Source organism: Campylobacter concisus (genome assembly GCF_015229965.1).
In the GTDB taxonomy this organism is placed as follows: Bacteria; Campylobacterota; Campylobacteria; order Campylobacterales; family Campylobacteraceae; genus Campylobacter_A; species Campylobacter_A concisus_BD.
On the sequence record NZ_JAAKZB010000015.1, the window covers coordinates 1 to 52460 of the forward strand.

General features: G+C 40.0%; 51 protein-coding genes and 1 tRNA gene. 18 read left to right on the forward strand and 34 right to left on the reverse strand.

The features are described from left to right. On the reverse strand, positions 1-1705 hold a 1705-nt coding region (locus tag G6W43_RS07175), incomplete at its 3' end, for a hypothetical protein (protein ID WP_194169486.1). A gap of 306 nt (positions 1706-2011) precedes the next feature. On the opposite strand from G6W43_RS07175, the gene G6W43_RS07180 reads away from it, so the two are divergent. The 3 genes from G6W43_RS07180 to G6W43_RS10750 all read left to right on the forward strand — a co-directional run bounded on the left by G6W43_RS07180 (position 2012) and on the right by G6W43_RS10750 (position 3334). Next, on the forward strand, positions 2012-2275 hold the full coding sequence (locus tag G6W43_RS07180) for a type II toxin-antitoxin system prevent-host-death family antitoxin (protein WP_103614475.1): 264 nt from the start codon (positions 2012-2014) through the stop codon (positions 2273-2275). Continuing rightward, on the forward strand, positions 2268-2570 hold the full coding sequence (locus G6W43_RS07185; RefSeq protein WP_103638972.1) for a type II toxin-antitoxin system RelE/ParE family toxin: 303 nt from the start codon (positions 2268-2270) through the stop codon (positions 2568-2570). The genes G6W43_RS07180 and G6W43_RS07185 overlap by 8 nt, the downstream gene beginning before the upstream one ends. Positions 2571-3208: 638 nt before the next feature. Then, on the forward strand, positions 3209-3334 hold the full coding sequence (locus tag G6W43_RS10750) for a hypothetical protein (protein ID WP_021086497.1): 126 nt from the start codon (positions 3209-3211) through the stop codon (positions 3332-3334). A 119-nt stretch (positions 3335-3453) separates the two neighbouring features. Here G6W43_RS10750 and G6W43_RS07190 read toward each other — a convergent pair whose 3' ends face one another. The 15 genes from G6W43_RS07190 to yedE form a co-directional block, all read right to left on the reverse strand. After that, positions 3454-4869, reverse strand: coding sequence for a hypothetical protein (locus G6W43_RS07190; protein ID WP_194169487.1), 1416 nt, complete (start codon positions 4867-4869; stop codon positions 3454-3456). A 280-nt stretch (positions 4870-5149) separates the two neighbouring features. Then, the gene (locus G6W43_RS07195) at positions 5150-5857 is read right to left on the reverse strand and encodes a rhodanese-like domain-containing protein (RefSeq protein ID WP_194169488.1); all 708 of its coding nucleotides are present in this window, start codon (positions 5855-5857) and stop codon (positions 5150-5152) included. A gap of 34 nt (positions 5858-5891) precedes the next feature. Continuing rightward, on the reverse strand, positions 5892-6812 hold the full coding sequence (locus G6W43_RS07200) for a metallophosphoesterase family protein (protein ID WP_103634052.1): 921 nt from the start codon (positions 6810-6812) through the stop codon (positions 5892-5894). Continuing rightward, positions 6809-8197 (reverse strand): sodium:solute symporter family transporter, encoded by a 1389-nt coding sequence (locus G6W43_RS07205; RefSeq protein ID WP_194169489.1) that lies wholly within the window; start codon positions 8195-8197, stop codon positions 6809-6811. The genes G6W43_RS07200 and G6W43_RS07205 overlap by 4 nt, the downstream gene beginning before the upstream one ends. After that, positions 8197-8619 (reverse strand): C-GCAxxG-C-C family protein, encoded by a 423-nt coding sequence (locus G6W43_RS07210; RefSeq protein ID WP_194169490.1) that lies wholly within the window; start codon positions 8617-8619, stop codon positions 8197-8199. Before G6W43_RS07210 ends, G6W43_RS07205 begins: the two co-directional genes overlap by 1 nt. A 16-nt stretch (positions 8620-8635) precedes the next feature. Next, positions 8636-9571 carry an arsenosugar biosynthesis radical SAM (seleno)protein ArsS gene (gene arsS / locus G6W43_RS07215; protein WP_148819717.1) on the reverse strand — a complete coding sequence of 312 codons (936 nt, stop codon included), beginning with the start codon at positions 9569-9571 and terminating at the stop codon, positions 8636-8638. After that, the gene (locus G6W43_RS07220; RefSeq protein ID WP_187424249.1) at positions 9568-10530 is read right to left on the reverse strand and encodes a heterodisulfide reductase-related iron-sulfur binding cluster; all 963 of its coding nucleotides are present in this window, start codon (positions 10528-10530) and stop codon (positions 9568-9570) included. The genes arsS and G6W43_RS07220 overlap by 4 nt, the downstream gene beginning before the upstream one ends. Continuing rightward, complete coding sequence (locus tag G6W43_RS07225; protein WP_194169491.1) at positions 10508-11212, reverse strand: TIGR04283 family arsenosugar biosynthesis glycosyltransferase; 705 nt, start codon at positions 11210-11212, stop codon at positions 10508-10510. Before G6W43_RS07225 ends, G6W43_RS07220 begins: the two co-directional genes overlap by 23 nt. Next, a complete protein-coding gene (locus tag G6W43_RS07230; protein WP_188116619.1) occupies positions 11181-11843 on the reverse strand; it encodes a TVP38/TMEM64 family protein in 663 nt (220 codons plus the stop codon). Before G6W43_RS07230 ends, G6W43_RS07225 begins: the two co-directional genes overlap by 32 nt. Further along, positions 11821-12531 carry a TVP38/TMEM64 family protein gene (locus G6W43_RS07235; protein WP_103634045.1) on the reverse strand — a complete coding sequence of 237 codons (711 nt, stop codon included), beginning with the start codon at positions 12529-12531 and terminating at the stop codon, positions 11821-11823. The genes G6W43_RS07230 and G6W43_RS07235 overlap by 23 nt, the downstream gene beginning before the upstream one ends. Next, positions 12528-14039, reverse strand: a complete 1512-nt coding sequence (locus G6W43_RS07240; RefSeq protein ID WP_194169492.1) for a TIGR04282 family arsenosugar biosynthesis glycosyltransferase — start codon at positions 14037-14039, stop codon at positions 12528-12530. The genes G6W43_RS07235 and G6W43_RS07240 overlap by 4 nt, the downstream gene beginning before the upstream one ends. Further along, on the reverse strand, positions 14036-14413 hold the full coding sequence (locus tag G6W43_RS07245; protein WP_149706658.1) for a hypothetical protein: 378 nt from the start codon (positions 14411-14413) through the stop codon (positions 14036-14038). Before G6W43_RS07245 ends, G6W43_RS07240 begins: the two co-directional genes overlap by 4 nt. Beyond that, on the reverse strand, positions 14413-15051 hold the full coding sequence (locus G6W43_RS07250; RefSeq protein ID WP_149706659.1) for a YdjY domain-containing protein: 639 nt from the start codon (positions 15049-15051) through the stop codon (positions 14413-14415). The genes G6W43_RS07245 and G6W43_RS07250 overlap by 1 nt, the downstream gene beginning before the upstream one ends. A gap of 314 nt (positions 15052-15365) precedes the next feature. Beyond that, positions 15366-15442: transfer RNA gene (locus G6W43_RS07255), tRNA-Met, on the reverse strand. A 117-nt stretch (positions 15443-15559) separates the two neighbouring features. Further along, complete coding sequence (gene yedE, locus G6W43_RS07260) at positions 15560-16618, reverse strand: YedE family putative selenium transporter (protein WP_194169493.1); 1059 nt, start codon at positions 16616-16618, stop codon at positions 15560-15562. A gap of 134 nt (positions 16619-16752) precedes the next feature. Here yedE and G6W43_RS07265 point away from each other — a divergent pair, with 134 nt between their 5' ends. Beyond that, positions 16753-17952, forward strand: coding sequence for a molybdopterin molybdotransferase MoeA (locus tag G6W43_RS07265; RefSeq protein ID WP_194169494.1), 1200 nt, complete (start codon positions 16753-16755; stop codon positions 17950-17952). A gap of 41 nt (positions 17953-17993) precedes the next feature. On the opposite strand, the gene G6W43_RS07270 is transcribed toward G6W43_RS07265, so the two are convergent. The 3 genes from G6W43_RS07270 to G6W43_RS07280 all read right to left on the reverse strand — a co-directional run bounded on the left by G6W43_RS07270 (position 17994) and on the right by G6W43_RS07280 (position 23045). Further along, on the reverse strand, positions 17994-21245 hold the full coding sequence (locus tag G6W43_RS07270; RefSeq protein WP_194169495.1) for an Mbeg1-like protein: 3252 nt from the start codon (positions 21243-21245) through the stop codon (positions 17994-17996). Beyond that, positions 21246-21878 (reverse strand): tRNA 2-selenouridine synthase, encoded by a 633-nt coding sequence (locus tag G6W43_RS07275; protein WP_194169496.1) that lies wholly within the window; start codon positions 21876-21878, stop codon positions 21246-21248. A 105-nt stretch (positions 21879-21983) separates the two neighbouring features. After that, entirely contained in the window at positions 21984-23045 is a 1062-nt protein-coding gene (locus tag G6W43_RS07280) for a TRAP transporter substrate-binding protein (RefSeq protein ID WP_194169497.1), read from the reverse strand. Between the two features lie 92 nt (positions 23046-23137). Here G6W43_RS07280 and pyk point away from each other — a divergent pair, with 92 nt between their 5' ends. Further along, positions 23138-24589 (forward strand): pyruvate kinase, encoded by a 1452-nt coding sequence (gene pyk, locus G6W43_RS07285; protein ID WP_194169498.1) that lies wholly within the window; start codon positions 23138-23140, stop codon positions 24587-24589. A gap of 420 nt (positions 24590-25009) precedes the next feature. Here the strand turns inward: pyk and dnaJ are convergent, their stop codons facing one another. Continuing rightward, positions 25010-26152, reverse strand: a complete 1143-nt coding sequence (gene dnaJ / locus G6W43_RS07290) for a molecular chaperone DnaJ (RefSeq protein WP_107714232.1) — start codon at positions 26150-26152, stop codon at positions 25010-25012. A gap of 123 nt (positions 26153-26275) precedes the next feature. Between dnaJ and G6W43_RS07295 the strand changes: the two genes are divergently transcribed. From G6W43_RS07295 to G6W43_RS07340, 10 genes are all read left to right on the forward strand, one after another. After that, entirely contained in the window at positions 26276-26947 is a 672-nt protein-coding gene (locus G6W43_RS07295) for a response regulator transcription factor (RefSeq protein ID WP_009294394.1), read from the forward strand. Next, positions 26944-28200, forward strand: a complete 1257-nt coding sequence (locus G6W43_RS07300) for an ArsS family sensor histidine kinase (RefSeq protein ID WP_194169499.1) — start codon at positions 26944-26946, stop codon at positions 28198-28200. The genes G6W43_RS07295 and G6W43_RS07300 overlap by 4 nt, the downstream gene beginning before the upstream one ends. Next, the gene (gene recR, locus G6W43_RS07305) at positions 28197-28769 is read left to right on the forward strand and encodes a recombination mediator RecR (protein ID WP_009294391.1); all 573 of its coding nucleotides are present in this window, start codon (positions 28197-28199) and stop codon (positions 28767-28769) included. Before G6W43_RS07300 ends, recR begins: the two co-directional genes overlap by 4 nt. A gap of 83 nt (positions 28770-28852) precedes the next feature. Beyond that, entirely contained in the window at positions 28853-30457 is a 1605-nt protein-coding gene (trpD, locus tag G6W43_RS07310; RefSeq protein WP_194169500.1) for an anthranilate phosphoribosyltransferase, read from the forward strand. After that, positions 30457-31068, forward strand: coding sequence for a phosphoribosylanthranilate isomerase (locus tag G6W43_RS07315; protein ID WP_194169501.1), 612 nt, complete (start codon positions 30457-30459; stop codon positions 31066-31068). The genes trpD and G6W43_RS07315 overlap by 1 nt, the downstream gene beginning before the upstream one ends. Beyond that, positions 31061-32242: a tryptophan synthase subunit beta gene (trpB, locus tag G6W43_RS07320; RefSeq protein ID WP_194169502.1), complete on the forward strand. Its 1182-nt coding sequence runs from the start codon at positions 31061-31063 to the stop codon at positions 32240-32242. Before G6W43_RS07315 ends, trpB begins: the two co-directional genes overlap by 8 nt. Next, the gene (gene trpA, locus G6W43_RS07325; protein ID WP_194169503.1) at positions 32235-32984 is read left to right on the forward strand and encodes a tryptophan synthase subunit alpha; all 750 of its coding nucleotides are present in this window, start codon (positions 32235-32237) and stop codon (positions 32982-32984) included. The genes trpB and trpA overlap by 8 nt, the downstream gene beginning before the upstream one ends. A gap of 77 nt (positions 32985-33061) precedes the next feature. Then, positions 33062-33481: a chemotaxis protein CheX gene (locus tag G6W43_RS07330; RefSeq protein ID WP_087582123.1), complete on the forward strand. Its 420-nt coding sequence runs from the start codon at positions 33062-33064 to the stop codon at positions 33479-33481. Continuing rightward, complete coding sequence (fliN, locus tag G6W43_RS07335; protein WP_002942551.1) at positions 33478-33795, forward strand: flagellar motor switch protein FliN; 318 nt, start codon at positions 33478-33480, stop codon at positions 33793-33795. The genes G6W43_RS07330 and fliN overlap by 4 nt, the downstream gene beginning before the upstream one ends. Then, positions 33792-34670, forward strand: coding sequence for an excinuclease ABC subunit A (locus G6W43_RS07340; RefSeq protein WP_103570584.1), 879 nt, complete (start codon positions 33792-33794; stop codon positions 34668-34670). Before fliN ends, G6W43_RS07340 begins: the two co-directional genes overlap by 4 nt. A 1142-nt stretch (positions 34671-35812) precedes the next feature. Here G6W43_RS07340 and G6W43_RS07345 read toward each other — a convergent pair. The 14 genes from G6W43_RS07345 to G6W43_RS07410 all read right to left on the reverse strand — a co-directional run bounded on the left by G6W43_RS07345 (position 35813) and on the right by G6W43_RS07410 (position 47896). Then, complete coding sequence (locus G6W43_RS07345; RefSeq protein WP_194169504.1) at positions 35813-37261, reverse strand: Ppx/GppA phosphatase family protein; 1449 nt, start codon at positions 37259-37261, stop codon at positions 35813-35815. 3 nt (positions 37262-37264) lie between these two features. After that, entirely contained in the window at positions 37265-38482 is a 1218-nt protein-coding gene (locus tag G6W43_RS07350; RefSeq protein ID WP_194169508.1) for a sensor histidine kinase, read from the reverse strand. Positions 38483-38520: 38 nt separating this feature from the next. Beyond that, complete coding sequence (gene hsrA, locus G6W43_RS07355) at positions 38521-39192, reverse strand: homeostatic response regulator transcription factor HsrA (protein WP_002942555.1); 672 nt, start codon at positions 39190-39192, stop codon at positions 38521-38523. A 76-nt stretch (positions 39193-39268) separates the two neighbouring features. Next, the gene (locus G6W43_RS07360) at positions 39269-39595 is read right to left on the reverse strand and encodes a dihydroneopterin aldolase (RefSeq protein WP_002942574.1); all 327 of its coding nucleotides are present in this window, start codon (positions 39593-39595) and stop codon (positions 39269-39271) included. Continuing rightward, positions 39592-40203 (reverse strand): glycerol-3-phosphate 1-O-acyltransferase PlsY, encoded by a 612-nt coding sequence (gene plsY, locus G6W43_RS07365; protein WP_103567626.1) that lies wholly within the window; start codon positions 40201-40203, stop codon positions 39592-39594. Before plsY ends, G6W43_RS07360 begins: the two co-directional genes overlap by 4 nt. Positions 40204-40262: 59 nt before the next feature. After that, positions 40263-42551, reverse strand: coding sequence for a helicase HerA domain-containing protein (locus G6W43_RS07370; protein WP_194169505.1), 2289 nt, complete (start codon positions 42549-42551; stop codon positions 40263-40265). 8 nt (positions 42552-42559) lie between these two features. Further along, positions 42560-43642: a PilZ domain-containing protein gene (locus G6W43_RS07375; RefSeq protein WP_103632705.1), complete on the reverse strand. Its 1083-nt coding sequence runs from the start codon at positions 43640-43642 to the stop codon at positions 42560-42562. 123 nt (positions 43643-43765) lie between these two features. Next, complete coding sequence (locus G6W43_RS07380; protein ID WP_002942572.1) at positions 43766-44365, reverse strand: peroxiredoxin; 600 nt, start codon at positions 44363-44365, stop codon at positions 43766-43768. 197 nt (positions 44366-44562) lie between these two features. Continuing rightward, entirely contained in the window at positions 44563-45567 is a 1005-nt protein-coding gene (locus G6W43_RS07385) for a beta-ketoacyl-ACP synthase III (protein ID WP_103642478.1), read from the reverse strand. A 3-nt stretch (positions 45568-45570) separates the two neighbouring features. Then, positions 45571-46560, reverse strand: coding sequence for a phosphate acyltransferase PlsX (gene plsX, locus G6W43_RS07390; RefSeq protein WP_103598196.1), 990 nt, complete (start codon positions 46558-46560; stop codon positions 45571-45573). A 3-nt stretch (positions 46561-46563) separates the two neighbouring features. Next, positions 46564-46710 (reverse strand): 50S ribosomal protein L32, encoded by a 147-nt coding sequence (rpmF, locus tag G6W43_RS07395; RefSeq protein ID WP_002942540.1) that lies wholly within the window; start codon positions 46708-46710, stop codon positions 46564-46566. 11 nt (positions 46711-46721) lie between these two features. Further along, positions 46722-47081 carry a hypothetical protein gene (locus G6W43_RS07400; protein ID WP_194169506.1) on the reverse strand — a complete coding sequence of 120 codons (360 nt, stop codon included), beginning with the start codon at positions 47079-47081 and terminating at the stop codon, positions 46722-46724. A gap of 14 nt (positions 47082-47095) precedes the next feature. Continuing rightward, positions 47096-47509 (reverse strand): nucleoside-diphosphate kinase, encoded by a 414-nt coding sequence (gene ndk / locus G6W43_RS07405; protein WP_002942517.1) that lies wholly within the window; start codon positions 47507-47509, stop codon positions 47096-47098. A gap of 102 nt (positions 47510-47611) precedes the next feature. Then, positions 47612-47896 (reverse strand): NADH-quinone oxidoreductase subunit I, encoded by a 285-nt coding sequence (locus G6W43_RS07410; protein WP_002942606.1) that lies wholly within the window; start codon positions 47894-47896, stop codon positions 47612-47614. 173 nt (positions 47897-48069) lie between these two features. On the opposite strand from G6W43_RS07410, the gene uvrA reads away from it, so the two are divergent. From uvrA to G6W43_RS07425, 3 genes are all read left to right on the forward strand, one after another. Then, complete coding sequence (gene uvrA / locus G6W43_RS07415) at positions 48070-50898, forward strand: excinuclease ABC subunit UvrA (RefSeq protein ID WP_194169507.1); 2829 nt, start codon at positions 48070-48072, stop codon at positions 50896-50898. Positions 50899-50943: 45 nt separating this feature from the next. After that, entirely contained in the window at positions 50944-52026 is a 1083-nt protein-coding gene (locus G6W43_RS07420) for a glycosyltransferase family 4 protein (RefSeq protein WP_103611992.1), read from the forward strand. Then, positions 52023-52460: hypothetical protein (locus tag G6W43_RS07425; protein WP_196783745.1), on the forward strand; the 438-nt coding region annotated here is incomplete at its 3' end. The genes G6W43_RS07420 and G6W43_RS07425, both read left to right, overlap by 4 nt.

The window sequence follows — 52460 nt, forward strand, 5'->3', positions numbered from 1 at the left end:
AATTTGTCTTAAATAACTCTTCGTATTTGGTGTAGTTATCAAGATAGTTGGTGTCATCTTGATAGGCGATCTCTTTAAATTCTTCCCTTTTTTGCTCTATGTTGTCTATATATTTTTTATCTATCCTTGCAAATGGGGATAAATTTAAAACAAGAGTTGATCTATTGTTTTCTTTATTGATGTTTATGCTGTACTGACTGTAATCCTTAATAGGACTTAGGGTTTTTATGTCGGTGAATTTTTGCTTTACAAGGTTGGATTTGTTGGGTCTATTTAGCTCGTCTTCTATCACTTGATCTAGGCATTTACTTATTACTTCTTCTCTTAGCCCTGCACTTGATCTAAAAGGTGAGTTTGATAGCACAACATAGTTTTTATTTAAATTTGAAAAATCTTTGCTGTTCATCTCATCGTTTGCAGATGTGCCATTTTTATCGGACTTGTTCGCTATTAGATTGGCTAGTTTTATAGAGTTAAAATTTGAAGCGCAGATAAAATTTAAATTTGCATTTAGTCCTTTTATTTGATCCTTTAGTCTTTTAAAGAGCGTATCATCACTAGAGCCAAAGCCTAAGTTTTTATTTACTATATCATAAGAGCAGACATCCTTAGTATGATCAAATACCGATAGATCATCTAAATGACCAAATACACTATATCCCTCATCTGCGTTGCAATTAACCTCATTTAGGTTATTGTCGTCTCTAAAGTAGATATAGTCTAAATTTAGGTGGGTAAAGTCTATAAAAAAGCCAGAGTTAGAGGATTTATCTTGTTTAAATACTAATACATTGCAGCTTGAGTTTATATTTAGGGTATTTATAATAGAAGCAAATCTAGATGTGAAAAAACTAAGGATAGGTAAGGTTACGCCATAAAGAGATCTATTACTTTGATGCTCAACCATCTTGTAGGTTAATTTACTAAGCTCATAGAATAAAAAGCATCCGTTTGCCTTTTTAAGCGCTGCCTTTGGATCACTTAGATCAACTATGCTTAGTATAAAAAGAAATATTTGCTTTAGCAAAAACTCTCCGCTTTCTTTATTTAACTCGCTTAAATTCTTATCTAACTCTCTAAAACACTCTTCAATACTTTTTTCAAATTTAGCTCCATCTAGTCCCTCGCTAGATATCAAAGAGCTAGCATCACTTAGTAGATCATTTTTTAAGGTATTTAGGCACTCTTTTACAATATCTTTGGCGTCGTCGTAGTTGGATACTATGACCTCAAACATATCATAAAAGCTTATAGCTTCTGTCTTTGTTTCACCCATGCTTTTTAGCAAATTTCTCTCGTGCTCATCCTGAGCAGCTTCAAGTTCAGCTTCATATCTTGCTTTACTTTTTATGGGGCTTATCTTCTCTTTTAAATTTGCAAAAAACTTGTCAACTGCACTTTTTTTATGGACGATCTTTACTGGTATATCTCTATATTCAAATTCTCTTATTCTATTTAGCTTACTATCAGTAAAGCTCTCTTTATCTATATAAAAGTCAGATACGATCGATACATCTTTTTTATCTCTCTTCTTAGAAAATATTAGATTAGATATGATCTCATTAGCTATGCCGTTAGAGTACGATGTGAGTGAATTCAAGCTAGACGTATAAAGCGTTACGCTCTTTGCATCAGCCATATACTCTTTTATCTTTTTTAACGTCTCTTCGCAAGAGTAGGTTATTTTTATTTCGTTGTTTTGCATATTAAGCCACCACTACTGTTTTTGATATTTTATTGTGATTGTATTTATAATATTATTAATTTATTATTGCTATTTAAAAGTGAAAAATGCTTGATATGACACTTGATAGATAGTTTAGCTATGTAACAGAGAAAAATGATAAGCGTTAGAAAACTAGAGAGTGTAGCTCTTTGGTATTTTAAAATAAATACTGCATGCTTGTTACTTGAGCTTTTCTTTCAGCTTGCCAAGTTAGTTGGACAAGCCATCTAAATTACTAACACAATTATGCTATAATCATGTCATATTATTAAAAGGAAATAGCATATGCCTCAAATAGTACCTATAAAAGAGCTTAGAAACACAAATGAAATTTCACAGCTATGCAATAGCAAGGATGAGCCAGTGTTTGTAACTAAAAATGGCTATGGAGACTTGGTTGTGATGAGCATAAAGACATATGATAAGCTAGTAGCCACAGCCGATATAGATAGCGCCATCGCATCATCTGAAGCTAAGATAACAGCAGATACAAAGATGCTAGAAGCAAAAGACGTTTTTGCTAGTTTAAAAGATAAGTATCTTGAGTAAGTATAAAGTTCTTATCTCACCACAAGCTTATGAAGAGCTTGAAGCGATTTATAAATATATCGCACTATCTTTGCTCTCGTCAGGTGCTGCAAACTCTACGCTAGAGGCTATCAAAAACGCTATTCTTAGCCTAGATGAGATGCCAAATCGTGGTGCTATTAGAAAAGTTGGCAGATATGCCAATATGGGCTATAGACAGCTATTTGTTAAAAACTACACAGTGATTTATAGGATCAATGAAAAAGATAAGGCTGTTATAATCATCACTATTAGATATACACCAAGTGCTTTTTAGAAATAACTTCAATAATATCTTTCTAGAGAAATATCCACCTATCCTAATACTCTCTCATCTGCGAAAATATACATAACATCACATACTATACATGACGTCACCTACTGCATGTTACATCATGTACTATACATTACATCATGTGCTGCATGTGACATCACATACTTGACATGACATCAAGTACTGCACATTACATCACATACAGTATGTTACATTATGAATTTATTTGTTATAATCCAAAAAATTTAATGCCAGTTTCTAGTATATTTATCAACATTTTTTAGTATGTTGATAAACTTACTTAGCAAGCTCAGGTTGAGCTTGCTGTAAGGTCTTAGCCAGACGGGCGAAATTTTTATTTACAAAGATGCAACTTAAACAAAACTTTATCCATTCAAGATGACCTTTGCCGATAAAAGGTCTAAGTTTTATTTAAGATAAATATTATTTTAGGACGCTCAAAATTTCACTCATAAAATTTCTTACTTTTAAAACAATAATCCCTATCCATAAAATGCTAAAATAGCAAGCAAAATATAAATGGCTAAATTTACAAATGCTAGAGAGCGACCTTTGGGAGTCGGCGGATCTTTTGCGTTCAGGCTCAAACCTCATATCTCATCAATACTGCATGCTGGTGCTTGGTCTTATCTTTTTGCGATACGCTCTGGGGAGAGTTACCTGAGTGCTATGATGATATGAGTATCTCGGCGTGCAGAGAGAAAATTTACGAGTATGTCTATATGAGATATAGGAGTGTTGCGTAGAATATATCGCAAGTTTGTAAGCAAGCCCGTGTAAATTTATTAAGTAAAATTTACACGGCTAGCTTACTTTGGTGGTTTAAATTTATAGATTACGTATTTGTAAATTTTAAGAATGCTAGCTACCCCATCTCCATCCCAGCATCATCTTTCGTAAATTTACTCCTTAGCTCTGGCATTTCATTTACTATCATATCTCTTAGCTCAGGATTGGTGCTTGCTATTTCTAGCAAAAGACCTAAGCTTTTGTCATTAAAGTCTCTTAGCCTGATATTTTCTTTTTGCAAGCTTTCGCTTTTACATGCTAGAGATTGATTTTCTTTATCCTTGCTCTTTAACAATGCATTTTGTTCATCTATCTTTGTTTGCTGATTAGTATGTGCTTTTAGTCTGTTTTTAAGAAGCGTTATCTCATTATCTTGCTCAGCTTTGGTCTCTTTTAGCTCATCTAGCTCTTTTTCTAGCTGCTCTTTTTCTTTTAAGACTTCTAAGCTTTTCTTTTTATCTTCCTCTATGATCTTGTTTTGTTCTGTTACTTGCTCATCAAGAAGCTCTACCTTTTCTTTTAGCTGCTCATCAGATGTGATGGTTATGCTTTCTTGCATTTGTTCAAAAACAGAATTTCTAAGACCTACTATTAAAGCTCTTTTTTCATTTGGCTCTAACCTAAAGTACTCGTCGCCCAACAAAGGCTCTTTCTTTTGCATATACTTATTTGCTTCCGCTTCTATAAGCTTTTGAATTTTCTCTTTTAACTCTTTCTCGCTCTTATATTCACTTGCTATTTTATGCATTTGGGTTAAATTCTTATGTCTATTTTTACTTGACTTACCACGAAGTACCTGACCTTCAAATGCCTCTGCTCCCATATCTTGTAGCTCTTTGCCAAATTTTGCTGTTTTTGACCTGCCGCTAAATCTTAAATTTGCATGCTTTTCAAAGCTGTAGTTTGTAAAAAAGATATGAAAGTGCTTGGTCTTTTCGTCATTATGCTCAGCCACAAGCAGACACTTTGCGCCATACTTCGCGCAGTATGCGTTTACAAATCTCATTACTCTATCCATGCATATGTTTTCATTTATAAATTTTGACTCTTCGTCGTTTAGCCCTTCTTTTGGCTCTTTCTTCCTATCTGTGCCAAACGTGATGATAATCTCACAAAAACTAGCCATATCTTTGCGCCAAGCTCTACGTATAACTATATCTTTACCTTGTCGTTTTTGTGTGTAGGATTGCTTGCCATAGTCTTCTTTAAAGCTATCCTGAAAGCCTTTAAGTAAATTCTTTACAAAGGCCATATTATGTAGTTCATCATCTTTGCTGTTAGCATCTCTCATATTGCCATTGCCATTAAATTCACTTAGGAGCTTGTAGCGATTAATAGTGGCTGGGGTTTTGTTGAGATACTTTATATGCTCAGTTTGATTTTTCTCACGGCACGCATGTGCAAACCTGCCTATGGCTCTACCATATGTTAAAAAACCTGACCTCACATTTATGACTAGGCTGTGATCATTTACTATATATGCATTAGCCATGGTAAATCACCTCACCATTTGAACTTTCTCTCGTGCTAGCAGTGCTAGTTACTATTAATGAAAATTTTTTCATTTTTATCCTTTTTAAAGATATTTATAGTAATTACACCAATTTTGAAAAAAATCTGCGCTAGAAATGCAAATTTTTGTAAAAAAATTCATAATTAGAAAAAGAATAAATTAAGAATAGTGAAAGGATATAGGGTGAAAGTAGGTATATTAAATTTGTATTATTAAAAACTTTGAGCTTTCAGGTTTTGCCCCAAAAGCTCAAATAAATTTATTTCACTAACTCGTAGCTATGTTCTTTTGTACCGTCAAGTAGATTTAAGACTTTATAGCCTTTGTCACTTAGAATTTGAGCTAGTTTAGCGCTACGGTTGCCGCTGTAGCAGTGTGTGACGATAGTTTTGTCTTTGTTTGCTTCAAGCACGTCTTTGTAGTTATCAACAGGCTCGCCGTCTGGGATGCTAATAGCGCCTTTCATATGTCCAGCGTCATAGTCTTTTTTCTCTCTAACATCGATGATTAGAATGTTTGGATCGTTTGCGATCTTCTTAAATTCCTCTGCGTTTATGCTGCCAAATTTAACTAGATCGTAGTTAAATTCTTTCACGCCCTCAGCGTTGCTAAGCTTGTTAAAGCCCTTTGCTTTTAGTATATCTAGTGCCTTGCCGCTGCGGTTGCCGCTGTTGCAGTAAAGCACGACGTTTTTATCTTTGTAGGCGCTTATCTCATCTAGTCTAGCCTCGATCTCTTCAAGAGGGATGTTTATAGCGTGTTTTAGGTGGCCAGCGTTATACTCCTCCGCTTTTCTCACGTCGATGACCAGATAGTCTTCTTTTTTCTTGTTATCAGCTTGTATCGCAGCTAGTTCAGCACCCTTAAATTTAGCGTCCGTTGGCGCTTTTGTATCGCTGCAAGCTGTGAGAAAACCTAGTGCAAAAAGCACAACTATACCTTTAGCTATTTTACTTTTGACGAACATTTCGTCTCCTTTTGTTTTGATAAAATTTCACTATTTATTTTGCGTAAATTTGCCAAAATCCACCCACTATCGCCTCTTTTATCTCACCCTCGCTACCATTTGCTATGCGGCCTCTATATGAGATCTCGGCTGGGCTTTGAGCCTGCCAAATTTGATCAAACCACTCTAAAAATTTCGCCGTGTCGTATCGCACAGGAAGCGCCTCGATGTAAATTTCACCCAGCCTAGCGCAGTATATCGCCTCTTTGCTAGGCTTAAGCGCGATGCGAGTTATGAGCCCATAAAGCTTGCCGGTGAAATTTGGCATGCCAGCCGCGCCGTTATTTATCACTACGCCATTTTCTAGCACTATGGCAGCAGGGGCGCAGGTATGCGTGCAGGCTAGCACGTCAAATTTACGCTCTTTAAACCACAAATTTAGCTCATCTTGTCTATCTTTTTGAGCCAAATTTTCACGAGAGCAGCCCCAGCCGGCTAGAAATTTCTCATCTCCGTGCGTGATAGCGATATTTGCGCCGCCGACGCTTACTAGCTCGCATTTGGCACGCCTTTTAAAAATTTCTATAAACTGCTCGCACCCCTCTTTTATAAGGCGGCTTAGGCGTGCATGGATCAAATTTGAGCGATTTATGGTGCCAGCGTCGGTGCATGAGGGATAGAAGCAGCCGCATCCGTTTTGTCCGCTTGCTAGCTCAAATTCGACATTGCCGTTTATCGCAGTTAGAGTACGTTTTGCTATCTCATTCTCTATCTCGCAAAAGCTCTTTACCTCCGCATCAAACCAGTGGATGTCGCCATTAAAAACGACATCGGCACTCTCGGCGTCTGCCATAGTTAAAATTTCTTTTAGCGCAAAGACGTTGCCGTAAAGTCCGCCTACGACATATAGGCAGCGGCTTTGAAATTTTGGCTCCGGAGGGAAATTGAGCGCATAGCTAAGCGGGCAAGAGCTCATCTTTTATCTTTGCAGCCGCAAAGTAGCCCAGGCAGCGCATAGGCAAGCGTGCAAGCGATGAGTCCATATAAATTTATGCCCAAGAGCATTGCGTATTTGCCGCTGCCGATCGCTAAAAACTCAGGGAAAATTTTCGCGTCAAATGCAAATGCGACACCCAAAAATATCCCCAGCCAAAAGCTAAGATGAAAGCCAAGCTTTGTTGGGCTCACAAATCCATGCAACAAAAATACCGGCGCTAGGCCGATCACCATCGTGCCGCTAATCGTCGTAGCCTTTAAGATATCGGTGCCCACGATCATCGGTAAATTTCCAAAAATGGCAAAAAGTATCATCGAGATGATGCCGATTTTTATGGAAATTTTAGCGACGTCTTTGTTTAGCATCGCTGGGATATCGTAGCCAACTAGCTTTGAAAGGCTTGCAAAGGTCGAGTCCAGCGTCGATCCAGCAGCCGCTATCATGACGGCTGTCATCAGGATAGTTGAGCCAATCCCCATGGTTTTAGCTAGCTCGGCTGGGATGTTGCCCTTTGCGGCTATGCCCTCAAGCGAGCCGTAAATGCCGATAAAGCTAAAAATGACGATGGCTACAAAGCCTAAAATACCAGAGATCACAAAGCTTTTTAGCATCGTTTTTTCTTCGCAGATGAAGCCTCGATCGGTTAAAACAGGGTCGTGAAAAGGGTAGCTAACTAGCTGCAAAACAGCGACTAAAAGCAGATCCACGCCGCCGCCTAAGCTCCAGCTGCCGGTGCTAACTAGCTCGCCCACGCCGTGCTTTGGCAAGATAGTCACGATGACCCAAAGCGTGGCGATAATGAAAACTAAAGCCTGAATGACGTCTGTCACGATAGAGCCCCTAAGTCCGCCGCGAACCGAATAAACTAGCGTAAAGAGCGTAAAAAGCGAGGCTGCGATGATAAAAGGTATGCTGCCGCTATCTCCGTAGTAGCCGCCCACGACTGCTGTGTTGCTCCAAACTTCGTTAAAAAGCCTAACCAAGATCGCCACGCAAAATGCGATGCTCGCCGCCGCGCCGTAGTTGCTAGTTAAAAACTGCACGAGTCCGGTTGCGCCAAATTTGCGCCTTAAGCGGTAGATGACGATGCCGGCTATTGGTATACAAAGCCAGTATGTCGCGTACGCTACGCCTCCGACGATACCGTAGCTAGCGCCTAAATTTGCGGCGTTTGTGACTGATTTTGCAAATATCCAGCTGATAAAAATGCTAGTCGTTAGCAAAAATGGCGACACCTTTACGCCGCCTTCACCTTCACCTTTAAAAAACGATCCGATACTGCGCGCCTTTGGTGAAAAAGCGTACATTATCACGCCGTAAACGATCAAAAAGCCCCAAAAAAAGAGCGACTGATACTCTTGCATTAACTCTCCTTAAACTCTAAAATTTGATCCAAAGCCCTCATGCTATCGCTTATAGCGCAGGGGCAAATTTTCGCAAAGAGCCCTTTTTGCATTATCGCTTCAAGTTCATCCGGCTTGCTTAGATCATGCCCCAAGACCTCTTTGCAGATGTTAGATTTTTGCGTTTTAAAATATATCTCTTTAAAGCGCGCCAAATTTGCATTGTATTTTTCTTTATCATCGCCGTAAGCAAGCCCCAAAACTAGCACTGCCGCTAGATATGCGCCGCATACCGAGCCCTCCTGCATGCCACCTAAGAGCCCAAAGCCAAGCTTCATAAGCTGTGCTTCGTTTGCGCCTAGGTGCTGTGCGTAGCGTGCTAATATCATCTGCGCGCAGTTTTGCTCGGCAAATTTTTGCGCTATCTCTTCATTACTCATCATTTTTTATCCTTTAAATTTACGCAAGCGCGCCGCAGCAGCTCGACCCAGCCCCTGCCGTGCAGGCGTAGCAGTAGTCGCGAAAGACGATCTGCCTACCAAGCTCGCCGCTTTTAGCTAGCTCAAAGATATCCTTTGCGCCGTGCGCCTTAAGCCCCTCCATCTGGTTAAAATCGCAATCATAAAGGGCTCCGTCATATCCAACTGAAATTTGCGCTCTACACATTATATTTTGCGCGGCATTTGGGTTAAAATTTGCTTCTAAAAGCTGCATATAAGGCTCAAATTTACCGCTTTTTTCAAGCGATCTTCTAAATCTGCCAATCGGCACGTTCGTGATCGTAAAAAGATGATCAAATTCCACGCCAAAAGCGCTTTTTAGCTCTCTTTTGTAGTCCGCTTCAAGCCCAGCTTGATCGCCTGGCAAAAACGCACCGCCTGGGTTATAAACTAAATTTAGCACCAAATTTCCGCCCTTGCCGTATCCTAGTGCATTTAGCCTTTTTAGCGCCTCTATGGAGCCATCAAATACGCCTCGCCCGCGCATCTTATCGACGTTTTCTTCGGTGTAGCAAGGCAGACTAGCAACTAGCTCCACGCCGTGATCTGCGTAAAATTTAGGTAGATCCTCGTAGCCATTTTCAAGTAGTATGGTCAAATTTGTTCGCACGATGATGTGAGGCGTGATCTTAGCGGCCTCATCGATAAACCAGCGAAAGTGCGCGTTCATCTCAGGTGCGCCGCCAGTGACGTCAAGCGTGCTAAATTTATGCGCGCTAATCGCCTCCAAAACAGCCTGCAAAGTCTCCTTGCTCATCGTCTCCGTGCGCTTTGGCCCAGCCTCGACGTGGCAGTGCGAACAGGCGAGGTTGCATATCTTGCCTAGATTTACTTGAATCGTTGAAATTTTATCAGTATGCCTGATCTTCGGTGCTATACGCTCTGTGAAGTTCATTTTCTATTCCTTTTATAAAATTTTAAACTAAGTACATTTTTTAGATAAGCGGTGTTTGGCGCTTCGTTTACGCCGCTCATCACCGTGGCGAAGTGTTTTATGTTTTGCACGCCGTTTTTGGCGAAATTTCCGCAGCAAGTGGCGCAGTAGGTGTAGAGATTTGGTAAATTTTTATCCTTGATGGCCTGCGGATATCCTGCGGCGATTTGCGGCTCGCTGCTTCTAGCAAGCCCGCCCAACCCACAGCAGTTTACATCCTTAAAGCTATTTTTGAAATTTGGCACGTACTTTTTAAAGGTCTCAAAAATAGGCTTGTGGATGCGCTCAGGGCAGGGATAAAAGATGTGTGCCTCCTCTGTGATCTCGCGGTTTAGGCCAAGCTCTTCAAATTTCTCGTATATGGTTTTTATCTTGACATCCACCTTGTCTTTTAAAAAATGGTAGCAGTTTGGACAGGCCAAAATGAGCGTCTCTACGCCCTTTGCGGCAAAGAGCTCGTTTAGATGTGCCTTTGTCTTGTCAAAATTTGCATTTGCTTCAAAAAGGGGCTTGCCACAGCAGTCTATACTAAAATCAACCCCCAAAGGCTCCAAAATTTCGATGATCTTTCGTGTAGTTTCAGGCAAAAAGCCTGGGAAATTGCAGCCAAAAAACATTAGCTCGCGGCTCTTTTTGGGCGAGTTGTTGGCATAGAGATAGGGCGATTTTAAGAAATTTAGGTAGCGAAACGGCTTTTTTATCTGCTCTCTGTGCTTTAGCGCGATCTCGTTGCCGCTGATGTCTTTGGGGCAGACCTTGTAGCACTCGTCGCACAAAAAGCAGCTAAATGCGAGATCTTTTCGCTTTGAAAAATCAAGCAAATTTATATCGTATTTGGTCAAAAACTCGCAGTGTTTCGTACACGCTCCGCACTCTATGCAAAGCTCTGGCGGGTTTTTAATAACTTTTTGCGATCTCATCAGCATTCGCTCCATTTCTAAATTTATACTGCAAAATTTGCATTTTTATGAGCGTTTTTATGACTCCTTCACACCTAAATTTACGCGCGCTTGTCACTATATTTTGAGATAGCTGGCAAAATTTCACGCCAGATCTTTTTAGCTTCATGCTTAGTTTATAATCCTCCATAATAGCTAAATTTTCAAAGCCGCCAAGTGCGTTAAAAAGGCCTTTTTGTATAAAAATCCCCTGATCGCCGAACGCGATATTTCTAAGCTTTACGCGTAAATTTGAGCAAAGCGCGATCAAATTTAAAAGCACTCCGCTCTCATCAAATTTAAGCCTAAAGCAGCCAGCCTTGCAGCGATCAAGCGCCCTCTCAGCGGTCAGAATCGCCATCTCATCGCAAAAGGCACTATCAGCGTGCAAAAAGAGAAGCTTCTCAAATTTAGCTACGCTCGCCCCAGCGTCTAGCTGCGTGCCTCTGCCTTTTTTGCAAGGTAAAATTTTAAATCTCTCAGGCGAGAAAATTTTGCTCAAATTTAGTGCTAAATCAAAATTTTTGCCCTCATAGAAATTTGGCTCGCTAGCATCAGCAAATATCACTTCAAATTCCCCTTTTTGAGCTGCCAAAAGAGCACAAAAACGCTCCAAATTTTCGCATGGCTCGTTATAGATCGGAGTTATTACCGAGATCGCCACGTCTTGCCCTTATTTTTTTTGCACCCCAGCTAGAAAGCACCACAAGCGCCGCCATCAAAACACAGGCGATAATAAAGCCGTTTGAGCGCATATCAAGGGCTTTTTCACCCAAATTTACCATTATAAAAGTTGCCGGCACGATGCCTACAAAGGTCGCCACCACGTAGTCGCGCAGGCTCACGTTCATCACGCCACATGCGTAGTTTAGGGCATTATACGGCACTAGCGGCATTAGGCGAAGGATCAAAATCAGGCTAAATTTACCGCCAGGCTCGCCAAGTGTTTTTAAAATTTTGCTTTTTGAGTTTTGTGTGAAGTCGCTAACGGCGCGAAATCCCAAAAATCTTGCGATATAAAACATCAAAACGGAATTTATCATCGCGCCTATTATGGTGTATAAACTGCCGGCAAATAGCCCAAATACCGCACCTGCAACGACAGCCAAAACCGGCACTGGAAACAAAAATATCGGCAAGATAGCAAAGCATAGGACATAGATCATTGGAGCAAATAGTACATGCTCGCCGATGAGCTCACGAAGCTCGCTAACGCCGATCTTTTGCATCAAAAATACAGCCACGAGCATGATCGCAGCGATGATAGCAAATTTAAGCAGCCTTGTTTGCTTCAAGCTGCGCCTTTTTAGCCTTTTTATCATCTAAAATTTTCTTTGCGACGTAGGCTACGATCGAGAAGGCAAATAGTATAGTAAGACCCACAAATAAAATTTTGCCACCGCCCATCAAACTGCCGCCAAAATACGAATATACAATCGTCGCAGGAAGCTGACCGATACCAGTCGCCCAGAAAAATCCCCAAAATCTCATCGATGTAAGCCCTGCTGCGTAGCTTACTAGATCAAAGCTCACAAACGGCAGCAAACGGCAGACGATGATCGTGTGCTTGCCAAATCTCGTGAAAAACTCGTCCGTAGCTGCAAGCGCCTTTTTGCCAGTTAGCTTTTCAACGACGTCGCGACCTAAAATGCGTGCTATGTAAAAGCAAAGCGCAGCGCCCACCATAGCCGAGCTCCACGATAGCACAGCGCCCCAGACCCAGCCAAATATCATCGCATTTGAAAGCGTGATGAGAAACGCAGGCACTGGCGCCATGATGCTTTGAAGCACCATCAAAAAAAAGCTCACGCAAGCTGCCGTAGTCTTGTCAAAGCTTTGCAAATATGCATAGACTTCATTTAGGTCAAATTTGCTAAGCATCACGACTGAGTCGGTGATCTGCTTGTTTACCGCAGGGATAAAAAAGTATGCCAACGCGACTATCGCGACGGCGACTAGGAGAAAAATTTGGGATTTTTTCATCTAAATTCCTTAAAATATTGTTGTAAATTCGACAAAAACTTGTCGCTAAGATAGGCTTTTATCTTGTTAAAAGTGTATTCGTTTTTGATGGCACGAGTGCCGTTGTACTCGACAAATGCCATCGCACACCAGCTTGTTCCTCGCAGGCAAGTCATCGTAAAATACTCTCTAAATTTTCGCCTATCTACCATTTTTTTCGAGTAGTTTTCATATAAATTTATAAATTTTTCTATCTCATCAGCGCTAAATATCGTGTCCGTCTTCCAAAACGTGGTCGTTGGCACACTAAAATGTGCCAGATCTTGCTCACGCTCGCCAATTATCGGCTTTTCCCAGTCGATGATGTATGAGCTCTCTTTACCGATGATGAAATTTGAAGAGTTTAGCTCGGTATTTATGATACAAGGCTCCTCTATCTCGCGCTCAAGGTCAAATTTCTTTGCTATTTTTAAGAAAAATTCGATCATCTCAGCGGTTTTTGGCTGGGCTAAATTTGAGTTTAGATAGACGTTAGTCATATTTTCGCACTCTTCAAACATCGCTTTTAATGGCTTTTGCGCGGTGATCAAGCTGTGATTTGACGGGATCTTGACTGCGTGCACGCTAGCAAGCAAACTTGCCGCCGTCTCAAGATCGCTCTCGTATCTTAGCGCATGCCCTTTTAAAAACTCCATACTCATCGCCCCTCGCGGTAAAAACGGGCTTGGCTCGTAATACTCTAACGGCGCTGGCGTGACCTTTGAGCTTTGTAAAATTTTAAGCGCATCAAATTCATATTTTATTTGATTTTCAAGTGCCATTTGCGACTTTGTATTTATGCGAAATACCTTTTGGCCGCCTTTGCGAAATTTGTAGTTTATGTTGTATTCGCCGCTAGCAAGGGGTTTTATAGCGCTTGGTCGCACGCCCAAGACGTAAGCGAAAATGTCCTCTTTCGTATCGATGTCGCGAAGCGGTTTAAATTTGACGTAGCTTAAATTTAGCTCTTCAAATTTAGCGCAAACTCCATCGCACACGCTCTGCCTTAAAGAATAATCGCTTGAGAAAATCTCATCTCTTAGGCTGGCGCTTCTTAGAGCGATCGCGCAGTATCCGCCGTCAAGCGTAGGGGCGATAGCGGCATCGTTTTTACTAAGTGCTTTAAAATAGCTATTAAAGCCTTGAGCGGTAAAATTTACAATGTCGCTGCCAATTAGTAAAATTTGTTCAAATCCAAGCGTTTTTACATGTTTAAATGCTTTAAGCATTCGCTCACTTAGTGAGCCCTCACTTTGGGCAATAAATTCATACTCATCGCCTAAAATTTGCTCTAAATTTTTAGCCTTATCTCTTGGCGTAAAAAAGATGAAAATTTTGACGTTTTTTAGCTTTTGAAGCTTGGAGTTTATATCTTTTAGTAAAAATTTATGCAAATTTGCCGCTTGTTGTGGCGTCAAAAAGTCAAGCAGCCTGGTTTTAGTCTTGCCAGCGATCGGAGCTCTAGTAAAAAGTATCAGCGCTTTTTTCAAATTTTACCCTTTGTGGCGGTAAATTTGAATAGAAAAAAGATATTTAGAAAGGTTAAAATTCCCAAAAATAGGTATTTCACTTGAGCTAGAGTTAAAATTTCTAAATAGCTCTCTTTGATGAGATAAAAGAGTAGCTCTTGCTTGCCAAGCCAAAGCGTGACTAAAAAGAGCAAACTTTGGCTAAAAATTAGCGCAAAAACAGCCGTGCGCTTTTGAAAGAGCCCGTAAAGTAGCCCAGCCACGAAAAATCCAGCCACGATATAGCGGTTGTGCACGCGCATCTCGAGCCAAACTGATAGCGAGACTAAAAGCGCCGCGCTAAGCCCTAAAAGCAAAGCGCAAAACGCGTAATACAAGGCTCTAAAAGCTTGCATCAGTTTGCAACCCTAAAGCTTATAGCTACAAATGTGCCATCAGGCGGTAAAACGTCTTTGTTGCCGTGAAATACGACTTCGTTGCGTTTTTCAACTGCGCCGTGAGTGTAGGTGTGGTTTGAGATGATGCCGACTGAGCAGCTATCTAGGCAAGCGATGCAGCCGGTATTAAAGCTCTTTGCGGTCGCTTCGTTGCCGCCAAAACGCATGTCGATTGGTTTGCTGTTACTATCTGTGATGACTTCGTTGATGTCGTAGCTTTTTGGTGCGCCGTTCCATGTTACTTCGATCTTGATCTTGTCGCCTTCGACGTGTGTTTCAGGGCCATTTTTTAGAGTCATATTGTTGCCTGGTTTGGCGCCTATTTTTTTCATAGCTTGGTAGAAATCGTTTTGATTTGCAAGTGCGATAAACACAGGCTTATCGCCAAATCTTCCATCTTTGAAAACTACTGCGTGGCGAGTGTTTTCAGTAAAATACTTGCCATTTACCTTGGCTAAAACAGTGATAGTTTTGGCGCTTTCATCTACTACCATCGGATTTTGAGCGCTTACTACGCCAACTTGATCGTCGCTAGCTTGAACGCTTGCGGTAAAAAACAGACTAAAAATAGCCATAAAAATAGCTTTTTTAAACATATTAGTGCCTTTCTGTGAAGAAAATTTGAAATTTGATTTACGAAACTTATAGAATTTGTAAATGTTGCAGGCGAACCTCGCCCAAAAATATTTTTGAATTATATTTGTTTAAAATAAAAAAAAGTTTAAGTGACATTTTGTTCATAATGCGCAAAAATTAGTTTTTTCATTGTATTAGAAGTGTAAATGAGATATAATTTAGATTTTTTAAGAGACTGTTCCACTTTAGTAACTAAGTGTTCCACTCTTAAAGGAAATTTTAAAGAAAGGAAAAGAACAAAAGCATCACTGCTAGTGCCTAAAATAGGGTGTTATGGTGTCACGGGGGAGACTTGAACTCCCGACCTCCGGCTTATGAGACCAGCGCTCTAACCAGCTGAGCTACCGTGACAACTTAAAATAAGTTTTGGATTATACAACCTAAGAACTTATTTTTAGCTAAAATTTATCTCATACAAATTTTATAGATATAAAAAGCAAATTTGACTGCAAGGGCAGCCAAATTTATTTAAGCTTTTTTAGTGAAAAATCCAATGTAGATGGCGTAGATAAAGCCGATCACTACGGCATACGGAGCAAAAGGTGTTATGCCAGCTCCTGAGCTTGCAAGCACGAAGTTATGACTTATCGCAGCTCCAGCTCCCATGCCTAAAACAAATACTGCTGAGCTTAAATTTCCAGCTCCCATCTGCACTAGGTGTTTGCCAGGGCAGCCATAGCTTAGGCTAAAGCAAAGACCAGCGAGCGTCATACCTAAGAAATTCCAAAGCATGTCATTGTGAGCGATAGGCTGAGCTTCAAAGCCAAATTTGTATTGATCTAGCACTAAATTCGTTACGCTTGCGCAGACAATGATAGAGATGACGCCATAAAACATCGAAAAGTCACGCTCAAAAATTTTACTGATAGCTCCAACTGAGCAAAATTTACTTCTTTGCATAAATACGCCGATGATTATGGCACAAATAAGTGAGATAAATAAATTTGCATGCTGTGAGCCTGGACCTTTTTCTGAGCTAAATAATGCGCCATTTTCACCAAGTTTTAGCCCAAAGATAAGTGCCATCAAAAGTAAAATCGTGATGATAGTTGGCAAAAACCCTATCGCCTTTGCAGTGGTTTCATTTTCAGGCAAAACGTAGCCGTTTTTCTTAAAAGTTCGTCCCACAAAGACGCCAGCAAATAGGCCAACAACGCCAGCAATAGCGGTCATATCTCCGCCTCCAAGGCGCAAAAATGCCCTCCAAGGGCAGCCTAAAAATATAAGGCAGCCTATCATCGCAAACACGCCTAGAAAAAACCTAGAAAATGCCGCGCTACCAGATACTGGAGTGAAATTTCTACTCCAAAGCATGCTAGCTAAAAAGCCTCCGATGATAAGCCCTAAAATTTCAGGTCTTAGATACTGCACGACTTTTGCCTGGTGAAAGCCAAGTGCACCCATGCTATCTCGTAAAAAGCAAGCCGCGCAAACGCCCATGTTTGCTGGGTTGCCAAAATGAACGAGCACCGGACCAAGTATGCCAAGGCTCGCACCTGCGATGATGTAAAGTAATGTTTTGTTCATGTAAATTCCTGTGTAAAAGTAAAACCAGACCGGTTTCTTAAACGATATTTTAATAATCATTAAATAAAACAAAGATTAATTTTTTTAAGAGCAAAGTGGATAAAATATGCAAAAATTTCATAAAAGGATAAATGATGAAAGATTTTATGAGCTATGCAGATAGCCTGAAAATTCTAAAAGACACGATAAATGCATGGGAAAAGGTCGAAAAAGTAGCCATCACAGATGCGCTTGATAGAAATATCGCCTATGATGTCACAGCAACTGAGAACTACCCAGCAAAGCCAGTTTCGGCGATGGACGGCTACGCTTTTGCCTTTAAAGAGGGCCTAAGCGAGCTTGAGCTCATCACAGATCTGCCAGCAGGTAGCGACAAAGGGCTACATGTAGAGGGTAGCAAATGCGTCAAAACCTTCACTGGCTCGCTAATGAGTGAAGGCACCGACACTCTTGTGCCAGTTGAAAACGTCGAGGTTAGCGGCTCAAAAATAATCATCAAAAAGAGCGTGCCAAAGGGCTTTGCCGTGCGAGCAGTGGGTGAGAGTTACAAAAAAGGCGAAATTTTAATAAAAAAAGGCACACGTCTAACATACTCTGAGATAGCGCTTCTTGCCGAGCTTGGCGTATTTCACGTAAGCGTATTTGTCCGTCCAAGAGTGGCGATACTAGCAACTGGCAGCGAGATAAAAGACCTTGGCGAACCGCTTGATAGTCCAGCGCAAATTCACAGCTCAAACCACGTAGGTATCGCTATGCAGATACGCAAAATGGGCGCGGAGCCGATCCTTTGTGAGATCGTAAGAGATAAGGCTGAGCTTGTCGAAAAAGCGATCATAAATGCGCTAAAATCAGCCGATATCTTGGTGACTACTGGCGGTATCAGCATGGGAGACTATGACTTTGTAAAGGGCGCTTTAAATGAAAATTTTAGCCTCATCATCGAGGGCGCTGCGATAAAACCAGGCCGCCATATCAGAGTGGCAAAGTCAGGCGACAAATACATCTTTGCGCTGCCGGGATTTCCGTACTCGGCGATGGTTATGTGCGTGCTATATGTAAGGGTGCTTATAAACACTTGGTTTAGCCAAGAAGAGCCAAATATAACGGCGATAATGGACGAAGACTACAAAAAACGCTCGCCATTTTTGGAATTTACAGCGGTAAATTTAGAAAACAGAGATGGCAAAATTTTCGTAAATTTAAACGGCAAAAAGCTAGGCAGCTCAGCGATCGTAAATAACCTAACAAACGAAGCGGCACTGCTTATCATCCCAAAAGAGACGGAATTTATCGCAAAAGGCGAAGTGGTAGAAGTTTTAAAGATGCCTTGCTAAAGTGGGTGAAATTTAAATTTGCCAGAGGCGCTTTGGTAAATTTATAGCCCTTGAAGCACTACGACGTCGGTTGTCTCGGCGTCTTTTTCTATCTTAGCGTCTAGCCCTTTGGCTATTTTTATAGTGATATCTTTTGTTTGATTTGGCGTTAGAAAGATCAAATTTCTAACGTCGTTTTCGTACTCGCTCAGTCTTTCGTAGTAGCCGTTTACGCCGTGTTTGCTCTTATACTCTGGCTTTATAAAATTTAGCCTAAAAACATCGGCGCCGTATTTTAAAGAGTACTCTTTAAATTCATATTTTCTTTGGCTGGTAGTCTTGAAATTTTCATTAAATAGCTTTAAAAGTGCCTTGTCGCTAACGTCTCTTGCGTCGCTCTCTTTTAGCACGATCTCGTCAGCTCCGTTTGGCTCTTTGTACTCGGTGCCGTTTATGGAGTATATGGCGACGTGCATGTTATCCCTTTGCGATGCAGCACTTTTCATGAAAAACCTTAGCCTTGGATTTTGCGTGATCTGCACATCTTTTGGAGCTACTTCGTTGCCGTTTGCATCAACGTATTTTACCCCCTCAAATGTAAGTAAATTTGACTTTTTAGCTACTGATAGCGCGCAGCCTTTATCACTTAAGCAGTGATGAACTAGGTCTTGCATGAGAGCGTGGTTGTCATTTACTCTTTTAGCACTTAGTGCGCTCTTTGGCACGTGTGCTACGCAGGTGCATGGCGAATTTGCCGAGCAGCCAACTATCGGCGAGCCTAAGAAGTCTTGACCTAGTATGAGTGGTATGCCATTAGATGTGATACTCTTGCCAGCTTTGCTTTTTAGCACCACTTGGCCACCATGCGGGCAAGTGATGATGTCGTCTTCTATGACTGGGTGAGCGGTGAAATTTGTAGCTACCGCACCAGAAGGTATGCTTTGATGATTTACCGCTTCTCTATCTTGTGCTTGCTTCTCTTTTTTCTCATCATTGTTAGCTCTTTTTAGCTTTACATCCAAGCTACCCCTCTTTATATCATAGCCAAGCACTCTTATGCTAGTGTTTTTATTTGTGATATCAAGTGAGCCTTTAGAGCTTTCATCATCTCTTGGGCTAAAGTAGTAAAATGGCTTTTGATCTTCTTTGTTCTCAAAGAGATCGTGCTCTTTTTCATCTTTGAAATTTGTAAAGCCAAATTTATAGTCTTTAGCTTCGTTTGCACCTTTTAGAAGTGTAGCGTTTAAGAAGAGATCGACCTTGTAGTTTTCTGGGTTTTCCACGCCAAATTTATCTCTTATCTTGTCATATAACCTTTCAATATCCACTATGTCTTTATCTTTTGTAAATATGGCTAAACTCTCTTTATCTTTATCCACATAGACGCTAGAGCTAGCTGATAAAAAGCCAAATTTTATCTCACCCCTATCTTTTACGTCGTATAAATTTATAGAGCCACTCTGCGTGCTGTTGTCAAATAAAAGAGAGTAGGTCTGCTCTGATCTTTTCATAAAGTATGCCTTCTCATCTTGCGATGAAAGCGACCTTGTGAAATTTGACGTATAGGTGTAGAGCTTGCTAGCTTCAGCCTTGGTAGTGGTGACATCACTAGAGCTCTCATCTACTACCTTGTACGTCCTGCACTTGTGCATAGCCCTTTTATCTTCTATCTTTTCACATCCACTTTCTTTAAATTTCTCAACTTCATCTTTGCTTATTATCTTTGTGTATCGCTTCTTGTCACTAAGCTTAAATATATCTTCTATTATCAAGGCTTCTTGCTCGTCTTCTAAATTGTGATTAAATATCTTAAAGTCGTGTTTTATATTATTTAATAGTATAAGCAACATCCAGTTTTTGTTTTTGTTATATAAAAGAGGTGGGAGTGTAGCTTTGTTATCTATATAGGATGTCTCATTTTTATATGCTAAAGATAAATTTGTATCAAGATCAAAAATAAGCTTATAGTTTTGCTCCATAAATTCATTTAGATATAAAAGCGTGCCTTTTAGGCTAACATTTTTTGTCTTTTCGTCATTATCTTTTTGCTTTAAAAGATATGAGAAAAAGTATAGTGTAGCAGCCGTGTAGGTAAGAAAGTGCGAGCTTATACTTACATTTGTATTTAGTATCGCATCAACGTTGCCTATATTTATTAGCACCTCATTGCCATTTATATCAACTCCAAGGTCTTGTATGGCGTTTTCATAGAGTTTATTATTAAAGGCTAGACTATCATTGTCTGTTTTCATGTGATATATGTTATTAACATTTAAAGGTGCCGGTAGGTAGGTGTGGTCTTGGTTTGCTAGGATTAAATTTGCATATAATCTCTTTTTACAAGAGAGCATGCTTTGCATATTAGGAGTTAGTTTTCTTTTAGTGAATATATTTTTATTGCTTAGTATCCTATCTATTTGATCTATCTTGTGTGCAAGATCAATTCTAGTAGCATAATCACTAAGCAATCCAGGTGAGTTAAAAGTGTAAATTTCATCTATATATTCAGCAAAAGTAAAAGCACATACCTGAGTTAGATATCCACCAAGGCTATGACCGCAGATGTTTATCTTTTCACCTTCTTTTAGTATAGGTATAACATTATCCATAAAAAAATATATTAAAGATGTTACTTGATCTGGTATATCGTTAGTTGTCAGCTGAACGTCTGCTTTTAAATCTCCTAGAGTGATCTCAGTCCCCCTAAAGGTTAGTATCTTTTTGTTGTTATCCTTTGTATCTTCAAAGAGCGTGGCACTAAAACCTAGTCCATTATTTTTTTGATGTTTTAGAAGTCTAAATCTTGATGTGAAATTTTTGGTACGTTTGGAGAGATTTTTAACAGAATAAAAAATTGTTTGAAGTTTTGTATCTTCATCTACATAAATAAAGTTTTTAATATTGTTTGATATTTTTCTGTATTCAGGTTTTTCCTCTCTCTTATCTATCAGAACATTATTTTTATCTTGTGTAGCAAGTATTTCTGACTTACTAGGTAATTTAATGGTTAAATCCTGCATAAATCTAGCTTCGACACAAAGAGCATAGGCAGTAGGTTGTCCTAACTGACGTCCATTTTCTTTAGCTTTTTGGCTTATTTTCTCTAAAGTATGACCATAATAAGTATAGTCTGCATAATCCCATCTAGGATTTGGTTTTTTTAAAATTCTCTCATTATGAAATTTATCCGAAAAACTCCAAATTTCATTTTCGTCTATATACTCAAAAAACGCATAAGCAACATCAGCTATATCAGCATAGTCTTTTATTTTATCTACCATCTCTTTATTTGTTAAATTTTTAAGAGTATTCATTTATTTATCCTTGTCTTTATTGCTGACTTTTTCAAATTTATTGTTTATAAATTCAAATCTATTTCCGCCAAGCACATAGCTATAATAAATTTCTTTAAATCTTATTCCACTTGCCTCATCTCCATATAGTCCAAATTTGGCAACTTTATAAGTATATGTTACAGATAAAGATATAGGCACTATCTCGTTATTTTCTACATAAAAATATATAAAAGACATGCTAGGTTTAAATTTATTATAGTCATCGCCTATGTAATTAACTATTAGATCACTATATCTTTTAGGTATCCAAGCTTGTTTTTTGAAATCATTTCCGTAATCTCTTGTAGTTACATAATATTTTTTTCCATTAGATAAAACTCTAGGTAATTTTTCATTCATAATAGTCTGGTCGTTTAAGTCAAAATCTCTATTGTTGTTTTTAAAGAAATCATCAAGGTATTTATCTCTCTCTTCTTCCCTTTTATCTATCTCCTTCTCTAGCTTCTCATCAAATACATAAACACCACCATACTTTTTAGCAATGCTCTCTTGTTCGCTAGTTAGATCAGAAATTCTTATAAAGCCATTAAAATAAGCAAGTGGCAGTAGTATAAATAAGCAGATAAAAACTATAAATTTGACTTTTTTCATCATAAATCCTTTTAAATTTTCACTATTGTCTTATCTTTTGCTTTAAAGTCTGGTTTTTTGTTGTAGTTTTAAATTTTAAAAAGCAGGGAGAGCTCCCTGCTGTGGTTATTTCTCTTCGTTTGTTTTGATGTAAGCGTAGTCAGAAATTTTAGTCCATTCTCTTGCTTTTTTGAGGAAAGCTCTTTGAGACTCAACGATCTCTTTAAATAGTGGATCTTTTGCGCTCTCTTCATCAAGTAGCTCATTTGTAGCCTTTTTAAGAGCTGTGATGACCTCTGGTGGGAAAGATTTTACTTGGATGTCTGGGTACTCAGCCTTCATCTTGTCCCAGTACTCTACGTTTGCGTAAAATACCTTAGTATTTACATCTCTTGCCACCTCAGCAGCAGCCGCTTCAAAGATAGCTTTTAGATCATCTGGAAGTTTTTCATACGCATTTTTGTTGAAGAAAAACTGAGTTTCGCCGTTTGGCTCTTGCCAGCCTGTGTAGTAGTATTTTGCCACTTTGTGGAAGCCAAGCGCCATGTCGTAAGCTGGGCTAACCCACTCGACTGAGTCGATTGTACCCATCTCAAGCGCCATGTAAAGCTCGCCAGTTGGGATAGTGTTGATGTTTGCGCCAAGTTTAGCGTAAATTTCACCGCCAAAGCCTGGAATTCTGATCTTTAAGCCTTTGATATCATCAACTGACTTGATCTCTTTTTTAAACCAGCCGCCCATTTGCATGCCAGTGTTGCCAGCTCTAAAAATTTTGATGTTATATGGGTCAAAAACTTTCGCCTCTAGCTCTTTGCCGCCGCCAAATTCATACCAAGCTGTTTGCTCGTCGGTATTCATCATAAATGGTGTCGCTGTAAAGAACATAGTCTTAGGGTCTTTGCCCTTGTAGTAGTAGCTAGCTGTGTAGCCGATGTCGTACTGACCGCTCTTTGCAAAGTCAAGCATCGCAAAAGGCGACTTGTGCTTTGATGGGTAGTCGATCCTGATCTCGATGCGGCCGTTACTCATCTTTTCGACCTTATCTTTTAGCTCTTTTGGCACTTCACCAAGCACTGGCATAGTGCTCTCCCATGAACTTGCAAGCTTGAGCTTATAGACTTTGTCATCTCCCATGGCAGCGCAAGCAAGAGCTGCTAGGCCAAGAGATGCTAATAAAAATTTATTCATACTCTCTCCTTTAAAAATTTTGCATATTATACAAAAAATTTACATTATTAAAATGTGTTATAATCGCAAAAATCAAATTACAGGGCATAAAAATGATAAAAAAGACGAAAATTGTAGCGACTTTAGGGCCAGCAAGTGACAACGAAGAGACGATGGAAGCGATGGTTAAAGCAGGGGTTAATGTTTTTCGTTTAAATTTTAGCCACGGAACACACGAATACCACAAATCAAACATCGACAAGATAAGAAACATCGAAAAAAGACTAAACAAACGCATAGGCATCTTGCAAGATATCTGCGGTCCAAAGATCAGAGTTGGCAAGCTTAGCGAGCCATTTTACTTAAAAACTGGCGACGAGCTTAGCATTTATGCCGAGGATATCGTGGGTGAAAAGATCGAAAAGGGCGTTTATAGAGTGAGCCTAAATCAGCCTCAAATTTTACCTATGCTAAAGGCTAGCGAGTACGTTTATCTCTACGATGGCTCGATCAGAGCAAGAGTTGTAGGCGAGGGCAAAGAAGTCGTAAAAACCATCATCGAAAATGACGGAATTTTAAACTCAAACAAAGGGGTAAATTTCCCAAATACCACCCTTGGTATCGAGATCATTACGCCAAAAGATAAAGAAGATATGGAATTTGGCGCAAAACACGGCGTAAATTTCGTTGCTATTAGCTTCGTACAAGACGCAAATGACGTGATAAAAGCGAGAAATATCTTAAAAGAATTTGGCTCCAAAGCGGCTATCTTATCTAAGATAGAGAAATTTGACGCGGTTGAAAACATAGACGACATCATCGCAAAGAGCGACGGCATCATGGTAGCTCGTGGTGATCTTGGCATAGAAGTGCCATTTTACAAGGTCCCAACCATACAAAAGCTCATCATCAAAAAGGCAAATGCAGCAAGCAAGCCAGTCATCACAGCAACGCAGATGATGCTAAGCATGGCTGAGCATGAAACTGCTACAAGAGCGGAGATCAGTGACGTGGCAAACGCCGTGCTAGATGGCACTGACGCAGTTATGCTAAGCGAGGAGAGCGCGATCGGCAAAAACCCAGTCGCAGTCGTAGAGGCGATGAGTAAAACGATCATACAAACGCAAAGTATCTATCCATACAATAAATTTGACGAATTTGACTTTTTTGACGAGACAGATATGGTCGCAAATAGCGCAGCTTCACTAGCTGTTCGCATCAAGGCAAATGCGATACTCTCTATCACAGGCTCTGGCAAATCAGCCATAAAGCTAGCTAGAAACCGCACGAGTATCGACATCATCGCTATCGCACACGACGAGCAGACAGCTCACATGCTTACCCTTGCTTGGGGCGTGACGCCAGCGCTCGTGCTTGAAAAGACAAAGCTAAATGTCCTTCTTGCAAATGTCATCAAAAAGGCTTACGACGCTGGATACGTCGAGCATGACAAGACCTATCTCGTCACAGCTGGCCACCCAACAGGTGTAGAGGGCAGCACAAACCTTATACGTATCATCAGACGCGACCAGCTTGATTATTACTTAGATCTTGCAACTGAGTAAATTTGTAAAATTTGGTGCTCGGATAGCTTCTGGGCACTGAAATTTATTTTAAATTTGTTTATCATACGAATTTTAAAATTCCATTCATTTGCATTTGCAAGAATTGACTACTAAAATTTGGCTTCGCTAAACGCTTAGCTCAAATTTTAGAGCCGAAATTACTCGTTCATGAAATTTTAAAATTTGCTTGACGCTTATTTGACCTGATAAAACAAATTTACAAATTTTAAAACTTTATTTACTAGTCTTGGCAGGCTAACTAAATTTAAGCTACACTTCGTTTAGCACTAAAATCAGAGCTTAAATTACTCGCATATAAAATTTTAAAATTTGTGTGAAATTTACTTGTAAAAATATAGGATATATAAAATTTATTTTGAAAGAATTTGTGACGCCAAATTTCACGCCACAAATTTAAATTTATTTTTTCTTTTTGCCTTTTGGCTCGTCGCCTTTAAACCAGCTTTTTATCTTATCAAAGACGCTCTCATCGGTGCTTGACTTGCCTGAAACTATGCCAAAGCTAGCTTGAAGCTTGTTTAAAAGCTCTTTTTGTTCATCACTTAGTTTATCAGGCGTTTGGATAGAAATTTGCGCTACAAGTCTGCCTTTTTTGCGCGAATTTACACCCTTGATGCCCTCGTTTTCAAAGATAAATTGCTGTTTATCTTTTGCACCAACTGGCAGTTTTAGCTCGGCTTCACCGCGAAGAGTTGGGATTTTTATGCTCTCGCCAAGAACAGCTTGGGTAAAAAAGACTGGAATTTCTATATAAACATCGTCGTTGTGGCGGATGAAATGCTTGTCATCTTTTACATTTATGCTCACATAAAGATCGCCTTGAACGCCGTTTGCACCGATGTTGCCTTTGCCAGCGACCCTCATCCTCATGCCACTATCAACGCCCTCTGGTATCGTGATCTTGACGCTTTGTTGCTGGATTTTATAGGCTTTTGCGTTGCAGTCAGGACATGGCTCGCTTATCACTTCGCCAGATCCGTGGCAGTATGGGCACTCTTGAACGATATTCATAAAGCCATTTCCGCGCGTGATCCTGCCGCTTCCGCCGCAGTGCTGGCAAGTTTTGTTTTTGCCATCTTTGCTGCCTGTTGCGTTGCATGTTGGGCAAGGCACTTTTTGATCAAATTTGATCTCTTTTTCGCAGCCAAAAACAGCTTCATTAAACTCCAAATTTATAGGAATTTCAAGATCAGCTGAGTATTTTTCGCTTCGTCTTTTTCTCTGCCTAGAGCCACCGCCAAAACCGCCTCCAAAAAACGAGTCAAAAATGTCTGAAAGGTCAAAATCAGCGCTAAATCCGCCTCCACTGCCAAATCTACCCTCAAGCCCTTCTTTGCCGTATCTGTCATATATTGAGCGCTTTTGCTCATCGCTTAAGACCTGATAGGCTTCGTTTATCTGTTTAAATTTCTGCTCAGCTTCTTTGTCGCCAGCGTTTCTGTCTGGGTGGTATTTTAAAGCGAGCTTTCTAAAGGCTTTTTTTATCTCGTCGCCACTTGCATTTCTTGAAATTTCAAGGATCTCGTAATAATCAAATTCCACATTTTTCCTTGTTTATTAAGCTTATTTTAAATGTGAGATTTTATCCAAAAAAGTTTAAATTTAAAAAAAAATTTACATTTTTGCCGTATAATCTCTACTATTTTTCAATGAAAAGGATGATTTATGATTAACGTTTTAATGATAGAAGACGATCCAGAATTTGCACAAATTTTATCTGAATATCTTGACAGTTTTAATATAAAAGTGACTAACTTTGAAGACCCATATCTAGGGCTAAGTGCAGGGATAAAAAACTATGACCTGCTCATACTTGATCTTACATTACCTGGCATTGATGGTCTTGAAGTTTGCAAAGAAATTCGCCAAAAATATGACATCCCTATCATCATAAGCTCAGCTCGCAGTGACATCAGTGACAAGGTCGTTGGCCTTCAACTTGGAGCGGATGATTATTTGCCAAAACCATACGATCCAAAAGAGATGTATGCTCGTATCACAAGTCTTATTAGAAGATATAAAAAGACAAACGAAGTTCAAGAAGAGGTCGTTGATAGCGCATTTAGGATAGACGACAAGCGCCATGAAATTTATTTTAATAATGAAGCCCTTGCTCTTACACCAGCTGAGTATGAAATTTTAACCTATCTCATCAAACAGCACAGCTTTTCAGTATCAAGAGAGCAGCTAGTTTATAACTGCAAGAGCCTAAAAGACAAGGACTCAAAGAGCCTAGATGTCATCATCGGACGCCTTAGAACAAAGATCGGCGATAGCTCAAAAGCGCCAAAACATATATTTTCAGTTAGAGGCATAGGATATAAGCTTATCGGATGAAATACTCCATAACCACCAAGATAACTATCATCTTCGCCATCGCTTTCTCGCTGATGTGCTTGCTTTTTGTGACATTTGCAAACATTCAGCAAGAAAGTGCGCTTGAGAAGCTAAAAGATAAGCAAATAAGCGCTATGAACTATCTTGTGGCGCTTTACGAGCGTGGCAATCCTCCAAGAGATTTGGAGCACTACTTTAAAAATTTCAACCTAGAATACGTCGGCAACAAAAATTTAGCTACCTCAGTTACTACAAGCGGAAACGCCATTTTTACGCAGCACACGCCCCTTGGCATGATGCAGTCGGTTAATTACAAAGGCGATTTGTATCTGCTTATCAAAAATCCATCTTTTATGCTACTACTTGAGAGTAACGATGCAAGACACGTAAATGACCCGCTTTGGGTGGCATTTTTGATCATCTCGGCTCTGCTCATCTCGCTTTATGTCTCGGTTCTTAGAAGCCTTTTGCCGCTTAGAAGACTTAGCAAAGATATCAGAAAATTTGCCAGCGGAAACATGGAGATGGTGATGACTGCTAGGCTAAATGAAAACGAGCAAGATGAGATCGGGCAGGTCGCAGTTGAATTTGACAACGCTGTTTGCAAGATCAGAGAGCTCATTCGCTCAAGGCAGCTATTTTTACGTGCGATCATGCACGAGCTAAAGACGCCTATTGGCAAGGGTAGGATCGTCTCTGAGATGGTGGCAAACGACACTCAAAAGATGAGGCTCATAAACGTTTTTGAGCGCCTTGAGATGCTTATAAATGAATTTAGCAAGGTCGAGCAGCTTCTTTCAAAAAGCTACGCGCTAAACTATCAAGAGTGCCATTTTTCACTCATTTTAGAGCAGGTGCAAGATATGCTCATGCTTGATAAATTTGAAGAGCGAGTGAGCTGTGATATCAGGGACGACGTCATACTAAGAGTGGATTTTCAGCTTTTTAGTTTAGCGATTAAAAATTTGATAGACAATGCCCTAAAATACGCAGAGGACAAGAAAGCCATCTTGATCTGCGATAGCGAATTTATAGCGGTTAAAAATTTAGGCAAAAAGCTAAATCACCCGATTGATTACTACAAACAAGCCTTTGTGAGAGGCGACAAGGTGAGTGCGGGAAGCGGCATGGGGCTTGGACTTTACATCATCGAGCAAATTTGCCAGATGCAAAAATTTGAGCTAGCTTACGACTATGAAGACGGCTATCACGTCTTTAAAATTTTACTTCGAGCAAAGGCAAAACGAGCATGAAAAGGGGCTTAGAGAAGTTTAACGAGCTAACCGAGTCATTTGCTAAGCTACCAGGTGTCGGTAAAAAATCAGCCGCGAGATTTGCCTACTTTGTCTGTATGCAAGATAGCTTTGCAGGGCTAAGGCTCGCGCAAAATATCGAAGACGCGGTGAGGTTTATCAAGCGTTGTGAGCGTTGTGGTGGGCTAAGCGAAAATGAAATTTGCGACATTTGCAGCGACGAGAGCAGGGACAGCGAGGTCATCTTGCTGGTTGAGAGCCCAAAAGATATCTTGGTTTTTGAGCAAAATGGCATCTACAATGGCCTTTACTTCGTGCTTGATGAGATCGACGAGGACGCCATAGAGAGGCTGCGAAGTGCTATTAAGCAAAATGGCTCAAAAGAGGTCGTTTTCGCCTTTACGCCGGGGCTAAATTCAGACGCGCTCATGCTTTACGTCGAGGATAAGCTTGGCATGAGTGAAATTTCATTTAGCAAGATCGCTCAGGGCGTACCAACTGGCGTAAATTTAGAAAACGTCGATATGCTCTCACTCTTAAAAGCCTACGAGAGCCGCACAAAAGCCTAATTAAAATTTCTTTTAGTTATAATCTCACCTAAATTTATAATATTTAGTCCGCGCAGCAGCCGCTAAATTTAAAAGGATAGAGATTGATTTTACTTATAGATAACTACGATAGTTTTGTCTTCAACGTCGAGCAGTACGTAAAAGAGCTCACAAATGAAGAGGTTAGATGCGTTAGAAACGACAAGATAACACTTGAAGAGATCAAGAAGCTAAACCCAAGTAAGATCATCCTAAGCCCAGGGCCAAAGCACCCAAAAGATAGCGGAGTTTGCTTAGAAATTTTAGAGGCCAACCTTGGCGTGCCAGTGCTTGGAATTTGCCTTGGACACCAAGCCATAGGGCTTAGTTTTGGCGCAAAGATAAAAAGACTAGACGATCCACTTCACGGCAAGACCTCATTTATCGATGTGAAAAACAAAGAGCCGCTCTTTGCAGGGTTGCCTGAGCGCTTTGAGGTTATGCGCTACCACTCGCTCTATGTCGATGAGCTCCCAGCTAGCTTAAGCGCTGATGCGGTGAGCGATGATGGCGTAGTTATGGCACTTAGCGTAAAAGATAAGCCGATCTTTGGCATCCAGTTTCACCCAGAGAGCTACTTCACGCAATACGGCAAAAAGATCGTTGAAAATTTTGTAAATTACAAAGCAAAAGAAGAGGCTAAAGAACCAAAAATTCGCTCACTTAAGCCATATCTTATCAAGCTTCAAGAAAACATCCCGCTTGATGATAGCGACTTTGAGCAAATTTGCGAGATAATAGCCAGCAAAGAGTATGAGATCGTGCAGCTTTCAGCCCTTTTGGTGCTAATTAGCGAAAAGAGTCTTTACCCAAAAAGCCTCGCTGCACTTGCAAAAAATATCCTAAAATACTCGCAAACTTACCGCGACGATACGCCTATGATCGATCTTTGCGGCACTGGAGGCGATGGCTTTAAGACGATAAATATCTCAACTACAGTGGCATTTATCCTTGCAAGCCTTGGCATAAAGGTCGCAAAACACGGCAATAAGGCAGTTTCAAGTAAGTCAGGCAGCTCTGATGTGCTTGAAATTTTAGGCGTAAAAAGTGAAAAATCACTGGCAAAACAGCGTGAAAATTTAGCTAGTAAAAATTTAGCCTTTTTCCACGCGCCATTTTTCCATCCGCTAGTTGGCGAGGTGAGAGAAGTGCGCCAAAGACTTGGCATAAGAACCGTATTTAACGTGCTTGGACCGCTTTTAAATCCAAATTTAAACCTTACAAACCAGCTAGTTGGCGTCTATCATAAACCTGTCCTAAAACTCTACGCCCAGACGCTTAAAATTCTTGGTAGAAAGCACGCTTTGGTCGTCCGCGGCGATGATGGACTAGATGAGATCACGCTTTGTAGCGAAACAAGCATCGTGGAGCTAAAAAATGGCGAAATTTTTGAATACAGCATCACGCCAGAGCAGTTTGGCTTTAAAAGAGCGCTTCACAGCGACATCGAGGGCGGCACACCTGAAGAAAATGCCAAAACCTTGATCCGCACGCTAAAAGGCGAGGAGCAGGGGGCGAAATTTGACATAGTGGTCTTTAATGCGATGTTTGCACTCTACGCGGCTGATGGCGCAAAGAGCCCAGACGAGGCCAAAAAAATGGTGCTTGAAGCGATAAATTCAGGTAAGGCGTATAAATTTTATGAAGAGTTTATAAGGGTGCAAGCGTAATGGCGCTAGTTAAAATTTGTGGTATCAAAACGCTAGATGAGGCGAGTGCGGTTTGTACTTTGGATGTTGATTTTATAGGGCTGATATTTGCTAAAAGCAAAAGAAGGGTTGAGCTAAATTTAGCTAGGCAGATAGCGAAATTTGCCCACAGCAAGGGTAAAAAAGTTGTCGGTGTTTTTGCGGAGCAAAGTGATTGTGAGATAATGGAAATTTGCCAGTTTGCTGGTCTTGACGTGGCTCAGGTGCATGGAGTGGTGAGTGAAAATTTAGAGGCAAATTTAAAAGATATGGGGCTTGAGATTTGGCAGGTTTTTAGCGTGAAAGATAGCTTGCCAGAGGTTGATTTTAAGCATTTTGACATGGTGCTTTTTGACTGCAAGGGCGAAAATGCTGGCGGAAATGGCACTAGCTTTGAGTGGGAAATTTTAAAAGAGGTTAAATTTAAATTTGGCATGGCTGGGGGCATAGGCGAGCACAACATCAAAGAGGCGCTTAAATTTAAGCCATATCTAGTCGATATCAACTCAAAAGTCGAGGACGAAAACGGCATAAAAGATGCACAAAAGATAGAGAGAATTTTAAAGATCATAGGTGAGGTAGAAGATGAATAGTAAGGCGTATTTTGGAAAATTTGGCGGGCAGTTCGTGCCTGAGACGGTGATGTTTGCTCTTGATGAGCTAGAAAATGCTTATGAGAGCATCGCAAAGACAAAAGAGTTTAAAGACGAGCTTGATGATCTTTTGAAAAACTATGTTGGCAGGCCTAGCCCGCTCTTTTTTGCAAAGCGCCTAAGCGAGCACTACGGACATGAAATTTACCTAAAAAGAGAGGATCTAAACCACACTGGCGCGCACAAGATAAATAACGCCTTAGCTCAAGCGTTGCTTGCTAAAAAGATGGGTAAAAAGAAAATTTTAGCTGAGACTGGAGCTGGTCAGCACGGCGTGGCAACAGCGACTGCAGCGGCACTTTTGGGCTTAGAGTGTGATGTGTATATGGGTGCTACAGACGTGGCTAGACAGCAGCTAAATGCCTTTCGCATGCAGCTTCTTGGCGCGAAAGTGGTGAGCGTAGAAGATGGCTTAAAAACGCTAAAAGAGGCGACCACGGCGGCCATACAAGCGTGGGTAAATGAGATAGAAAGCGCGTTTTATGTCATTGGCTCAGCCGTTGGCCCACACCCATATCCAAAGATCGTGCGTGATTTTCAAAGCGTGATCGGCACAGAGGCAAAAGCTCAGCTTGAAAAATATGGCAAAAAGGCTGATTACGTCATCGCTTGCGTTGGCGGCGGCAGTAATGCTATTGGCATTTTTAGTGCGTTTTTGGACGATGAGAGCGTAAATTTAGTAGGTATAGAAGCTGGTGGCCTTGGCATAGATACGCCTTATCACGCAGCTACGCTTAGCAAAGGCAAAACCGGCATCATCCACGGCATGAAAACAACCGTTTTGCAAGATGAGTACGGCATGATCTCGCCAGTGCATAGTATCTCAGCAGGCCTAGACTACCCAGGCATCGGCCCAGAGCACGCCCACCTAAACGACATCAAAAGGGTAAGATACGAAGCCGTGACCGACGATGAGTGCATAAATGCCTTGTATTTTCTAAGTAAGATGGAGGGCATCATCCCAGCCATCGAGAGCGCGCATGCGGTGGCGTATCTAGAGAAGCTTTGCCCAAAACTTGATAAAAAAAGCGTCATCGTCGTAAATATCTCAGGCAGGGGCGATAAGGACATAAACACAGTTATCGGCTACGAAAAAGGAAAAATTTATGGATAAGGTTAGAAGTGCATTTAACGGCAAAAAGGCAAACATCGGCTACATCGTGGCTGGATATCCAAGCCTAGAAAAAACGAAGGAATTTTTAGAAAATTTAGATGAGAGCACGCTTGATCTGCTTGAGATCGGCATCCCATACTCTGACCCGCTGGCTGATGGCAAGCTCATCGCGCAAGCTAGCTTTGAGACAGCTCAAAGTGGCGTAAATACCGACGTTGTCTTTGATATGCTTGAGGGCTGCAAGGCAAAAGTGACAAAGCCACTTGTTTTTTTGGTTTATTACAACATCATCTTTGCTTATGGCGTTGATAAATTTCTAAAAAGATCACGTAAAGCCGGGGTTAGCGGCTTTATCGTGCCGGATCTGCCTTGCGAGGAGTGCGAGGAGTTTGTTCTAAAGTGCAAGGAGCTAAATTTATGCCTTGTGCCACTTATTAGCGTCACCTCTGGGGGCAGGGCGGATGAGATATTAAAATTTGGCTCAGGATTTATCTACGTGCTAGGTGCTATCGGCGTTAGCGGCTCAAAAAGAGCTGATGAAGATAGGATAAAAAATTTAGTCCTAGAGCTTAAGAAAAAGAGCGATCTGCCAGTGGCTGTGGGCTTTGGCATCAAAAATAAAGATGATGTTAGTGAAGTGAAAAAATATGCTGACGCTGCGATCATAGGCACGCAAATAGTCAAGCTTTGCGCCAAATTTAGCGCAAAAGAGCTGGTTAAAGAGGTCGATAAACTCTTTTAAAATGCTTAATAAATTTATAGCTAATTTAGTAAAGCCAAAGTATAATTAACGCGCATTTCAAGTCTTAAGGAAGAGATATGAGAAAAGTTATAGATGAAGCCACGAGCTATCTTTGCAAGGATACTTTGGGGCTGGATTTAGAGTTTGGCAAGAGCCTTGGTAAGGGATTTTACGGGGCTAGCATACCAGTTTATAAGGGTAAAAGCGAGTATCAGTTTTATCTATTTTTTAAAAAAGATACTTTGAAAATTTTCATGAATGCCTTTTTTGGTCACGAAGATGTCGATGGTGGCGATCTGGACGATCTTTGCAAAGAGATAGCCAATCAAATCATCGGCAAGGCTAAAAATATGCTAAATGAAAAAGAGCCAAATGCTTATAAGCTTGGAACGCCTGAGTTTTTGGGCGAGGTTGAGAATTTTGGCATAAAGCTAAAAGAGAAATTTATATATAAGATAAAAAATAGAACATTTCAAATAGGCTACAAGATACAATGAACGATGAAGGTGCGATAGAGACACTAGAACAGCTAGGGCTTTTTAAGAGCTATGACGAGCTTATGGATATAAGCGTTGATTTTATAGCTGAGCTAGGAACTACCACAGTTAGCATAAATGAGCTTTTGAAATTTGAAGCTGGCTCGGTCATAGACCTCGAAAAACCAGCTGGCGAGAGCGTGGAGCTATATATAAATAATAGAATTTTTGGAAAAGGCGAAGTAATGGTTTATGAGAAAAATTTAGCCATCAGGATAAATGAAATTTTGGACTCAAAGTCAGTTATTCAGTACTTCAAAAAAGAACTTTTATGAAATTTATACTATTTTTTGTGCTTTTTGCTACGCAAATTTTAGCTTCTAACTTGCTAACATACAACATCTATGAGCGCACCGACAGGGTCGACATCATGCTTAGCTTTGATGCGCCGTATGAGGGCAACATCTTTCAAAAGCGAGAAAAAGATACGACCTCTTTGATACTAAATTCTCTAAGCTACGATCAAAGCGCGAGTAAGGACATAAACTCAAAGATCATTCAAGAGCTTGAGATAGAGCCAAAGCAAAACTCCTTAGTTTTAAATTTACGCTCAAACGATGCGATCATCGTAAATGCTTCAAAGACAACAGATAGCTTCGGGCTTCGCATCCGCGTAACGCTAAAAAACACAAAAACGCAGGTGCAAAATATGCCACAAGCTAGCGCAAAGATAGAAACTGCTAGCACGCCAAAGACAGAAAATGAACCTATGGTTAATATTGATTCAAGATACTTCATCGTCCTAAGTGTGCTCATCGCGCTTCTTATATTTTTATATGTTTTTAAAAGATATATCACTTCAAAAAGTAGTGATTTTAGCGGGTTTAAAACGCCACAAAATCAACCACAAAACGACACAAAGTCGATGAACTGGCTACTTAAAAATCAAAATAGCGGCGTCAATATCATCTATGAAAAATATCTTGACCGCACAAACAAGCTAATGCTTCTAAGCTACGAAAATAGGCGCTATCTAGTGATAGTTGGCAGCTCAAACGTCATGCTTGATAGCTTTGGCGAGGATAAGATCCAAAATGAGCAGGACTTCGCGGTATTCTTTGAAGAAAATAAGAAGAAACTTGGCTCATTTTTGCAAGAGCGTCAAAATAGTCTAAATAACTACAAAGATAAAATGAGCGGGGAATTTTAATCCAGCTTCGCTACTAAATTTAAAAATTTAGAAGAGCATTTTCGCAAATTTTAAAAGTGGCTTCGTATCCGCCATGAAGTTGCTAGCCTGTGAAGTAGAATTTGAGACCTTTCTTGCCTTTTTCAATAAAAAGAAATTTACAAATTTAGTCAAGCTGTCTTTGCAAATTTTAAAACTTTCACTCGCTCGCAAGAATTGACTACTGATTTTAGGCCTCGCAAAGCTTGCCACTAAAATCAGAGCCGAAATTACTCGTTCATGAAATTTTAAAATTTACTTGACGATGACTAGATAAAGAAATTTTCGCCATGGTTTTTAAATGCATGCAGTGCTTTAGCACAATTGCATGCCACCTCTAACGTGCGAGGGGATTGGGGGATTTAAAAAGGGGGATAAGGGGACGGCTTCGTAATTCAAGTCCCCTTGTCTCCCTTTTGAATAAAAAGAAATTTACAAATTCAATCAAGCTGTCTTTGCAAATTTTAAAACTTCACTCACTCGCAAGAATTGACTACTAAAATTTGGCTTCGCTAACCGCTTAGCTCAAATTTTAGAGCCGAAATTACTCGCTCATGAAATTTTAAAATTTGCTTGACACTTGCATGATGATAAAACGCATGCGGCGCAAAACGCTATCGCATGCCCCTTGAACGTGCGAGGGGTTTTTACTTCGACTTCGTCTCGTAACTGCAAGCAGACAGGGGATTTAAAAAGGGGGATAAGGGGACGGACTTCGTGTCTGCCCTGCAGTTGCGAGCCTGCGAAGCAAAATTCAAGTCCCCTTGTCTCCCTTTTGAATAAAAAGAAATTTACAAATTTAGTCAAGCTGTCTTTGCAAATTTTAAAATTTCACTCACTCACAAGAATTGACTACTAAAATTTGGCTTCGCTTACCGCTTAGCTCAAATTTTAGAGCCGAAATTACTCGTTCATGAAATTTTAAAATTTGTTTCACACTAAGAACATGGCACTTTGGCACTATTGCATACTTTGAACGTGTGCTGAAGGATAAAAAGAGTGGGGGGGGGACTTCGTATCTGACTTGCATTGCGAGCCTACAAAGTAAAATAGAAGCCTTTACCCCCCCCCTTTTTTTTATTTTTAGAAAATAAATTTATAAATTTGATCGCTAGCTTTTTGATTTACACAAACGAAATGGCAAAAATTTCAGGTTTTGCGATCTTTTTTATCTCTTCTTTTGCCATAGCAAATTCTTTTGCGCCCTCTATTTTTAGCGTGTGGCCGCTAAACTCAAAGCTTAAATTTAACTTCTCACAGGTTATATCAAGTGCCTTGGCTAGCGCAAGGATGAAGCTTAGCCACCTTACGCACTCAGCCTTTGGTAATAAATTTTTATACTTTTCAAACTCATAAATATTTTTCTTGCCATTTGTGCCGATGACTGCGGCTATTAGTGTCTTTTGCTCGTGTGAGAAGCCGTAGTTTAGGGCATTTAGTATGATATAAGCCGAGTTTTTGTGATCGCCGTAAAAGCCTATCTCTTGACCGACATTGTGGAGCTTTGCAGCAATTAGCAGTGTCTCAAGATAGCTCTCATTTAGCCCATGAAGTTTTCTAAGCGCCACAAAAATATCCTTTGCATATCTTGCCACGGCTTTGTTGCAAGAGAGGATGAAGCGGTCTTGTAGGCTTTTGACGCTTGGGTTAAAATTTTCTGGAAATTTAAGACTTGGGCGCAAAAAGTCTTTTAAAAAGACGCCTTCTCTTACGCCAACGCCACTTGTGATGACATTTTTGGCATTTAGCGCCTTGGCAAGGGCTAAAAATATATGTGCGCCCTCTCTAATGGTATCGTATCTATCCTTTTTTATAGGGAATTTATTTAGCTCAAGCACGCTAACGTTTGCGATGCTCTCAATGTAGGCTTGCTCGTCGCTAAGCTTGTAGCAAAAGCCATGCAGTGATGAGAGCGGATATAAATTTTTACTCATTATGGCTGATGAGATTGCTCTTAAAGAGCCGCCGATCGCTATTAAATTTGGGCACTTAAATCGCTCATCTATCTGCGCCGTGATCTGCGCCAGAAATTTTGGTAGTTTGTTTAAATTTTTCTTATCAAAAAATAGCTCTTTTAGTCTCACTGTGCCTATATCAAGCGAGAGGACATCGACTATCTTGCCGTTGCTTATCCTAGCAAGCTCGGTCGAGCCTCCGCCGATGTCGATTGTGACGCACTCGGCTAGGCTGTGAAGTAAATTTTTAGCTGCTATCGCTCCAAAAGTAGCCTCTTCTTTGCCGTCAATGACTTTTAAATTTATGCCAAGTTTTTTTCTTAAAAGAGAGATCAAAACGCCTGAGTTTGGAGCATCTCTAAGCGCTGAAGTGCCTACACATAGGACTTTGGAGCATTTATAGCTTTTTATAATGTTATCAAATTCGCTAAAAGCTTTGATCGCTTTTTGCATTGAAGCTTCTGAAATTTCGTTGTTTGAGCCGTATCCACCTTCGCCTAGTCGCACTTTGGTTTTGTATTCAGCTAGTATAAAAAATGCTAAGCGTGATGTGCGCTCAAATATCGCCATACGCATAGAATTTGAGCCAAGGTCGATCACTGCGGTTCGTTTTGCCATTTTTTATCCTTTTAAATTTAAGACAAGGCTCGCGACGGCTCCGCTTGCACCCTCTCTATTTTTGATAGATATCTCAGCGCCAAGCGCCTGTGCTGCGCCTTTTGCGAGAAATAGTCCAAGTCCAGCACCACCTTTGTTGCCGTATCTTTTAAATGGAGCAAACAAGTCCTTACTCTCGTCTATACCCATGCCCTCGTCGGTTACTTCAATGATAAATTTACTCTTTTCAAGCCTTGAGCTAATCGTAATCGTGCTATTTTTTGGAGAAAATTTGATAGCATTTTGAACGAAATTTTGCACGATGTGAGTTAGTAGGCTGGTTTGGATATTTAGGTTAAAAATTTCAGGCTTTAGATCGAGTACGAGATGTTTCTCGTCGCCTTTTGCCAGCACCTCGTAGTTTTTGCCTAGTTTTTTTAAAAATGCGATCACGTCGGTATTTACCGGCTCTTCAAACTGCGCGCCCTCTTGACGACCTATCTCAAGGACAGAGCCTATCATAGCGTTCATGCCGTTGATCGCTTCGTTGTTTGATTTTAGCGCTTCTATGTATTTTTCGCTCTCGCGTGGTTTTAAAAGCGTAACTTCGTTTTTGGTTTTCATGACAGCAAGTGGAGTTTTTAGCTCGTGTGCAACGCCTACAAAGAGCTCTTTTTGGTATAAGACAAAAGTTTGTATGCGAGTAATTAGCCTATTTATGCTATTACCAAGTGGTAAAAACTCGTCTGGCAGGCTTTTGATATCGATCTCTTTTAGAAATTTCTCATCTAAATTTGTAAGCTTGTGACTTAAAATTTTTATAGGTATTAAAAGCATTCTTGATAAAAATAGTGCATAAAATAGCACCAAAAGTATCGCTGTGACGTTTACAATTATAATATCTATAAAAATTTCTTCTACTATGCGGCTTTGAAGTGTCGTCTCTTTTTCTAGGACTAAGTAGCTACTGTCATCTAGCCTTGTTGTTAGAGTGGTTATGCTCTCATCTTTTATCTTTCGCATCACAAGGTAGGGCTTTTCGCCTTTAAGCTCGCCCGCTTTTACGGTGGCTAGAGTTTTGTTTGGGATTTCTATAGTAAAAGTTTTTAGATTGTTAGGATTGAAATTTTGTGGATTGTTTTTGTAGGCTGTGGCTTGCTGGTTTAGCTCACTAACTACGCTTTGAAAAACGGTAACTCTTATGTAGTGATAGAGCATCACCGAAACAACGGCAATTAGCATCATCGCACCAGATGCTAATTGCAGTATAAATCTATTTCTTAAGCTTTTTTGGGAAAGCAAAATCTATATCCGCGTCTTCTAACAGTTTCTATTGTCGAAATATTTAGCGGTTTGTCCATTTTTTGGCGGATTTGGTTGATAGCAACCTCGATAACGTTTGGAGTTACGAGCTCTGGCTCTTCCCAGATAGCGTCAAGTAGTTGCTCTTTAGATACGATTTGATCTGAGTGTCTTGCAAGGTGAGTAAGCACCTCAAATGGCTTGCCTTTTAGTTCGATGTCGCGGCCAAGATAAGTGATCTTCTCTTCGTCAGGGTTGATGATAAGCTCGTCTATCTTGATGATATTTGTGCCGCCAAAGCGTAGTCTAGCCTCTAGTCTAGCTACTAAAATGTCAAAATCAAATGGTTTTTTGATGTAGTCATCAGCGCCAGCTCTAAGTGCTTTTATCTCGCTCTCTTTGTCGTCTTTTGCAGAAAGAACTACAACTGAAGTGCGTGGAGATTTATGTTTTATGATATTTATAAGATCAACGCCGTCGCCATCTTGAAGCATCCAGTCAGTTAAAACTAAGTCGTAGTTTCTGATGCCGATGTAGTACTCAGCGTCTTTGAAATTTTCAGAGCTATCTGTCTGATAACCAAACTCTTGCAACCCCTCAGCAATCGTCTTATTTAGCGTTACTTCGTCTTCTACTATTAAAATACGCATTTCTTTTCCTTAAACTAAAATTTATGGTCGATTGTATCATAAATTAAGAAATATTTCAAGATACTTTAATAAATTTTTAAAAAACAGTGCTGATTTTTGCACCAACGATTGCGTTTGGCAAAATCTCGGTTTTTAAAATCTCCATATCCAAACTAGTAAGCGAGCTAAACCTCTCTTTTAGCGCTTTGCAGGTAGCTTCTAGTGACTCTTCTACGCTTTGAAATTTCATCTCATTGTAAAATTCTTTTATAAAATCCGCCACTAAAACATAATCAATCAAGCTAGTTGAGCGAAATTCTAAGCTTACTTTTACCTCTTGCTTTGCAACTCGCTCAAAGTCAAACATCCCGATAACGGTTTGAAATTTATAATCCTTAATGATCGTTGTTATTTCACTTTTCATACGACTTTTTGCTCCTTGCCTGAAAGCAGGCGAACGATATTTGGTATGTGCTTATAAACTACCAAAAATGCGATGATAAGTATCGGCGCGTGAGTGTAAATTTCATCAAGCTCTGGGTGGATGATAAAGCTTGATGCGATGAGTGCTATCAGCGCGCATAGCGAGGCTAGAGAGCTTATCTTTAAAAATTTACCGACCAAAAACCAAACGACAAGAGCGATTATGATCTCAACTGGCAAGAAAAATGCTAGCACGCCAGCCCCGGTCGCCACGCCTTTGCCTCCTTGAAAGCCTAAAAATATAGAAAAACAATGCCCTGCCACACTTAAAACTGCCATCGTCCAAAGCGTGCTTTGGCTTGCACCAAGAGAAGAGGCTACGATGAGTGGCAAAACGCCCTTTAACACGTCACAAACTACTGTTAAAATGGCTAGTTTTTTGGCGAGTTTTGGGTTTGTTTGCTTTAAAACCCTTAAAACATTTGTCGCGCCTATGCTTTTGCTGCCCTCTTTTTTTATATCAACATGTCCAAAAATTTTTGCTAGTATGAGCCCTGATGGGATGCTGCCAAGCAGGTAGCTAACGGCATAGAGTATTAAATTTTGCATATTTTACCTTTTAAATTTAAAGAGAAATGATATTAAAAAAATACTAATTTTTTTATAAATCATCTCCACAAAAGCACGATTTTTTCGTCGTAGATGTCGCTTTTCTTTGGCGAAATTTGCGTTTCGTTTATCGTGATGTTTTTAACATCATTTGCCTCTTTTAGCGCGTCGCACTCTTGTGCAAATTTCTCTTCAAGCTCGCTTATGGCTAAATTTATATCATTTACGCTTTGCTCGCTAAGCTTGACGTCGCTTCGCTCTTTTAAGACCTTGTTTGCGCTTCTTGCACTTGATGCGATCTTGCCGGCGTTTTGGCGAGATAAGAGTTTGTTGCCAAATATCGCTCCAAATATGCTTGCGCCTATATTTATAGCAGCGTCAAGGCCGCTTGTGGTCATCTCTTTTTGCTCTTTATCAAGCTTTGCAAGGGCTTTGTTTAGCTTATCTTGCAAGCTCTTTTGCTCTTTTTCAAATTTAGCCGTGAGCTTTGCGGTTTGCTCCTCTAAAATTTCATTGCACTTATCTTGAAGCCTTATGAAAAACTCCTCTTTTGACTCGTTTTCTTTTGAGTAAATTCCCATCGCTTCAAAGGTGTTAAATTTGAAATTTCTATACAAAAATTCTTTAAAATCTTTCTCTAAAGCGTCAAAATTTTTAGCGCTCGTTATGAAATTTGGCACAGCAGCAAAGCTTGCACCGCTTGGTTCATTTTCGCTCGCATCAACGTGCATGCCTTCGCTAGCCTCGCTCCAGTTTGGCTCTTTGTCATTTTCACTAAGCTCGTAAAGATAGCTTACCTCACAAACGCTGTCTATTCCTTTTTTGGCATCATAAATTCTCACTTTTGCGTTTGCTAGTAAATTTGGTGTGAGGCTTTTTGAGTTAGCATAAAGCTGCGTGATCGCACTTGAGATGATAGGTTTTGCGCTAAATTTCATCTCACTTTTATCTACACTTTGACTGCTTAAATTTTCTTTTTTATCTTTCATCAAATTTGAAATTTGCTCACGGCTTAGCGGGCCTTTTAGATAGCTAAGTGCCCAGCGCGTGGAGATGACGTTTAAGCCGTCCTCATTTATATTTTTGAGTAAGAAATTTCTCTTGGCTAAATTTGATATGAGATTTTCAAGTGAGGCTTTGTCTAAGCTTGAGCCAGCGATGCCGCTTAGGCCGTCGATCACGCGGGCTTTATCCTGCGCTGTTTGGAGGCGGCCGATGAACCAAGTGCCGATGTTGCTAAGGCCTTTGTAGTCAAGATCGACTGGGTTTTGCGTGCTTAATACGCAGCCTAAACCAAATGCACGGGCTTGTTTTAAGAGTGTGAGCATAGGCGTTTTTGACGGCGGATTTGCGTTTGGCGGAAAAAAGCCAAAAATTTCATCCATATATAGGATCGCTCTAAGTGAGCTAGTGCCCTCTGTACCGCGCATCCACGCGATGATCTCGTTTAGTAAAAGGGTGACAAAAAACATCCTCTCAGCGTCATTTAGGTGCGAGATCGTAAAGATATTGCACTTTGCTTTGCCATTTTCATCAAAAAGCATCTTTGAAATTTCAAGTCTAACGCCCTGCGTCCAGCCCTTAAAGCTTGGGCTTGCGATGAGTGCGTTTATCTTCATGGCAAGCTTTAGACGCTCACTGCTTGGATAGAAGGTATCCACGTCAAAAACGCCTATCTTTTTAAACGGCGGATTTGCTATGAAATTGATAAGCTCTTCGATGCTGACGTCTTTTTGCTCTTTAAATTTGCTCTCAAATATAGTGGATATTAGCAGCTGCTCTTTTGAGCTCATATCCTCTGAACTCATGCCAATAAGCGATAGCACCGACGCTGCGAGCGAATTTATATAGTTGCTAAAAATTTCTTCGTCACTAATATTTGGGCAGGCAAAGTCGCTAAGTAGCGCCACGCCAAGGCCAGATGAGCTTTTTGGTGTGTAGATATTAAAGCTAGCGCTATCTTTTAAAATTTTTACTCGCTCAAGGTCTTGAAAGCTCGACTCTATGCCGTTTCTCCAAAGCTCGGCCTGAGCGGCAGCAAATTCCTCTACACTTTGACCTTTGTTGGCCGCTTCTGCTTCATCGACGTATGGTAAAAAATCCTCCGCTCTCATCTGCGGAAAGGTGAGGGCTAAATTTGTGATATCGCCCTTTGGATCGATGATGATAGATGGGATGTTGTCTATGCAGGCTTCTTCTAAAAGCGTGATACCAAGGCCTGTTTTGCCGCTGCCAGTCATACCGATAATGGCTGCATGGGTGGTTAGGTCCTTGTTTTTATAAAAAAATGGCTCTTTATCTTTTAGTCCGATGTAAAAAAGTTTTAAATTTTCTTGTATGGTTTTCACTAATTGCCTTATTCGTATAAATTTATGCGTGAGCGAAGTTCGTCAAGTGTCTCTTTGACGCGCTTTTGCGTGAAGTCTTTTATCGTTTTGTCATCGTCAACTAGTTGCATGCAGTATCTGATGTAGCCCTTGTATGCTAGCTCAGTGACAAGTTTTAGCTTTAAAGAGACGTTTTTTACTTCATCTGGTGAGAGCATGATGTCAAAATTTGCCTCCAACTCTTCGCCATCTTTAAAATTTGTGGCTTGTGAGCTTAATATGCTCATGCCGCCCTCTGAGATGTCATAAAGACTACCAACAAGCTCGCCTTGCTCTCCTTTTAGAGAAATTTTGGTAAAGCGATTTGGCAAGACGCGCTGGAATTTTCTCTTGTTTGCGTGCATGGTCGCTGTGCGTGAGAAATTTGAAAGGGTGACGCTTTTATCGGCGATATTGTAGTCGATGATGTCGGCGCGAAGTTGCTTTGAGAAGAAGCTGTTTGGCAGGATAAAGCCCTTGCCATCTTGCTTCATGGCTAAAATTTGCATCATATCTACGCGAAAAACGACGCTATCTTCTTTAACCTCTAAAATTTCGGCTTCGTATTTTATATTTAGTCCGTCGTATAAATTTAAAAACTCAGGTCGGACTTTGGCATTTTTCATGCGTGTAAATGTATTGATCGGATCTTCGTAGAAAAATGAGCCAGTATCGATCATCGTTTTTACCGTGGCTTCTTGGTGATCCTGCGTGTTATATAAAATTTCTTTCATCCTTGAAACGGCATTTACAAAATAGCCCACATATATTGCATCGTCGCAAGCATGACTAAATTTTAGTGTCAAATTTAAGAGCAAGAAATTTACTAGCTCATCTTTTGCATTTAGTTTTGGTATTAGGCTGTTTAAGTCGTCGCGAATTTGTGTGGCATTTGGCTTTTGGATGAGTAGCGCGTCAAAGATACTCTCAAGGCAAATTTTCATCTGCTCGTGCGGCACTACAAGGGTTAGTTGTCTGCAAAATTTGATGCCCTCATCTATAAATTTAGCTCTTAAACCAAGTATGCAATCCTCGCAATTTTCGACAAGTTCTTGCCTGCCCTTAAACTCCATGGGGTCTCCAAAAAAAGGTTATTTATTAAAACATCGCTATCATATATAAAGTTATATTAAAAAAATATTTAAATTTGTGTAGAGAGGAAATTTCTAGGCAAAGCTGCCTAGAAATTTGAATAATTATAGTTTGCTTTCGTTGTGTGAAAGGTAGTCAGCAACGCCTTCTGTGCTTGGTTTCATACCAGCGTCACCTTTGTGCCAGCCAGCTGGGCAAACTTCGCCGTGCTCGTTTGTAAATAGCATAGTATCTACCATTCTAATCATCTCGTCGATGTTTCTGCCAAGTGGTAGGTCGTTTATAACTGCGTGGCGAACTGTGCCATCTTTGTCAAGTAGGAATGATCCGCGAAGTGCTACGCCAGCATCTTCTAGAAGTACGTCAAAGCCGCGAGCGATTGATTTTGTCATGTCAGCTACGATCGGGAAGCGAACTTTGCCGATACCGCCTTTATTTACTGGAGTCTCTTTCCATGCAAAGTGTGAGAACTGGTTGTCGCAAGAAACTGCGATAACTTCGATACCGCGTGACTTGAACTCGTCATATCTTTTATCAAATGCGATGATCTCGCTTGGGCAAACAAATGTAAAGTCCATTGGGTAGAAGAATACAACAGCGCCTTTTTCGCCGATGTTTTTGTAAAGGTTGAAATCATTTACGATTTGATTGTTTCCTAAAACTGCTGCAGCTGTAAAGTCAGGTGCTTTTTTTGTTACTAACATATTTTCTCCTTAATAATAAATTTTATTGATTGCGAAATTATATCCATAAAAATTTAAATTATAATTAAATAGATCTGAAAATTTAAAACATTGTAATTTTAATATACATTTGAAAATGAATGGAAATTTTTAAAAATTTATAGAAGATGTTGTAGAAATTTTATTAAATTTAGAGTTTTGGATGTAGAAGCGGTTAATTATAGATCGCTAAAATTTCTACCGCCAAATTTTAGTATCGCCGAACCCCAAGTAAAGCCACCGCCAAATGCATCAAGAAGCAAAACTGAACCATTTTTAATGCGTCCATCCTCGTAAGCATCATTCATCGCCATTGGGATCGAAGCAGAGCTTGTGTTGCCATATTTTGCAACCGTCAAAACGCACTGCTCGTCAGTGAAATTTAGCCTATTTTTTACGGCATCTATTATCCTGATATTTGCTTGATGAGGTATGAAAAAGTCGATATCTTCGCTTTGCATTTTGTTTGCGTGTAAAATTTCTATTACACTTTTACTAAGCGTTTGAACCGCTATCTTAAAGACCTCATTTCCGCTCATGTGGATAAAATTTAGTCTATTTTTTAGCGTCTCATCGCTAGCTGGAAATGCACTGCCACATCCTGGAGTTATCAAAAGCTCAGCCTGTCTGCCATCGCTTGCAGTGTGGATGTCGATGATCTCGTTTTCTTCGCTAGCACTTATCACTGCTGCTCCTGCTCCGTCACCAAAAAGTATGCATGTGCTTCTATCTGTGTAGTCGATTATCGAGCTTAGTTTTTCAGCTCCTATGATCAAAACATTTTTTTTAGCACCACTTACGATAAGAGAATTTGCAAGCTCTAAAAGATAGATAAATCCTGTGCAAGCTGCGCTTATATCAAAAGCTGTAATGCCAAAATTTAAGCCTAAATTTGAAGCTATCTTGCAGGCAGTTGAAGGCATGCAAAGATGATCTGGAGATATCGTAGCGCAGATTACCGCGTCGATTTGTGATTTTTCAAGCCCTGAGCGTTTTATAGCTAGCTCAGCAGCTTTTGTGCCAAGATCGCTTGTTATCTCAGTCGTTGCGATATGTCTTTGCTCTATACCGGTTCGCTTCACTATCCACTCATCGCTCGTGTCGACCATTTTTTCAAAATCAAAATTTGTTAAAATTTTTTCTGGGACATATGACGCAATGGAGATCAATGAAGCTTTTGGCATATTTTACCTTGCAAAGTGTGAAAGTTCTTCTTCTATAACTTTATTTATATTCGAGTTAGCAAATTTAATTGCTTGAAAGATTGCATTTTTTATAGCTTTTGAGTTGCTTTTGCCGTGACTTATGATGACGCAGCCATTTACGCCAAGAAGCGGAGCACCGCCATACTCATCGTAGCTGACCTGTTTTTTTAGAGTTTTGAAAACTTTTCTCATAAGTACCGATCCAGCCATAGCAAGGGGTGATTTTTTAACTTGCTTTTTGATGATCTTGCCTATGGCATCAGCGACGCCTTCGCTTGTTTTTAGTAGGATATTTCCCATAAAACCGTCGCAAACCATGACATCAATGCTGCCATCAAAAATTTGATTGCCCTCTGCATTGCCAACAAAGCTATCAAGCCTAGAAACTAGTTTAAAGGCCTCTTTGCTGACTTCATTGCCTTTGCTCTCTTCTTCGCCGTTTGACAAAAGACCTACTTTTGGCTCTTTTCTGCCTAAAATTTCTTTTGCATAGGCTTCGCCCATTATGGCAAATTGAAATAAGTGTTCGCTTCTGCAATCAACATTTGCACCAACGTCCAAAACCAAAGTAGCTGTCTCTTTTGAATTAGGCATAAGTGTAGCGATCGCTGGACGAGATACATTTTTTAATCTACCAACTCTTAATGTAGCTAGGCTCATAGTAGCACCGCTGTGACCAGCAGAAACGACAGCATCGACATTTTTGTCTTTTAAAAGCTCAACAGCTTTGTAGATCGTGCTATCTTTTCTTTTTAGTGCGTCTGTCGCTCCGTCAGCCATAGAGATGACTTCGGTAGCTTCTATAAATTCTATATTTTTTAAATAGGGTTGTGGGATGAGTGGTTTTATGGCATTGCTATCGCCAACTAATACAGCTTTAAATTCCGCCTCTTTCAGTGCTTCAATAACGCCAGATATTATAGGCTCTGCACCAAAATCACCACCCATAGCATCAATAGCAATGCGAATCATATTTTAGTATTCACCTGTTGTTTTGTTTATGCGGTGAGGCATTTTCCAAGAACCATCTTTGTCTTTTACAGGCACTGGAAGTGTAACTTTGTAATGTGTTCTACGTTTTGCTGCACGAGAATGACTCACTCTTCGCTTTGGTACTGCCATTTTACTCTCCTTTATAAATTTTTACATTTTTCACAATAAAAATAATCGCTCTTAAAAGCTTCTAGCTCACTTTCAAAAACTTCTTTTAAATCAATATTGCCATCAAAAAATTCAACCGTATCGCTAAGCTCGTTTTCTCTATCTTTATAGACACCATCACTTAAATTTAGCTTTACGTCTTGGTCGATAGGCAACATAAATTCATCACCACATCGATCACAAATATATTTTATCTCGCCCTTTATGATGCCTTGGCATTTTACCAAAAAAGGGTCTTTTCTTTTTAAAATTCCACTAAAAAATAGATCATTGTTTCTTACTAGCTCAAAATTTATCTCTTTGTTTGCTATTTTAGAAAACGGAATAATCAAATTTTAGTCCAAAATTAGCAAATTTCTCTTGAAGCAAAGAAGAAATTTATCTCATTTACAGCGTTTTCTAGGCTGTCGCTTCCGTGAACTGCATTTGCGTCAATGCTATCAGCAAAGTCAGCTCTAATAGTGCCAGGTGCTGCTTCTTTTGGGTTAGTTGCACCCATTAGCTCGCGGTTTTTAGCAACTGCATTTTCGCCCTCTAAAACCATAACCACAACTGGTCCGCTTACCATAAAATCAACTAGATCGTTGAAGAAAGGTCTATCTTTATGAACTGCATAAAATGCTTTTGCATCGCATTTGCTAAGTTTTATTTTCTTTGCAGCTGCGATTCTTAAGCCATTGCTTTCAAATCTATCTATAATCTTTCCAACAACATTTTTCTTAACAGCGTCAGGCTTAATAATAGAAAGTGTTCTTTGCATAAATTTTCCTTAAAATTTAGGTTATTTAAATGAAGTTGGCAATTATATCAAATAAAGCTTAAAAATAAAATAGGCTCAAATTTGAGCCTAAATTTTGTAAATTTATTGGATGACTGGAGTGCTGCCAGTGCGAGCGTCAGCACCGATTTGATCACGTGAAGGTTGTCCTGCTACTACGGCATCCCAAACGATGCAACCATCAGTTGGACAGGCAGATGCACAGGCTGGCTCGTCGTTGTAGCCTACGCACTCAACGCATTTGTTTGAATAAACATAGTATGTATCTGCTCCAGTTGGGTTGTCGCTATCATCAACAATAGCTGAAACTGGGCACTCATCGATGCATGAACCACAGCTTATGCATATATCGGTTATTTTTACAGACATTTTTTCTCCTTAAATAAAATTTTGGCGTAGAATATCAAAAAAAACTGAAAATGATATAAATATACTCTTAAATTTTCATAGCACGCTTAATTTCTCTAAACTACTTTATAAAGTTTTTATCACTTTTAGACTAAATTTACAGATTAAAATTTTAAAAAGGTCGTATAAATTTAATGAATGATACTATAAAAATAACTGGCGCGCGCGAGCACAATCTTAAAAATTTAAACCTTGAAATTCCTAAAAATAAATTAGTAGTTTTTACCGGTCTTAGCGGCAGTGGCAAGAGCACGCTAGCCTTTGACACGCTCTATGCCGAGGGGCAGCGCAGGTATATGGAGAGCCTTAGCAGCTATGCTAGGCAGTTTTTAGACCGTGTGGGTAAGCCTGATGTCGATAAGATCGAGGGTTTAACGCCTGCAATTGCCATCGATCAAAAGACAACTTCAAAAAATCCTCGCTCAACGGTTGGCACGATTACTGAAATTTATGATTATCTAAGGCTTTTATACGCAAGGGTTGGCGTGCAGCACTGCCATAAATGCGGCAAACCTATCTCAAAAATGAGTGCGAGCGACATCATAAATGAAATTTCAAAGCTCCCACTTGGCGCAAAAGTGATCATCTATGCGCCGCTAGTTCGTGAGAAAAAGGGAACATGGGCGGATCTGATCGAAAATTTACGCCAAAAAGGCTTTGTTAGAGCACAGATAGATGGCGTGGTGGTGAGGCTTGATGAGGAGATCGAGCTTGCAAAAACGAAAAAACACACGATAAAGGTCATCGTTGATAGGATCGCCATCGACGAGCAAAATCACGAACGCCTTGCAAGCGACGTTGAAAAGGCGCTAAATGAGAGCTTTGGCGAGGTCGAGATAGAGATCGCAAACGCCGACGATCTGGGCTTAAAAGAGAGTTTTGTACATTACAGCGAGCACATGGCTTGTTTTGACTGCAAAATTTCATTTACGCCGCTTGAGCCGCTAAGCTTTAGCTTTAACTCACCAAAGGGCGCTTGCGAGCACTGCGACGGACTTGGCATAAGATATAGCCTAGATATGAGCAAGATCATTGATGAGGATAAGTCGATAGAAAACGGCGCTATCAAGCTACTTTACGGCTACAACATGAGCTATTACTATAAATTTTTACTTGCTTTTTGCGAGCAAAACGGCATCGATATCAAAAAGCCATATTATGAGCTTAGCGAAGATGAAAAGAGGCTTGTTTTATATGGCAACGTCAAGGATGTTGAGTTCTTTTGGAAGCGAAATAAACTGCTTAGAAAATTTGATGGTGTGGTCAAAATTTCATACGGGCTTTTGAAGGACTATAAGGACTTTGACGAGTATATGAGCGAGAAAATTTGTGACGCTTGTAACGGCCACAGACTAAAGCCTCAAAGTCTGGCAGTCAAGGTCGCTGGCCTTGGGCTTGGTGAAATTTTGGATATGAGTATAGAAAACTGCACCGCTTTTTTCTCAAATGAGAAAAATTTTGCTTACCTAAGCGACTACGACAAGGCGATCGCAAAGCCTATCTTAAAAGAGATTAACGAAAGGCTTTTCTTTTTGTACGACGTGGGACTTGGCTACTTGTCACTTGGACGTGATGCTAGGACGATCAGCGGTGGCGAGGCGCAGCGCATCAGGATCGCGAGCCAGATAGGAAGTGGGCTAAGTGGCGTCATGTACGTGCTTGATGAGCCAAGTATCGGCCTTCACGAGCGAGATACGTTAAAACTCATAAAAACACTTAGAAATTTACAAGCTAAAGGCAACTCTGTAATCGTTGTCGAGCATGATAAAAAGACGATAGAGGAGGCTGACTATATCGTAGATATCGGCCCTGGAGCTGGTAAATTTGGCGGTAGTGTGGTCTTTGCAGGCACGGCAAAAGAGCTTTTAAGCTCAGACACTCAGACTGCACAATACATAAATGGTAAGAAAAAGATCGACTATCAAAAAAATAGAAAAGCTGAGAAGTGGCTTGAAATTTCAAATGTAAATATCAACAATATCTCAAATTTAACCGCTAAATTTCCGCTTAGAAACCTTGTGGGTATCACTGGCGTTTCAGGATCTGGCAAGAGCTCGCTAGTGCTTCAGACCTTGCTCCCAGAGGCGCAAGAGCAGCTAAATAGAGCCAAAAAAGTAAAAAAAATAGCTGGGGTAAATTTAAGCGGACTTGAGAATTTAGACAAGGTCATATACCTCGATCAAAGCCCGATCGGCCGCACTCCACGCTCAAATCCAGCGACTTATACTGGTGTGATGGATGAGATAAGAAATTTGTTCGCGCAGACTAAAGAGGCCAAGCTTAGAGGCTATAAAATAGGGCGCTTTAGCTTCAACGTCAAAGGTGGGCGCTGCGAGAAGTGCCAAGGCGAGGGCGAGATCACCATTGAGATGCACTTTTTACCTGATATTAACGTGGTTTGTGACGTTTGTAATGGTGCTAGATATAACGCTCAGACTTTGGAAATTTTATACAAAGGCAAAAATATCGCCGAGGTGCTAAATATGAGCATAGATGAGGCGGTTGAGTTCTTTAAGGCTGTGCCAAAGATCGCTTCAAAGCTTACAACACTGCAAGATGTGGGACTTGGCTACATCACGCTTGGACAAAACGCAGTCACACTTAGTGGCGGTGAGGCGCAGCGCGTGAAGCTAGCAAAAGAGCTTAGTAGAAGTGATACTGGAAATACGCTTTACATCCTTGATGAACCAACGACGGGACTTCATTTTGCCGATGTTGATAGGCTAGTAAAGGTGCTAAATCACCTAGTTGATCTTGGAAATTCTGTCTTTGTGATCGAGCATAATATGGATGTTATCAAAAACTGCGACTATATCGTAGATATGGGGCCAGAAGGCGGTGCAAAAGGCGGTAAAGTGATAGCTTGTGGCAGTGTCAAAGAGGTAGCTAAAAACTACAAAAAAACTGGCAGCTATACTGGGGAATTCCTAGCGCAAGAGCTTGAAGAGATGAAGAAAAAATAAGACCAGCTTTTATGCTAATATTATGAAAAAATTAAGGGATAAATTTTGAAAATATTGCTTTATAACGTGACAACTGCACTAAAAATTGGCGGTGTTGAGACATTTTACTACTCAGTAGCAAAGGAGCTTATCAAAGAACACGAGGTGACCATTTGCACTGGCAGAGGTAAATTTATACCAGCATTTTTAAAAGACAGTAGCATTGATCTAAAGATGTTTGGTTTTTGCCCTAGAGAAAAGGTCGTAAAAATAGGCAATAGATTTAGAAAATTTATTGAAAGAGTTAGTTTTTATTTTAATGCCAGAAAATTTTTAGAGTCTGAGAAATTTGATATTTTAGTTGTACATAAGCCATTTGATTTTTTTGTTGCATGGGCTTTAAAGAGGCATGATAAGAATTTTAAAGCAGTCTTTGTAAGCGGTGGCGAGGATTTTTACTTTTTTGATAAATTTTTTATCAAATTTATAGATAAGATCATTAGTGTTAGCGACGCAAATGCGGAGATTTTAAGAGAAAGATATGGCAGAGAGGTTAAAGTCGTTTATAATGGCGTAGATAAAGAGAAGTTTTATCCAGATGCATCACTAAAAGAGAAGGCAAGAGAGAAATTTGGTGTAAAAAGTGATGAAATTTTGATAGGAAGCGTAGGTAGAGTAGTTGGCTGGAAAGGCTTTGGCATGATGGTAAAAAATATAGACAAGATCAAAAACGCCAAATTTATGCTAGTTGGTGATGGAGAAAATTTACAAAGCCTAAAAGAGCTAGCAGCTAAGTTTAGCTTAAATCAAAAGGTCATTTTTGTTGGTGCTATCGGACATGATGAGCTAAATGAGTACTATAACGCTTGCGATGTCTACTTGCAACCAAGCATTGGCCATGAAGCTTTTGGTATAACCGTCATTGAGGCATTAGCCGCTAACAAGCCTTGCGTAGTTAGTATAAACGGTGGCATGAAAGAGATCATAAAAGACGGAGTAAATGGGTATAAATTTAAAATTTCAGATGAAAGTGACATGATAGAAAAGATAAATTTAACGATAGAAAATATAGAAAATTTAAGACCAAGAGAGAGTATAAAAGGCATGTATGAGTGGTCAAAATTTGCACAGGAGCTAGTTAAGGTATGAAAAAGGTAGCATATATTAGTAACTTTTACGCTATACCCCCACTAAAGGGTGCCGCTGTTCAGACCTGGACAAATGAAGTAGCAAAGAGACTTTGGTTCTATGAGCCACACACTATTTGCATAGATGATGAATTTTTACCATTAAAAGAATATAGAGATGGTGTTTATCACCACAGAATTCGTCTTTCAAAAATTTATAAAAGAATTTTTCAAAAGATATTAGGCTGGGACGTCTATTCTTATAATGACAGAGTTTTTAATGAGGTAAAAAAAATAAATCCTGATATTGTGCATTTTCAAAACTATCATAATGGTATAGAGAGCTTAGCAAGAAAGATAAAAACTTGGAATAAAGATATAAAAGTGATCCTTCACCTGCATAATTTTTATGATTTTAAAAATAAAAATTTTGATAAGCTTGATGCTGTTATAACC

What these genes read in the sequence shown, in the direction of transcription:
- G6W43_RS07180 (WP_103614475.1), top strand. Translation starts at nt 2,012, where the DNA reads ATGCCTCAAATAGTACCTATAAAAGAGCTTAGAAACACAAATGAAATT.
- G6W43_RS07190 (WP_194169487.1), bottom strand. Translation starts at nt 4,869, where the DNA reads ATGGCTAATGCATATATAGTAAATGATCACAGCCTAGTCATAAATGTG.
- G6W43_RS07195 (WP_194169488.1), bottom strand. Translation starts at nt 5,857, where the DNA reads ATGTTCGTCAAAAGTAAAATAGCTAAAGGTATAGTTGTGCTTTTTGCA.
- G6W43_RS07200 (WP_103634052.1), bottom strand. Translation starts at nt 6,812, where the DNA reads ATGAGCTCTTGCCCGCTTAGCTATGCGCTCAATTTCCCTCCGGAGCCA.
- G6W43_RS07205 (WP_194169489.1), bottom strand. Translation starts at nt 8,197, where the DNA reads ATGCAAGAGTATCAGTCGCTCTTTTTTTGGGGCTTTTTGATCGTTTAC.
- G6W43_RS07210 (WP_194169490.1), bottom strand. Translation starts at nt 8,619, where the DNA reads ATGATGAGTAATGAAGAGATAGCGCAAAAATTTGCCGAGCAAAACTGC.
- arsS (WP_148819717.1), bottom strand. Translation starts at nt 9,571, where the DNA reads ATGAACTTCACAGAGCGTATAGCACCGAAGATCAGGCATACTGATAAA.
- G6W43_RS07220 (WP_187424249.1), bottom strand. Translation starts at nt 10,530, where the DNA reads ATGAGATCGCAAAAAGTTATTAAAAACCCGCCAGAGCTTTGCATAGAG.
- G6W43_RS07235 (WP_103634045.1), bottom strand. Translation starts at nt 12,531, where the DNA reads ATGAAAAAATCCCAAATTTTTCTCCTAGTCGCCGTCGCGATAGTCGCG.
- G6W43_RS07245 (WP_149706658.1), bottom strand. Translation starts at nt 14,413, where the DNA reads ATGCAAGCTTTTAGAGCCTTGTATTACGCGTTTTGCGCTTTGCTTTTA.
- G6W43_RS07250 (WP_149706659.1), bottom strand. Translation starts at nt 15,051, where the DNA reads ATGTTTAAAAAAGCTATTTTTATGGCTATTTTTAGTCTGTTTTTTACC.
- yedE (WP_194169493.1), bottom strand. Translation starts at nt 16,618, where the DNA reads ATGAACAAAACATTACTTTACATCATCGCAGGTGCGAGCCTTGGCATA.
- G6W43_RS07265 (WP_194169494.1), top strand. Translation starts at nt 16,753, where the DNA reads ATGAAAGATTTTATGAGCTATGCAGATAGCCTGAAAATTCTAAAAGAC.
- G6W43_RS07270 (WP_194169495.1), bottom strand. Translation starts at nt 21,245, where the DNA reads ATGAATACTCTTAAAAATTTAACAAATAAAGAGATGGTAGATAAAATA.
- G6W43_RS07275 (WP_194169496.1), bottom strand. Translation starts at nt 21,878, where the DNA reads ATGAAAAAAGTCAAATTTATAGTTTTTATCTGCTTATTTATACTACTG.
- G6W43_RS07280 (WP_194169497.1), bottom strand. Translation starts at nt 23,045, where the DNA reads ATGAATAAATTTTTATTAGCATCTCTTGGCCTAGCAGCTCTTGCTTGC.
- pyk (WP_194169498.1), top strand. Translation starts at nt 23,138, where the DNA reads ATGATAAAAAAGACGAAAATTGTAGCGACTTTAGGGCCAGCAAGTGAC.
- G6W43_RS07295 (WP_009294394.1), top strand. Translation starts at nt 26,276, where the DNA reads ATGATTAACGTTTTAATGATAGAAGACGATCCAGAATTTGCACAAATT.
- G6W43_RS07300 (WP_194169499.1), top strand. Translation starts at nt 26,944, where the DNA reads ATGAAATACTCCATAACCACCAAGATAACTATCATCTTCGCCATCGCT.
- recR (WP_009294391.1), top strand. Translation starts at nt 28,197, where the DNA reads ATGAAAAGGGGCTTAGAGAAGTTTAACGAGCTAACCGAGTCATTTGCT.
- G6W43_RS07315 (WP_194169501.1), top strand. Translation starts at nt 30,457, where the DNA reads ATGGCGCTAGTTAAAATTTGTGGTATCAAAACGCTAGATGAGGCGAGT.
- trpB (WP_194169502.1), top strand. Translation starts at nt 31,061, where the DNA reads ATGAATAGTAAGGCGTATTTTGGAAAATTTGGCGGGCAGTTCGTGCCT.
- trpA (WP_194169503.1), top strand. Translation starts at nt 32,235, where the DNA reads ATGGATAAGGTTAGAAGTGCATTTAACGGCAAAAAGGCAAACATCGGC.
- G6W43_RS07330 (WP_087582123.1), top strand. Translation starts at nt 33,062, where the DNA reads ATGAGAAAAGTTATAGATGAAGCCACGAGCTATCTTTGCAAGGATACT.
- fliN (WP_002942551.1), top strand. Translation starts at nt 33,478, where the DNA reads ATGAACGATGAAGGTGCGATAGAGACACTAGAACAGCTAGGGCTTTTT.
- G6W43_RS07340 (WP_103570584.1), top strand. Translation starts at nt 33,792, where the DNA reads ATGAAATTTATACTATTTTTTGTGCTTTTTGCTACGCAAATTTTAGCT.
- G6W43_RS07345 (WP_194169504.1), bottom strand. Translation starts at nt 37,261, where the DNA reads ATGGCAAAACGAACCGCAGTGATCGACCTTGGCTCAAATTCTATGCGT.
- G6W43_RS07350 (WP_194169508.1), bottom strand. Translation starts at nt 38,482, where the DNA reads ATGCTAATTGCCGTTGTTTCGGTGATGCTCTATCACTACATAAGAGTT.
- hsrA (WP_002942555.1), bottom strand. Translation starts at nt 39,192, where the DNA reads ATGCGTATTTTAATAGTAGAAGACGAAGTAACGCTAAATAAGACGATT.
- G6W43_RS07360 (WP_002942574.1), bottom strand. Translation starts at nt 39,595, where the DNA reads ATGAAAAGTGAAATAACAACGATCATTAAGGATTATAAATTTCAAACC.
- plsY (WP_103567626.1), bottom strand. Translation starts at nt 40,203, where the DNA reads ATGCAAAATTTAATACTCTATGCCGTTAGCTACCTGCTTGGCAGCATC.
- G6W43_RS07375 (WP_103632705.1), bottom strand. Translation starts at nt 43,642, where the DNA reads ATGGAGTTTAAGGGCAGGCAAGAACTTGTCGAAAATTGCGAGGATTGC.
- G6W43_RS07380 (WP_002942572.1), bottom strand. Translation starts at nt 44,365, where the DNA reads ATGTTAGTAACAAAAAAAGCACCTGACTTTACAGCTGCAGCAGTTTTA.
- G6W43_RS07385 (WP_103642478.1), bottom strand. Translation starts at nt 45,567, where the DNA reads ATGCCAAAAGCTTCATTGATCTCCATTGCGTCATATGTCCCAGAAAAA.
- plsX (WP_103598196.1), bottom strand. Translation starts at nt 46,560, where the DNA reads ATGATTCGCATTGCTATTGATGCTATGGGTGGTGATTTTGGTGCAGAG.
- rpmF (WP_002942540.1), bottom strand. Translation starts at nt 46,710, where the DNA reads ATGGCAGTACCAAAGCGAAGAGTGAGTCATTCTCGTGCAGCAAAACGT.
- ndk (WP_002942517.1), bottom strand. Translation starts at nt 47,509, where the DNA reads ATGCAAAGAACACTTTCTATTATTAAGCCTGACGCTGTTAAGAAAAAT.
- G6W43_RS07410 (WP_002942606.1), bottom strand. Translation starts at nt 47,896, where the DNA reads ATGTCTGTAAAAATAACCGATATATGCATAAGCTGTGGTTCATGCATC.
- uvrA (WP_194169507.1), top strand. Translation starts at nt 48,070, where the DNA reads ATGAATGATACTATAAAAATAACTGGCGCGCGCGAGCACAATCTTAAA.